The organism is Cupriavidus pauculus (genome assembly GCF_002858765.1).
Taxonomy (GTDB): domain Bacteria; phylum Pseudomonadota; class Gammaproteobacteria; order Burkholderiales; family Burkholderiaceae; genus Cupriavidus; species Cupriavidus pauculus_B.
The window spans coordinates 1-55,664 of record NZ_PJRP01000003.1; the positions used below are offsets into that span (position 1 = coordinate 1).

At 66.8% G+C, this 55,664-nt stretch carries 52 protein-coding genes (1 of these 52 running past the window's edge); 24 read left to right on the forward strand and 28 right to left on the reverse strand.

From position 1 onward, the window contains the following. Window positions 1-268: 268 nt before the first annotated feature. Complete coding sequence (locus CYJ10_RS08470; RefSeq protein ID WP_101681079.1) at window positions 269-1,447, reverse strand: HlyD family secretion protein; 1,179 nt, start codon at window positions 1,445-1,447, stop codon at window positions 269-271. Beyond that, entirely contained in the window at window positions 1,444-2,943 is a 1,500-nt protein-coding gene (locus CYJ10_RS08475; RefSeq protein ID WP_101681080.1) for an efflux transporter outer membrane subunit, read from the reverse strand. Before CYJ10_RS08475 ends, CYJ10_RS08470 begins: the two co-directional genes overlap by 4 nt. A 254-nt stretch (window positions 2,944-3,197) precedes the next feature. Here CYJ10_RS08475 and CYJ10_RS34050 point away from each other — a divergent pair, with 254 nt between their 5' ends. From CYJ10_RS34050 to CYJ10_RS08495, 5 genes are all read left to right on the forward strand, one after another. Next, on the forward strand, window positions 3,198-3,356 hold the full coding sequence (locus tag CYJ10_RS34050; protein WP_180862872.1) for a hypothetical protein: 159 nt from the start codon (window positions 3,198-3,200) through the stop codon (window positions 3,354-3,356). Between the two features lie 152 nt (window positions 3,357-3,508). After that, window positions 3,509-4,519: a helix-turn-helix transcriptional regulator gene (locus tag CYJ10_RS08480; RefSeq protein ID WP_101681081.1), complete on the forward strand. Its 1,011-nt coding sequence runs from the start codon at window positions 3,509-3,511 to the stop codon at window positions 4,517-4,519. Next, window positions 4,512-4,988: a DUF3331 domain-containing protein gene (locus tag CYJ10_RS08485; RefSeq protein WP_101681082.1), complete on the forward strand. Its 477-nt coding sequence runs from the start codon at window positions 4,512-4,514 to the stop codon at window positions 4,986-4,988. The genes CYJ10_RS08480 and CYJ10_RS08485 overlap by 8 nt, the downstream gene beginning before the upstream one ends. A 6-nt stretch (window positions 4,989-4,994) precedes the next feature. Then, the gene (locus tag CYJ10_RS08490; protein WP_101681083.1) at window positions 4,995-6,395 is read left to right on the forward strand and encodes a cytochrome ubiquinol oxidase subunit I; all 1,401 of its coding nucleotides are present in this window, start codon (window positions 4,995-4,997) and stop codon (window positions 6,393-6,395) included. 16 nt (window positions 6,396-6,411) lie between these two features. Then, entirely contained in the window at window positions 6,412-7,383 is a 972-nt protein-coding gene (locus CYJ10_RS08495) for a cytochrome d ubiquinol oxidase subunit II (RefSeq protein ID WP_101681084.1), read from the forward strand. A 267-nt stretch (window positions 7,384-7,650) separates the two neighbouring features. Here CYJ10_RS08495 and CYJ10_RS08500 read toward each other — a convergent pair whose 3' ends face one another. Further along, a complete protein-coding gene (locus CYJ10_RS08500; RefSeq protein WP_101681085.1) occupies window positions 7,651-8,124 on the reverse strand; it encodes a Dps family protein in 474 nt (157 codons plus the stop codon). 300 nt (window positions 8,125-8,424) lie between these two features. Here CYJ10_RS08500 and CYJ10_RS08505 point away from each other — a divergent pair, with 300 nt between their 5' ends. Continuing rightward, complete coding sequence (locus CYJ10_RS08505; RefSeq protein WP_101681086.1) at window positions 8,425-9,897, forward strand: sensor histidine kinase; 1,473 nt, start codon at window positions 8,425-8,427, stop codon at window positions 9,895-9,897. A gap of 70 nt (window positions 9,898-9,967) precedes the next feature. Here CYJ10_RS08505 and CYJ10_RS08510 read toward each other — a convergent pair whose 3' ends face one another. Then, complete coding sequence (locus tag CYJ10_RS08510) at window positions 9,968-11,188, reverse strand: ISL3 family transposase (protein ID WP_101681087.1); 1,221 nt, start codon at window positions 11,186-11,188, stop codon at window positions 9,968-9,970. 219 nt (window positions 11,189-11,407) lie between these two features. Between CYJ10_RS08510 and CYJ10_RS08515 the strand changes: the two genes are divergently transcribed. Beyond that, window positions 11,408-12,430 (forward strand): IS110 family transposase, encoded by a 1,023-nt coding sequence (locus CYJ10_RS08515; protein WP_101681088.1) that lies wholly within the window; start codon window positions 11,408-11,410, stop codon window positions 12,428-12,430. A 326-nt stretch (window positions 12,431-12,756) separates the two neighbouring features. On the opposite strand, the gene CYJ10_RS34055 is transcribed toward CYJ10_RS08515, so the two are convergent. Together CYJ10_RS34055 and CYJ10_RS08520 are read right to left on the reverse strand one after the other, a co-directional pair. Further along, window positions 12,757-12,906, reverse strand: coding sequence for a hypothetical protein (locus CYJ10_RS34055; protein WP_180862873.1), 150 nt, complete (start codon window positions 12,904-12,906; stop codon window positions 12,757-12,759). Continuing rightward, a complete protein-coding gene (locus tag CYJ10_RS08520) occupies window positions 12,903-13,166 on the reverse strand; it encodes a hypothetical protein (protein WP_101681089.1) in 264 nt (87 codons plus the stop codon). The genes CYJ10_RS34055 and CYJ10_RS08520 overlap by 4 nt, the downstream gene beginning before the upstream one ends. Window positions 13,167-13,462: 296 nt before the next feature. Between CYJ10_RS08520 and CYJ10_RS08525 the strand changes: the two genes are divergently transcribed. The 5 genes from CYJ10_RS08525 (at window position 13,463) to CYJ10_RS08545 (ending at window position 21,950) form a co-directional block, all read left to right on the forward strand. Beyond that, window positions 13,463-15,784: an FdhF/YdeP family oxidoreductase gene (locus CYJ10_RS08525; RefSeq protein ID WP_101681090.1), complete on the forward strand. Its 2,322-nt coding sequence runs from the start codon at window positions 13,463-13,465 to the stop codon at window positions 15,782-15,784. A 456-nt stretch (window positions 15,785-16,240) separates the two neighbouring features. Then, window positions 16,241-18,358 (forward strand): di-heme oxidoreductase family protein, encoded by a 2,118-nt coding sequence (locus CYJ10_RS08530; protein WP_101681091.1) that lies wholly within the window; start codon window positions 16,241-16,243, stop codon window positions 18,356-18,358. Window positions 18,359-18,450: 92 nt separating this feature from the next. After that, entirely contained in the window at window positions 18,451-19,407 is a 957-nt protein-coding gene (locus tag CYJ10_RS08535) for a glycoside hydrolase family protein (protein WP_257993189.1), read from the forward strand. A gap of 120 nt (window positions 19,408-19,527) precedes the next feature. Beyond that, complete coding sequence (locus CYJ10_RS08540) at window positions 19,528-20,538, forward strand: Bug family tripartite tricarboxylate transporter substrate binding protein (RefSeq protein ID WP_101681092.1); 1,011 nt, start codon at window positions 19,528-19,530, stop codon at window positions 20,536-20,538. Then, the gene (locus tag CYJ10_RS08545; protein ID WP_101681093.1) at window positions 20,535-21,950 is read left to right on the forward strand and encodes an MmgE/PrpD family protein; all 1,416 of its coding nucleotides are present in this window, start codon (window positions 20,535-20,537) and stop codon (window positions 21,948-21,950) included. Before CYJ10_RS08540 ends, CYJ10_RS08545 begins: the two co-directional genes overlap by 4 nt. 104 nt (window positions 21,951-22,054) lie before the next feature. Here CYJ10_RS08545 and purB read toward each other — a convergent pair whose 3' ends face one another. The 6 genes from purB to CYJ10_RS08575 form a co-directional block, all read right to left on the reverse strand. Continuing rightward, entirely contained in the window at window positions 22,055-23,404 is a 1,350-nt protein-coding gene (purB, locus tag CYJ10_RS08550; protein WP_101681094.1) for an adenylosuccinate lyase, read from the reverse strand. A 56-nt stretch (window positions 23,405-23,460) separates the two neighbouring features. Beyond that, the gene (locus CYJ10_RS08555) at window positions 23,461-23,808 is read right to left on the reverse strand and encodes a carboxymuconolactone decarboxylase family protein (protein WP_101681512.1); all 348 of its coding nucleotides are present in this window, start codon (window positions 23,806-23,808) and stop codon (window positions 23,461-23,463) included. Between the two features lie 66 nt (window positions 23,809-23,874). Continuing rightward, a complete protein-coding gene (locus CYJ10_RS08560; protein WP_101681095.1) occupies window positions 23,875-24,867 on the reverse strand; it encodes a tripartite tricarboxylate transporter substrate binding protein in 993 nt (330 codons plus the stop codon). 85 nt (window positions 24,868-24,952) lie between these two features. After that, window positions 24,953-25,687: an enoyl-CoA hydratase/isomerase family protein gene (locus CYJ10_RS08565; RefSeq protein WP_101681096.1), complete on the reverse strand. Its 735-nt coding sequence runs from the start codon at window positions 25,685-25,687 to the stop codon at window positions 24,953-24,955. Then, window positions 25,684-26,286 (reverse strand): cysteine dioxygenase family protein, encoded by a 603-nt coding sequence (locus CYJ10_RS08570; RefSeq protein WP_257993191.1) that lies wholly within the window; start codon window positions 26,284-26,286, stop codon window positions 25,684-25,686. The genes CYJ10_RS08565 and CYJ10_RS08570 overlap by 4 nt, the downstream gene beginning before the upstream one ends. 3 nt (window positions 26,287-26,289) lie before the next feature. Beyond that, the gene (locus CYJ10_RS08575; RefSeq protein WP_101681097.1) at window positions 26,290-27,465 is read right to left on the reverse strand and encodes a CaiB/BaiF CoA transferase family protein; all 1,176 of its coding nucleotides are present in this window, start codon (window positions 27,463-27,465) and stop codon (window positions 26,290-26,292) included. A gap of 136 nt (window positions 27,466-27,601) precedes the next feature. Between CYJ10_RS08575 and CYJ10_RS08580 the strand changes: the two genes are divergently transcribed. After that, on the forward strand, window positions 27,602-28,393 hold the full coding sequence (locus CYJ10_RS08580) for an IclR family transcriptional regulator (protein ID WP_101681514.1): 792 nt from the start codon (window positions 27,602-27,604) through the stop codon (window positions 28,391-28,393). Between the two features lie 21 nt (window positions 28,394-28,414). On the opposite strand, the gene CYJ10_RS08585 is transcribed toward CYJ10_RS08580, so the two are convergent. Then, entirely contained in the window at window positions 28,415-29,428 is a 1,014-nt protein-coding gene (locus CYJ10_RS08585; protein ID WP_146002000.1) for a hypothetical protein, read from the reverse strand. 238 nt (window positions 29,429-29,666) lie between these two features. After that, a complete protein-coding gene (locus CYJ10_RS08590) occupies window positions 29,667-30,416 on the reverse strand; it encodes an SDR family NAD(P)-dependent oxidoreductase (RefSeq protein WP_101681099.1) in 750 nt (249 codons plus the stop codon). Window positions 30,417-30,521: 105 nt separating this feature from the next. On the opposite strand from CYJ10_RS08590, the gene CYJ10_RS08595 reads away from it, so the two are divergent. Together CYJ10_RS08595 and CYJ10_RS08600 are read left to right on the forward strand one after the other, a co-directional pair. Then, the gene (locus CYJ10_RS08595) at window positions 30,522-31,427 is read left to right on the forward strand and encodes a LysR family transcriptional regulator (RefSeq protein ID WP_101681100.1); all 906 of its coding nucleotides are present in this window, start codon (window positions 30,522-30,524) and stop codon (window positions 31,425-31,427) included. 172 nt (window positions 31,428-31,599) lie between these two features. Beyond that, window positions 31,600-31,833, forward strand: a complete 234-nt coding sequence (locus CYJ10_RS08600) for a hypothetical protein (RefSeq protein ID WP_101681101.1) — start codon at window positions 31,600-31,602, stop codon at window positions 31,831-31,833. A gap of 26 nt (window positions 31,834-31,859) precedes the next feature. Here CYJ10_RS08600 and CYJ10_RS08605 read toward each other — a convergent pair whose 3' ends face one another. From CYJ10_RS08605 to CYJ10_RS08615, 3 genes are read right to left on the reverse strand one after another with little or no spacing between them, the layout of a single operon-like run. Further along, window positions 31,860-32,543 (reverse strand): anaerobic ribonucleoside-triphosphate reductase activating protein, encoded by a 684-nt coding sequence (locus CYJ10_RS08605; RefSeq protein ID WP_101681102.1) that lies wholly within the window; start codon window positions 32,541-32,543, stop codon window positions 31,860-31,862. A gap of 7 nt (window positions 32,544-32,550) precedes the next feature. Continuing rightward, entirely contained in the window at window positions 32,551-32,757 is a 207-nt protein-coding gene (gene nrdD / locus CYJ10_RS08610; protein ID WP_101681515.1) for an anaerobic ribonucleoside-triphosphate reductase, read from the reverse strand. Window positions 32,758-32,813: 56 nt separating this feature from the next. Further along, on the reverse strand, window positions 32,814-34,538 hold the full coding sequence (locus CYJ10_RS08615; RefSeq protein WP_101681103.1) for a ribonucleoside triphosphate reductase: 1,725 nt from the start codon (window positions 34,536-34,538) through the stop codon (window positions 32,814-32,816). Window positions 34,539-34,711: 173 nt separating this feature from the next. Between CYJ10_RS08615 and CYJ10_RS08620 the strand changes: the two genes are divergently transcribed. Next, window positions 34,712-35,419, forward strand: coding sequence for a glutathione binding-like protein (locus tag CYJ10_RS08620; RefSeq protein WP_101681516.1), 708 nt, complete (start codon window positions 34,712-34,714; stop codon window positions 35,417-35,419). 38 nt (window positions 35,420-35,457) lie between these two features. Here the strand turns inward: CYJ10_RS08620 and CYJ10_RS08625 are convergent, their stop codons facing one another. Further along, window positions 35,458-36,282: an IclR family transcriptional regulator gene (locus CYJ10_RS08625; protein ID WP_101681104.1), complete on the reverse strand. Its 825-nt coding sequence runs from the start codon at window positions 36,280-36,282 to the stop codon at window positions 35,458-35,460. Between the two features lie 101 nt (window positions 36,283-36,383). Between CYJ10_RS08625 and CYJ10_RS08630 the strand changes: the two genes are divergently transcribed. Both CYJ10_RS08630 and CYJ10_RS08635 read left to right on the forward strand, forming a co-directional pair. Beyond that, entirely contained in the window at window positions 36,384-37,355 is a 972-nt protein-coding gene (locus tag CYJ10_RS08630) for a Bug family tripartite tricarboxylate transporter substrate binding protein (RefSeq protein WP_101681105.1), read from the forward strand. A 56-nt stretch (window positions 37,356-37,411) separates the two neighbouring features. Next, window positions 37,412-39,781 (forward strand): cytochrome P450/oxidoreductase, encoded by a 2,370-nt coding sequence (locus CYJ10_RS08635; protein ID WP_101681106.1) that lies wholly within the window; start codon window positions 37,412-37,414, stop codon window positions 39,779-39,781. Here CYJ10_RS08635 and CYJ10_RS08640 read toward each other — a convergent pair whose 3' ends face one another. The 6 genes from CYJ10_RS08640 to CYJ10_RS08665 form a co-directional block, all read right to left on the reverse strand. Next, window positions 39,782-40,786 carry a transketolase family protein gene (locus CYJ10_RS08640; RefSeq protein WP_101681107.1) on the reverse strand — a complete coding sequence of 335 codons (1,005 nt, stop codon included), beginning with the start codon at window positions 40,784-40,786 and terminating at the stop codon, window positions 39,782-39,784. Continuing rightward, complete coding sequence (locus CYJ10_RS08645) at window positions 40,783-41,628, reverse strand: transketolase (protein WP_101681108.1); 846 nt, start codon at window positions 41,626-41,628, stop codon at window positions 40,783-40,785. Before CYJ10_RS08645 ends, CYJ10_RS08640 begins: the two co-directional genes overlap by 4 nt. Before the next feature lie 20 nt (window positions 41,629-41,648). After that, window positions 41,649-42,980 (reverse strand): MFS transporter, encoded by a 1,332-nt coding sequence (locus CYJ10_RS08650; RefSeq protein ID WP_101681109.1) that lies wholly within the window; start codon window positions 42,978-42,980, stop codon window positions 41,649-41,651. Between the two features lie 84 nt (window positions 42,981-43,064). Continuing rightward, window positions 43,065-43,814 carry an SDR family NAD(P)-dependent oxidoreductase gene (locus CYJ10_RS08655; protein WP_101681517.1) on the reverse strand — a complete coding sequence of 250 codons (750 nt, stop codon included), beginning with the start codon at window positions 43,812-43,814 and terminating at the stop codon, window positions 43,065-43,067. A 144-nt stretch (window positions 43,815-43,958) separates the two neighbouring features. Continuing rightward, a complete protein-coding gene (locus CYJ10_RS08660; RefSeq protein WP_101681518.1) occupies window positions 43,959-44,861 on the reverse strand; it encodes a LysR substrate-binding domain-containing protein in 903 nt (300 codons plus the stop codon). Window positions 44,862-44,896: 35 nt separating this feature from the next. Next, window positions 44,897-45,829, reverse strand: coding sequence for a LysR family transcriptional regulator (locus tag CYJ10_RS08665; RefSeq protein WP_101681110.1), 933 nt, complete (start codon window positions 45,827-45,829; stop codon window positions 44,897-44,899). A gap of 100 nt (window positions 45,830-45,929) precedes the next feature. Between CYJ10_RS08665 and CYJ10_RS08670 the strand changes: the two genes are divergently transcribed. Further along, window positions 45,930-47,354 (forward strand): aldehyde dehydrogenase family protein, encoded by a 1,425-nt coding sequence (locus tag CYJ10_RS08670; RefSeq protein ID WP_101681111.1) that lies wholly within the window; start codon window positions 45,930-45,932, stop codon window positions 47,352-47,354. A 115-nt stretch (window positions 47,355-47,469) separates the two neighbouring features. Here the strand turns inward: CYJ10_RS08670 and CYJ10_RS08675 are convergent, their stop codons facing one another. Together CYJ10_RS08675 and CYJ10_RS08680 are read right to left on the reverse strand one after the other, a co-directional pair. Beyond that, window positions 47,470-48,468: a class I SAM-dependent methyltransferase gene (locus tag CYJ10_RS08675; protein ID WP_257993192.1), complete on the reverse strand. Its 999-nt coding sequence runs from the start codon at window positions 48,466-48,468 to the stop codon at window positions 47,470-47,472. Between the two features lie 215 nt (window positions 48,469-48,683). Further along, entirely contained in the window at window positions 48,684-49,748 is a 1,065-nt protein-coding gene (locus CYJ10_RS08680; protein ID WP_101681112.1) for a VWA domain-containing protein, read from the reverse strand. A gap of 72 nt (window positions 49,749-49,820) precedes the next feature. Here CYJ10_RS08680 and CYJ10_RS08685 point away from each other — a divergent pair, with 72 nt between their 5' ends. The 4 genes from CYJ10_RS08685 to CYJ10_RS08700 are packed head-to-tail and all read left to right on the forward strand — an operon-like array spanning window position 49,821 to window position 53,831. Continuing rightward, window positions 49,821-50,762 carry a S1C family serine protease gene (locus CYJ10_RS08685; protein ID WP_101681113.1) on the forward strand — a complete coding sequence of 314 codons (942 nt, stop codon included), beginning with the start codon at window positions 49,821-49,823 and terminating at the stop codon, window positions 50,760-50,762. Between the two features lie 12 nt (window positions 50,763-50,774). Next, window positions 50,775-51,788, forward strand: coding sequence for an AAA family ATPase (locus CYJ10_RS08690; protein ID WP_101681114.1), 1,014 nt, complete (start codon window positions 50,775-50,777; stop codon window positions 51,786-51,788). Next, window positions 51,766-52,761: a DUF58 domain-containing protein gene (locus CYJ10_RS08695; protein WP_101681115.1), complete on the forward strand. Its 996-nt coding sequence runs from the start codon at window positions 51,766-51,768 to the stop codon at window positions 52,759-52,761. Before CYJ10_RS08690 ends, CYJ10_RS08695 begins: the two co-directional genes overlap by 23 nt. Next, window positions 52,758-53,831 (forward strand): vWA domain-containing protein, encoded by a 1,074-nt coding sequence (locus tag CYJ10_RS08700; protein WP_101681116.1) that lies wholly within the window; start codon window positions 52,758-52,760, stop codon window positions 53,829-53,831. The genes CYJ10_RS08695 and CYJ10_RS08700 overlap by 4 nt, the downstream gene beginning before the upstream one ends. 22 nt (window positions 53,832-53,853) lie before the next feature. Here CYJ10_RS08700 and CYJ10_RS08705 read toward each other — a convergent pair whose 3' ends face one another. Both CYJ10_RS08705 and CYJ10_RS08710 read right to left on the reverse strand, forming a co-directional pair. After that, a complete protein-coding gene (locus tag CYJ10_RS08705) occupies window positions 53,854-54,327 on the reverse strand; it encodes a PaaI family thioesterase (protein ID WP_101681117.1) in 474 nt (157 codons plus the stop codon). A gap of 74 nt (window positions 54,328-54,401) precedes the next feature. Further along, window positions 54,402-54,902: a winged helix-turn-helix transcriptional regulator gene (locus tag CYJ10_RS08710; RefSeq protein WP_101681118.1), complete on the reverse strand. Its 501-nt coding sequence runs from the start codon at window positions 54,900-54,902 to the stop codon at window positions 54,402-54,404. Between the two features lie 230 nt (window positions 54,903-55,132). Here CYJ10_RS08710 and CYJ10_RS08715 point away from each other — a divergent pair, with 230 nt between their 5' ends. Beyond that, window positions 55,133-55,664: the 5' portion of an isochorismatase family cysteine hydrolase gene (locus CYJ10_RS08715; RefSeq protein WP_101681119.1), read on the forward strand. 125 nt of this gene lie beyond the right edge of the window; 532 of the gene's 657 nt are visible here — the first part of the coding sequence; its start codon is at window positions 55,133-55,135; the stop codon falls past the right edge of the window.

Below are 55,664 nucleotides of genomic sequence, written 5' to 3' on the forward strand. Positions count from 1 at the left end.
TCGTGGGCTTCTACAACCCGGTGCGCTTGCATTCGACACTGGGCTACACGTCGCCAACAGACTACGAGGACAAGTTCCAACAGACCACCCTAATACCTGTCTGAAAAAACTTGACCACTACAGAGCCAGCCGGCGCGGCAAGAGAGACGCTCCTAACTTCCTTAACGCCCCCTAGCTCCTCCAGCTCCTCCAGCTCCTCCAGCTCCTCCAGCTCCTCCAGCTCCTCCAGCTCCTCCAGCTCCCTTGACGCGCGTGACTCGCTTGACCCTCAACCCGCGTTGGCCGCGATGATCCTGGCGATGCTCGCGTCGGCATCGCGGCCTATGGATGCGTAGACGTCCGTCGACAGCGGCGTCACGGCCGGCAGCGTGTTCAGGCTGGCGCCGTCGTGCTGGTGAACATCCACCGTCGCCCGCATCGACAAGCCGATGCGCAGCGGATGGGCCGCCAGTTGCGCGGGATCGAGCGTGATCCGGACCGGCAGCCGCTGCACCACCTTGATCCAGTTTCCCGTGGCGTTCTGCGCGGGCAGCACCGAGAACGCGGCCCCGGTGCCGGCCGCGAAGCCCGCCACCTTGCCGTCGTAACGCACCTGGCCGCCATAGAAGTCGGCCACCAGCGACACGGGCTGGCCCACGCGCATGTCCTGCATCTGGTTTTCCTTGAAGTTGGCGTCCACCCAGACCTGGTCCAGCGGCACCACGCCCATCAGCGGCACGCCGGGCGCCACGCGCTGGCCCACCTGTACCGCGCGGCGCGCCACGAAGCCGGTGACCGGCGCCGGCAGCGTCGACCGCGCGTGGGCCAGGTAGGCGGCCCGATAGCTGGCGGCGGCACGCGCCACGTCGGGATGCTGCGCGACGGTGGTGTTGTGCGTCAGGGCCAGGTTCGATGCCAGTTGCTCCTGCGCGGCGCGCAACGCCGCCTGCGCTTCCTTGAGCGCGGACCGGGCGTGGTCGACGTCCTCTTTCGATACGGCACCGGTCCCGTCGACCGACATCCGCCTGCGTAGATCGTCACGGGCGTTCTCCACGTTGGCCTGCCGCTGTGCGATGTTCGCCTGCAGCGCGCCGTTGTTGACATAGAGCGTGCGCACCTGGCGCACCGCTTCGGCCAGTTGCGCGGCGGCCTGCTGCAGCGCCACCTCGCTATCGGTCGGGTCGAGCCCCAACAGCGGCTGACCCATGGTCACGCGCTGGGTATCGTCGGCCGCGATCGACACGACCGTGCCCGGCACCAGCGACGTGACCTGCACCACGTTGCCGGCCACATAGGCGTCGTCGGTGGATGCGTAATGCCGGCCGATGGTCCACCAGTAGGCGCCGGCGCCGATGCCCGTCACGGCGACCAGCACGGCCACGGTGATCAGTCGGCGGCGCGGCACAGGCCGCATCTCGGCCGACGGTGCGGGCGCGGCGGGCGCGGCGGGCGTTGCGAGTGTGTTCATGGTGTGGGGGTCGTGGGATGGGGTGTCGCGGTGGCCTGGGCTGCGGCGTGGTCCGGCAACGGCCCCACGTAGCCGCCGCCGAGCGTCCAGACCAGCTGGAACTGGAGATCGAGTTGCTGCCCCTGCAGCTGTGCCACCTGGCGCTGCTGCGCCAGCACGCTGTCCTGCGCCGTCAGCACGGCCAGCTGGTTGGCCAGGCCCGCCTGCCAGCGGCCGGCGGCCAGCGTATAGGCATGGTCGGCCAGCGCCAGGGCACGCTGCCGCTGCGCGGTCTCGGCGGCCACGGCCTGCAGGCTGCTGACGGTATCGGCCGTGTCGCGCAGCGCATTGGTCAGCGTCTGGTTGTAGTCCGCCACGGCCGCGTCGTAATCGGCGTAGCGCCCGTGCAGGTTGGCGCGCAGCCGGCCGCCTTCAAACACCGGCAACCGCAGCGACGGACCCAATGCAAAGGCGCGGCTCGCGCCAAGCAGGAAATCGGACGGCGTGATGGTGGTCAGCCCGGCCATGGCCGACAGCGTGACGTCTGGCAGGAATTCCGCGCGAGCCACCTCGATGTCTTTCGAGGCAGCCTCCACGCGCCACCGCGCAGCCACCAGTTCCGGGCGGCGCGACAGCAGCCCAATGCGCGCGTCATCGGGCAGTCCGGCCAACGGCTGGCCGCCCGCGCCCGTCAGCAGCACGGGGCGGGCAATCGCCAGCCCGCGGTCGGGGCCCCTGCCCAGCAGCGCGGCAATCTGGTGGCGAGTCAGCGCGATGTTGTCGTCGATATGGGTCAGATCGGCCTCGGCGCTGGCCAGGTCGGCGTCCTGCAGCGTGATGCCCACCTGGGTGTCGAGCCCGGCCACCAGCCTGGCCTTGCCCAGCGCAGCCAGTTCGCGGCGCTGGGCAATCGTTTGCGTGGTGATGTCGCGTAACGCATAGAGCGTGGCCAGCCGCGCATAGACGCGTGCCACGCCCGTGGTCAGCAGCAACTGCGCGGCCTGGTCTTCGGCCTCGGCCTCGCGCACGCCAGACAGCGCGGCCTGCAGCGCGCTGCGGTGCTTGCCCCAGAAGTCCAGGTCATACGTCAGCCCGCTGGATAACTGCACCTGGTTGATCCAGCGCCCCGAGAGCGGCGTGGCGCCAAGCAGGTCGGTCTCCGAAATACGCTGGCGCGACACGCCGCCACGAATATCGACATCGGGATACAGGCCGCTGCGCGCGCCCTCGGCCACGGCCCGGGCCGCCTCCACACGCGCCTGCGCGGCCTGCAGCGTCGGGCTGCCGGCCACGGCCTCGCGCGCCAGCGCACCAAGCTGCGGATCGCCAAAACGGTCGATCCAGTCCTGCGACGGCCACTGGCCATGCTGGGCCGGCAGACTTTGCGCGGTGTCGGTAACCACTGCAGGCGCCTGCGTGGGGCGGCTGTGGTCGAACGCGGCGCAGCCCGTCAGCGCCAGGGTAGTCAGGACGGCGGCGGCCACGGGCAGGTGCCGCCATCCGGTAGCGGCATGCATCACGGCCCCACTCCGATGGTTGATGCCGGGAATGATGGCCGCTGGCGCGTCGGGCCGTGGTTGCGAACGCCACGTTATTTCGGGATGGCACGGCCGGGTGGCGGGACCGCCCCAATCCGCCCCGTTCCGGTGCATTGCGTTGGCCCGGCCTATACCTTCGTTTAACACCGCACCACCTACGCGGCAATTGTGGGCATCCGTCCCCGGCTCCTAGCATTCAGTCAACCACAGACTGCTTCCACGGGAGCCGCACCATGACACACCAGAAACTCTGGATGCCGATCATCGCCATCACTCTCGCCTTCGCCACGGTCGGCGTGGCCGGCGCCATGGTGTACGGCATGTGGCAACAGGCCATCGAGCCCGTTCACGCCGCGGCGCACGCCGTACTGTCGCACCACCACCACCTGTGAGGGCCGTCATGTCCGAACAGGAAAGCCTGCTGCTGATGTACGGCTGGATCGTCCTCGCCGTGCTGAACCTGATTTTGATTGCCGTCGCGTTCCTCCAGTACGCCGAGTGAATGCCCGCCGCCGCACCGACACCGCATCCCGGGAGCCCTGCCATGAAAGATGTAGCGACCGTCGTCCTCGACGCCCCTGACACCCCCTCCGCCACGCCCGCCAGGGCCGCGCCCCAGTTGCGCGTTGCCGCCGCACAGGCACCCGGATTCGTCCAGTGCGAAACCCGCTGGCGCCACGCACCCGAGGCGGTTACCGCGCCCGGTCACCGCGACGCCATCGTGGTGTCGCGCTGGACCTGCGACGGCGAGCCGCCTGACATGGTGTCGCACACCGGCGATCCGACCCGGCACTGCATCGCCATCAACCTGCGGTCCAGCTCGATCCGCTTCCTGTGTGGCGGCATGCCGGTGTTCGACGGACGCCTGGGCGCCGGCGCGGTCCACGTGACCGCGCCCGGCATCGCCACCAGCGCCGTGTACGCATCGGCCAGCGACGTGCTGCACCTGTTCGTGCCCCAGTCGGTGCTGGCGGCGTGCTATGCCGACCAGTTCGGCCACGCCCACGATGGCGATCTGCGGCTCGACGATCCGTTCTTCCATGCCGACCCGGCGCTGGAACGGCTGGGCCAGGCACTGGCCGTAGCGCATTCGCAGGACCCGGGGCTGGGCCGCATCTTTGCCGACAGCGTGGCGCTGGCCATCGTGGCCCGCGTGGTGGCCAATCATTTCCAGCGCATCGCATCGAGCACGCGTGCGGTGACCACGCTGCCCCAATGGCGCCTGCGCCGCGCCATCGAGTTCATCGACGCGAATCTATCGGCCCCGATCGGGCTGGCCGATATCGCCCGCAGCACCGGGCTCACGCGCATGTACTTTGCCGCGCAGTTCCGCCGCACCACGGGCATGCGCCCGCACGAATACCTGGTGCGCCGCCGCATCGAACACGCACAGGACCTGCTGCGCGGCGGTGACGGCAGCGTGCTGGAAGTGGCCATGCGCTGCGGATTCCGTTCGCAGGCCCATTTCACGACGGTCTTCAAGCGCTTCGTCGGCGACACGCCGCACTGCTGGCGCGTCAAGGTCACCTCAACTCCCGGGAGCTCCCATGGCTGAAATCCTGTACTCCGCATCCGTCGACACCCGCGATCTGGCGAACGTGCGCGACAGCGCCTGCGACGCATGGCTGCGCACCATCGCCCTGCTGGAACCGCAGCGGCAGACGCAAGCCGCGCTGACCTACACGGCCGAGGACAACGCGCTGCGTGCCCATGCGCCGATCGTCAGCATCATCGAGCGGCTCAGTGGCGCCATGGCGGTGGTGAGCTGGCGCGACGCCACGCACTGCCGCTACGGGGCGCAGGTCTGGACCATCGGCTCGGCGCGCGACACCGGCGTCTGCGCGCTGTCCGGCCAGCCCATCGACAAGAGCGACCTGGTGTTTCGGCCACAGCGTTCGCGTCCACCCGCGCTCAACGCCGACGCGATGATCCTGGCCACCGCCATGGACAACGCCGGCGTGGCCCTGGCGCCCGTGCTGGACGATGCGCAGCCCACCATCGCCTACCGATCCAACGCCCGGTAACCCGCCATGCATGACGTCACAGACCTGTCGCGGCTGCAGTTCGCCTTCACCGCGATCTTTCATATTCTCTGGCCGATCCTGACCATCAGCCTGTCGGCCTTCCTGTTCATCGTCGAAGTGCTGTGGATCCGCACCAACGACTTGGCGTGGTATCGCCACGCGCGCTTCTGGAGCAAGCTGCTGCTGTTGAACTTTGCCGTCGGCGTGGTCAGCGGCATCCCGATGGAATTCGAGTTCGGCACCAACTGGAGCGCGTTCTCGCAGTTCACGGGGCAGTTCTTCGGCAACATCCTCGGCTTCGAGGGCGCCATGGCGTTCATGCTCGAAGCCGGCTTCATCGGCATCATGATGTTCGGCTGGGATCGCGTGCCGCGCGGCGTGCACCTGTTCGCCACCGGCATGGTGGCACTGGGATCGTCGCTGTCGGCCTTCTGGATCATGGTGGCCAATTCGTGGATGCAGACCCCGGCCGGCGTGGCGGTGACGGACGGCAAGATCGTCGTGACCAACTACCTGCACGCGATCTTCAATCCCGACGCGCTCTGGGGCATCGGCCACATGTGGCTGGCCGCGCTGGAAACCGGGCTGGTGGTGGTGGCCGGCATCTCGGCCTGGTATCTGCTGAAGCGGCGGCAGCCGGAGTTCTTTGCGCGCTCGTTCCGGCTGGCCATGGTGCTGCTGGTAATCGTGACACCGTTGCAGGTATGGCTGGGCGATGGCAGCGGCGTGGACGTCTTCGAGACGCAGCCGGCCAAGGGCGCCGCCATCGAAGGCCACTGGCAGACCAACGCGCCGGGCACGGCCGCGTCGTGGTCGCTGCTGGCCTGGCCCAACCAGGCCACCCAGCGCAACGACTGGGCCATCGAGATCCCCGGCATGCTGAGCCTGCTGGCGACGCACAAGGTGCATGGCACCGTCACGGGCCTGGCGGACATTCCGCGCGCCGACCAGCCCCCGATGCTGCCGCTACTCTACTACGCGTTCCGCGTGATGGCCGGCATTGGCGTGCTGTTCGTGGTGCTGGCACTGTGGACGGCGCGGGTGCTGCGCCGCACGCGCCACCAGCCCGCCAGCCTGAGCCAGCACCGTGCGCTGCTGCTGGCGTGGATCGTCGCCATTCCGCTGCCGTACCTGGCCGTCGAGTGCGGCTGGATCGTACGCGAGGTAGGCCGCCAACCGTGGCTGGTCTATGGCCTGCTACGCACGCCGCAAGGTGTTTCGACCGCCATCACCACCGCCGACGTGACGGGCAGCATCGCGATGTTCGGCGCCTTCTACGCAGTGCTGCTGGTGACCTTCACGTGGCTGGCCGCGCGCTGGCTGCGCCAGGGGCCGGACCTGACGCTCACGGCGCCGGCACCCGTCCCCGCCGCCCTGCGGGCCACCGCCGAGCGCAGTACCTACTGACCACCGGACCTTCGCCATGGAAACTTCTGCCCACACCCTGCTGGTGTCGCTCTGGTTCTGCATCCTGGGGCTGATGCTGGCCGCCTATGTCGTCACGGACGGCTTTGATCTCGGCATCGGCATCCTGAGCCTGTTCGAGCCCGAGCGCGAACGGCGCGACGTGATGGTCGAATCGATCGTCCACGTCTGGGATGCCAACGAAACGTGGCTTGTCGTGCTGGGGGGCGGCCTGTTCGGCGCCTTCCCGGCTGCCTATGCCATGCTGCTGCCCCAGCTCTACCTGCCGCTGATGGCGCTGATCGCCGGGCTGATCATGCGCGGCGCGGCCATCGAGTTCCGCCATGCCACGCATCGCGGCCCGTTCTGGGACAGGATCTTCGGCATCGGCAGCCTGCTGGCCGCCGTGGCCCAGGGCGTGATCCTGGGGCGCATCATCACCGGGCTCAATCCGGGCACGTGGAACGCCGTGTTCACGCTGTTTGCCGCCGTGGGCGTAGCCGCCGGCTATGCGCTGCTGGGCGCCACCTACCTGATCAAGAAGACGTCGTACCCGGTGGAGGCGTCGGCACGCCACTGGACGCTGGCGACGCTGCCGATCACCGTGGTCAGCGCGCTGGTGCTCTCTGGCGCCACGCTGCGGCTGAGCCTGATCGGCACCGAGCGCTGGCACCAGCATGGCGTGCTGGCCGTGCTGGTGGCCCTGGGCGTAGTGGCCGCGCTGGCGGTCGCCTGGATTTCCGGGTCGACCTGGACGGGCAGCCGCCGCGCGCCGTTCCGCGCCGCGGTGCTGCTGTTCCTGGTGTCGTTCGGCGGCCTGGCCATCAGCCTGTTCCCGAACGTGGTGCCGGGCCGGCTGTCGCTGCTGGATGCGGCCTCTGACGACCACACGCTGGTATTCATGCTGATCGGCATCGGCGTGCTGCTGCCTGTCATGCTGGGCTACAACCTGTACCAGTACCACGTGTTCCGCGGCAAGGTGGCCGCCTGAGTCGCAGCCCCCATGCCGGGCAAACACAAGAAAGCCCTGCGGGCCTCCGGGCCGGCAGGGCTTTCGCACATCGTGGCCGGCGCGCCATTGCGGCCTCACGCTGTTGAACCCGCTTCTTCACTCCGCGCCACGGACCGGATTCGGCCTGGCAGTCCATCTGTGACCTATGGGTCGCGCAGTCGCTGGGCCCCGCGCCGTCAAGCTGATTGCGGTGATAACACGCCGCTTCCGCGTTCCGGCGGTGGGCGCCGGAACGTGGCTGCCGGATTACTTGACCGATTCCGCCAGGAACCAGGCGCGGCGCTGCGCCTCGTCGATCCAGTTTTCCAGCAGGCTGGCCGAGGCCACGTCGGCATGGTCGTCGCACACCGCGTGGGCATCCATCATGGCTTCCACCAGCTTGAGGTTGTCCGCATGCAGTTCGCGCAGCATGGCCTTGGGCGAGACGTCTTCGGCGTCGTTGTCGCGCACGCGCTGGAGTCGTGCAATGGCGCCGATCGAGCGCAGCGTCGTGCCGCCAACCTTGCGCACGCGCTCGGCCACGTCGTCGGTGATCGCAAAGATCTGGGTCGCCTGCTCGTCCAGCATCAGGTGGTAGTCGCGGAAGTGCGGGCCCGACATGTGCCAGTGGAAGTTCTTGGTCTTCAGGTACAGCGCGAAGACATCGGCCAGCAGCCGGTTCAGATGGTCGGAGATTTCGGTTACGGCCAGGCCGGGATCGTCGAGTTGGGTATTCGTCATGATGGGCTCCAGTAGGGCTTGCCAAGGGGCGATGTGCCCCGATTCTGTGCACTCGCGGCCGCCTGCGGAGCGGGCGAGTGTCCATCTCGACTGTGCGCCTGTGCCAATGACGCCGATTGTCCCCAGATCAACCGGTTTCGGAATCGCATCCGTGGTTCGGAGATGGCGACAAATGCATGGACATCTCCTATACCTTCATATGATTCCTCGACCAGTCATCCAGCGCTAATATCAGCGTCGGATCATGCTGCCGGTCATGGGCATGGCATACCGATAACCAGCAAGACGAGCGGAAAGGGCATGTACAACCCAACCACCAACCGGCTGTTGATGGGCGCGGCAGGCCTTCTGGGCCTGTGCGTGTTCGCGATCGACGCCCTCACGCCACTCGATTTCGCCATCGCGGTGGTCTATGTGCTCGTCATCCTGCTGGTGGCGCTGACCGGCTCGATCCGCGCCACGCGGGTCACCGCTGCCATGGCGCTGCTGCTGACGGTGGTGGCCTTTGCCTTCTCGCAGAACCCGGACCCCGACCACGGACAGCTGGCGCGCTTTGTCTTTGCCCTGCTGGCCATCGGCACCACCACGCTGCTGGCGCTGCGCAACCTGGCCGACATGGCACGCCGGCGCCGCACCGAGGCCGCCCTGGCGCGCAGCGAAGCGTTCCTGGCCGAAGCGCAGCGGCTCAGCAAGACCGGCAGTATTGCGCTGCGCCTGCCGGCCAACACGATGACGTGGTCGGACGAAGCGTTCCGCATCCTGGGCTACTCGCGCGGCGAGGCGCCCCACTTCGGCATGGTGCTCACGCGCGTGCATCCGGACGATCTGGCCGAAGTGCAGCGTGTCCATGCCGCCATGCTCGGCGGCATGCAGAGCGTGGACCTGCGGCATCGGCTGCTGCTGCCCGATGGTTCGATCCGTCATGTGCACCTGGTGGCGCGCCGAAGCGCCACCACCGGCGACCAGCACGAGTATGTGGGTGCCCTGATGGACACCACCGACGCCATCGAGACCCAGCAGGCGCTGCATCGGACCATGACGGAACTGGCACACGTATCGCGCGTGACCACGCTAGGCCAGCTGGCCGCATCGATTGCACACGAGGTCACGCAGCCGATGGCCGCCATCGTCACCTGCGGCAGCTCGGCACTGCGCTGGCTGCAGCGCGACGAGCCCGAGATTGCCGAAGCCACCGAGTCGATCGAACAGGTGATTCGCGACGCCAGCCGCGCCAACGACATCATCCGGCAGATCCGCGCCATGGCGCAGAAGTCGGAACCCAAGTACGTGGATATCGGCGTCGACCACCTGGTGATGGCTTCGCTGGAACTGGTGCGGCGCGAGCTGCAGGACCATCAGGTATCGGCCGAACTGGACCTGAATGCCGACGACGTGCAGATTCACGGCGACTGGACGCAACTGCAGCAGGTGCTGGTGAACCTGATGGTGAACGCCGCGCAGGCCATGTCGCACGTATCCGGCCGGCGCCGGCTCACGCTGGCCAGCCGCGTCATGCCGGACCATGCGGTGTTGCTGGTGGTCAGCGATACGGGGCCGGGCATTCCCGACAAGGACATGGATCACCTGTTCAATGCGTTCTACACGACCAAGGCGGACGGCATGGGCATGGGCTTGTCCATCTGCCGGAACATCGTGGAATCCCACGGGGGCAGCATCGCGGCGGAATCGCTGCCGGAAGGCGGTGCGAAGATGATCGTGCGGTTGCCGCAACGGATGGCTGACGGCGAGCAGGTGACGGAAGAAGCGGCCTGAGCAAGGCCTGCGGGTAGCCGAGGGTTGCCTTGGGGCGGCCCCTGAAACGCAATCCATCAAAAAAAAAGGTTCAACGAGGAATTCCGGGGAAGGCTGCCTTGATCTTCAGGAAGAAGTACTCCTCGTCACGGTAGCCGTAGGCCCGACGTTTGATGACCTTGATGGTGTTGTTGATGCCCTCTACGACGCTCGTGTTCAGCGGGTGCCGGCATCGGGCGATGATGCCGTGCCAATAGGCTTTCAGGCGCTGGGCGAACAGTTCGAGAGCAGGAATCCGGCTCTGGCTTGCCTGTTCACACCAATGCTCCCACGCCTTTTGCGCCCATCCCGGGCGGCGATAGAACCACAGCCGCTTGAGTTCGTCCCTCAGGATGTAGACCGTCAGCAGCGGCTGATTGGCCTGCAGCACGTCGTTCAGATGCACAGCCTGAGCGTCGCTCAGGTTCTCCTTGTTGCGCAGTAGCAGCCAGCGCGTGGACTTGAGTACCCGCCGGGCGGGACGGTCATGTCGCAGGCGATTGGCCTGGTCCACACGGACCCGATCGATCACTTCGCGCCCGTACTTGGCCACGACGTGGAAGAGGTCGAAGACCACCTCTGCCTGTGGGCAATGCTCGCGGATCTCCAGTTCATAGGCAGTCGTCATGTCGATGGCAACCGCTTCGATGCGCTCGGCCGCGCCCGCCGGGAGCTGCTCAAAGAAGGCCCGTGCTGTTTCGCGCGAGCGGCCCTGACCGATCCAGAGCACTTGCCGCCCAATCGGATCGACCACCACCGTGGCATAGCGATGGCCCTTGTGGAGCGCGAATTCGTCCATGGCCAGGTAGCGGATGCTGGACCAGTCTGGCTCGACGACTACCTCGCGCAGGCGCGCCTTGTCGATCGTCTTGACGGTATGCCAGCCCAGGTCATAGAAAGCCGCCACGGCCTGCACCGTGCAGTGACGCAGCAACTGCCCGCAAGCCTGCGCCAGCCTGGCTGTGACACGCTGGTAGCGCCCCAGCCATTCGAGTCGCTCGAGTCGCGGGCCGCCACATTGATCGCACCATACGCGCCTGCGGGGGACATGTAGCACCACCCGGTACTCGAACAGCGGAAGATCCCGTACGCGCCGCATCACCGTCTCATGGACCTGCCGGCACTTCGATCCGCATTCCTCGCAGTACATGACCTTGCTGACCGGCTTCAGGTACAGCGCCAGCGTACGGCTTTCGCCTTCAGGCCATACCACCCGATCGAGCTTGTAGCCATCCCAGCAGCCCAAGGCCTGCAGCGTCTTCCGATCCAGCATCCCGTTCCTCAACAGCCGTCTTAACGGCCATTAGGATACGAAATGTGGAAACTCAGTCCCCGGAATTCTTCGAAGATGGTATGAACGCGTCTCGCCCCGAGCCGTCGGGCGGTATGGCTGAAGCCTCAGGAATCATGATGGGGCCCCTCCAGGACCGAACGGCATCAATGTGCCAGAGTGGTAGATGTCGCCACCACTAGAGGAACGGAGGGACCCGAAATGAATACTACGACATACGGCCTGGACGTCGCAAAGCATGTATTCCATTTGTACTGGGTTGAAGCTGAGAGCGGTGAGATCGTAAGCCGGCGCTTCGGCAAACAGGCGCTTATCGAATTCCTCTGCAAGCGGAAGCCAGGTCAAGTGGCGTTGGAGGCTTGCGGCAGCGCGCACTGGTGGGCTCGCCGAATTGCGTCGATGGGCCACCAGGTCAAATTACTACATGCGAAGTTCGTCCGACCCTTCGTCCAAACCAACAAGACGGACGCTGCTGATGCGAAGGCAATTTGGACGGCAGCACAACAACCAGCGATGCGCACGGTGGAACCAAAGACAGAGGATCAGCAAGCCATACTGTCCCTGCATCGCATGCGCGCGCTATTGGTCAAAATGCGAACCATGCAGGTCAATCAACTGCGCGGCTTGCTGTACGAATATGGCACCTGCTTCAAGACAGGCCGCAGAGCCGGCTTGGCAGAAATTCGGCAGCATCTCGATCAAGTAGAACAAGCGCTGCCTGGCTGTCTGTTTGGGCCTATTCGCGACCAACTCAGTCGCATCGATGACCTAGACAAGCAGATTGCCGACCTAGAGCGGCAATTGACAGGCTGCCAGAAGCGCCAGGCGGACTGTCAGGCAATCGCCGCCATTCCGGGCATTGGCATGCTCACAGCAACCGCGTTAGTTGCGACGGTCGGAGACGCCAAAGCCTTCAGATCGGGACGAGAGCTAGCCGCCTTCCTCGGCCTTGTACCTCGCCAAACCGGCACAGGCGGCAAAGTTCAGCTCGGCGGGATTAGCAAGCGCGGCGATGTTTATCTGCGCACCTTATTAATCCACGGAGCCCGCACAGTGCTGTTCCGATCGAAAGAGAAGGGAGTCTGGTGCGACCGGCTGCGTCAGAGACGACCGACTAACGTCGCCGCCGTGGCGATAGCCAACAAAATGGTTCGTACGGCGTGGGCGTTGCTCGTGCACAGAACTGCATTTGAAAGGAACCACGTGTCGGTGAAGCCGGCGTAGTTCCTACGCCGACTCCACCGAACACGTGGCCATCGATTTGGGCGTGACAAATCCTTCATCAGCAAGTTGCGATGGTAAGCGTAACCATGATGGCGTGACAGGTTGGACCACAAGAGCGCAAGCCTGATTTGGTTCTGGTGCTTTTAAGCACGTGGCGAAGATGAGACCGCTCTTGGCGAATTCCATCAGGGCCCGCAGGCATGGCCTGCAGAAAAGGCCGGATATAAGTCTGCAACCAACCCTCTGTCGAGCCTGACCTTTGCGTTCACCTAGCAAGACGAGGCGCGTTCATATAAGAACCAAAAAAAAGGCGCCTGGGCGGCACCTCAAACGCCTGCCCAGAGCGCCGTGACCAGGGCCATGCCGCAACTGGCGGCACAGATGCCCAGCCATGCCAGCGCCAGCCTGACGCCACCGACGGCCGCGCTGGCGGCCCGGCCGTCGATCCCGCCTGTGGCGATCATGCTGGCGTTCATGCCGGCGTGTTGCCCGGAGGCGCCGATACGCCGGTCAGGTCCTGCCCAACCTGGATGAAGCGACCCTGGTCGGCGGGCGACACATTGAAGCGCGCGCCCTGCGTGTAGACGTCACGCGGCTGGTCGATGTTGTACTGCGGGTGCGAATGCACGGCCGGGTGCTTGCCGGTCTCGGCGGCATTGGCCATGCCGGTGCCGAGGGCGCTGATGGCGGCCACGCCGCATGCCACGAGGACGGGAACGATGTGCTTGCGAATCATGATGGACTCCTGGTTGGGTTGCCTTGCAGACGGGAAACACCGTTCGGCTGTCCCGCCAGGGCCTGCATCGCAAGCCCGTGAACACATCGTAGGCGCCGGCAACGCACGGCGCATTCGTACGTGGGTTGCCTCGCGGTAGCCAATTTGTAAAGCACCATCATCCTTTGGTTTGCCTGGCGCATCGTTTGACGTGCAAAACCGAAACCGGCACCGCCAGCGGTAACGCCCGCCACCCTGCCCCCGATACGCTTGGGCCATCCCGACGTATCGACCCCTTTCAGGCAGGAGCCCCCGCCATGGCCTTCAAGTCCAAGCCCCGCATCGAACCCTATACCCACGCCGCCGCCGGATGGGGTGCGCTGAAGTACGTGGCCATCAACCTCATCAAGGAACGCGTGCCAGGCCGCGACTACGCGATGCTGTTCCGGCAGAACAAGGCGGACGGCTTCGACTGCCCCGGCTGCGCCTGGCCCGACCGCGAACACGCCTCGACGTTCGAGTTCTGCGAGAACGGCGTCAAGGCCGTGGCCGCCGAATCCACCGGCAAGCGCGTAACGGCGGCATTCCTGGCGCAACACACGGTGACGTCGCTGATGGCGCAGACCGACTACGAACTGGAGCAGCACGGCCGGCTGACCGAGCCCGTCATCTATGACGGGCTGTCGGACACCTACCGCCCGATCTCCTGGCAAGACGCCTTCGCGCTGATCGGCACCCGCCTGCGCGCCCTGCCCGATCCGAACCAGGCGGCCTTCTACACCTCTGGCCGCGCCAGCAACGAGGCTGCCTTCCTGTACCAGCTGTTCGCGCGCATGACGGGCACCAACAACTTCCCGGACTGCTCGAACATGTGCCACGAGGCCACCAGCCGTGGCATGCCCCATACGGTTGGCGTCGGCAAGGGCACGGTGACGCTGGACGATTTCGAGACCTGCGACACCATCCTGCTGTTCGGCCAGAACCCGGCTACCAACCATCCACGCATGCTGGCCGAACTGCGCGACTGCGCCCGGCGGGGTGCCACGCTGGTGTCGATCAACCCGCTGCGCGAGCGCGGGCTGGAACGCTTCACCAGCCCGCAGAGCCCGGTGGAGATGCTGACCCTGTCGGACACCAGGATCTGCTCGGTATTCGTGCGCCCCACGCTGGGCGGCGACTACGCGCTGATCAAGGGCGTGGCCAAGCGCGTGCTGGAACTGGACGACGAAGCGCTGGCCAGTGGTGGCGCCCGCGTGCTGGACACCGCGTTCATTGCCGAGCACACGCACGGCTTCGACGCCTTTGCGGCCGACCTGCGAGCCGAATCGTGGACCCTCATCGAGCAGGAATCGGGCGTACCCCGCGAGGAAATCGAGGGCCTGGCCGCCATCTACGCCCGCGGCCAGCGCGTGATCTGCACCTGGGGCATGGGCCTGACCCAGCACAAGCATTCGGTACAGACCATCCAGATGCTGACCAACCTGATGATGCTGCGCGGCAATATCGGGCGCGAGGGCGCGGGCCTGTGTCCCGTGCGCGGCCACTCGAACGTGCAGGGCAACCGGACGGTGGGCATCGAGGAGCAGCCGACCGGCGCCTTCCTGGACAAGCTCGGCGCGGCTTTCCGCTTCACCCCGCCGCGCGAGCACGGCTACGACGTGGTGGAGAGCATCGAGGCCATGCTGCGCGGCGACGTGAAGATCTTCGTGGCGCTGGGCGGCAACTTTGCGGCAGCGACCCCGGACACGCTCCGTACGTGGGACGCGCTGCGCGCCTGCAACCTGACCGTGCATATCGCCACCAAGCTCAATCGCAGCCACTTGGTCCACGGCAAGGAGGCGCTGATCCTGCCCACGCTGGGCCGCACGGAGATCGACCTGCAGGACGGCGTGCCGCAGGGCGTCACCGTGGAAGACTCAGTCTCCAAGGTGCATATCTCGTTCGGGATGAATACGCCGGCATCGCCAGACCTGATGTCCGAGACCGCGATCATCGCCGGCCTGGCCCATGCCACGCTGGGCAGCGACACCGTGGACTGGCGCTGGTACGCGCAGGACTACGCCCGCATTCGCGACAAGATCGCCGAGGTCGTCGACGGATTCGAGCACTACAACGCCCGCGTGGCGGTGCCGGGCGGCTTTCACCTGTACGTGCCCGCGCGGGAGCGGCAATGGCACACGTCGTCCGGCAAGGCCGAGTTCCTGGTCAATCCGCTGAGCCCCGACACGCCGATCGCCCAGGCCCGCGCCCGCCACGGCGAGCGCGTGATGACGCTGATGACCACGCGGTCCCACGACCAGTACAACACCACGATCTACGCGCTGGACGACCGCTATCGCGGCGTCTTCGGCCAGCGCCGCGTGGTGTTCATCCATCGGGCAGACCTGGAAATGCTTGGCCTGCGCGACGGCGAATGGGTCGACATGACGACGGTATGGCACGACGACATCGAGCGGCGCGCCGACGGTTTCCTGCTGGTCGCCTACGACATTCCGCGCGGATGCGTGGCCGCCTACTACCCCGAGACCAACCCGCTGGTGCCGCTGGACAGCGTCGCCGACCTCTGCAATACGCCGACATCCAAATCGATCCCGGTGCTGCTGCACCGTTCCAGCGCGACGATGACTGCATCTCTGTGAGCGTCGACTCATTGGGCGCTTGATACCTCAACGCGTCGTCCCTGGCCACTGCCACCCGCTGGCGAGTGGCCATTTTCATTGCCACGCTGACGGAAATGTCTGCGGCTTTCGCGCAACGAAATCCGCACCATAATGGTCAACGCGATACGCATCCCACTGGATATAAATCGCGAGCGCCGGCAGAAAACCTCCGATTTGTGTCATGTACATGTCATCGACGGGGCTGCATCCGGCGCCCCGTCACGATGTGACGATCCTCGTCACCGCACGGCGCAATTTTTGTCACCCCAGGCGCCAGATAATGACAATTGACATCTATTTCGACGGCTCACGATAATCGCCGCGGCTACAGGGAATGGGCCTGTTTCCGACGCGCGGGATGCTTTTGTCGTTGTCGGAAATAAATATCGAAAACGGAATCCCATGGGGTTCCGATAAAAACGAAGGGTCAAGACAATGAAAAAAGTCGCTCACTATCGTGGGCCGGCATTGCTGCTGGCCGTCATATCGATGCTCGCCGCGTGCGGCGGAGGCGGTGACGGCAGCCCGCCGCCTCCGACCGTCGCGCCGTCGCTCTATGAGCCGCTGTACAGCGCCGACACGCCGGTCATGGAGCAGATCCAGTACCGGGAGGCCGACGGCACGCTGGTGACGATGATGGGCTCGCGCCCGACCGAACGCCACGCCCGCGAACGCGGCGAGGCCTGGGATGCCCCCGACGCGGGCCCGGGCCGCTACCTGACCTTTCCCACGTTCTATTTCCAGAACCGCACGTTCGGCCTGGAAATCCGCGACCACGTGCCCGCCGGCAAGCAGCTGATCGAGGTCTACCTGCGCGTGAACCAGGGCATCTTCGACGGCACCACGTTCAGCCTGTTCCGCAACGTGCTCGATCCGACCGTGCGCGACTATGGCTGGTCCCTGAACTACGGTTTCAACAACCCGAAGGAAGGTGGCCTGCCGATCTGCCGCGAGAACCAGCCGCGCGAAGACTGCATGATGACGTTCGACTCGAACTGGCGCACCGACCCGCACAGCCCGCTGAAAATCGGCGACAAGGTTGAGCTGGCCCCGGCGCCGCGCCTGAAGCGCGACCCGGTGGCGGACGGCGGCGGCAGCCGTTACTACTCGTTCGAGCAGCTCTACGTGGTTGGCGTGGGCATGCGCCCCTGGTATGGCATCGCCCCGAACCTCGATTCGGAGCCGCTGCCGGACGACGCCCTGCTGGGCGGCCAGGCCAGCCTCTCGTACAACTACTCGGAAGAGCCGATGCGCGTCTTCCAGCAGATGGCCAACAACATCGGCATCACGAACACGCAGCGCTTCGTGGAGGGACGCCGCCTGTTCCACACGTCGTTCGCCGACGGCACGCACTCCGAGCACGACCGCGACAACCCCGTGTTCACGGCGCATATCGGACAGCTCGGCGCCCGCTACAACCAGCCGCGCTGTATCGAATGCCACACCAACAACGGCCGCAGCAAGCCGCTGGCGCTGGGCGCGAAGCTGGACACGATGTCGTTCCTGACCGCCAACAGCGACGGCACCGGCCCCGATCCGGTCTACGGCCACAACGTGCAGCAGCACGCGCAGGATGCCAAGGCTGCCGCGTACGACGTCACCGTGCAGTCGCTCGACACCACCGTACGCACGCTGCCCGATGGCGAGAAGGTGGAACTGGTCAAGCCCGTGTTCGCGTTCAAGGGCCCGGCCCCGGCACGCTTCTCGGCGCGCCAGGCCGCGCAGGTGATCGGCATGGGGCTGCTGGAAGCCATTCCCGAGACCACCATCCTGGGTCTGGCCGATCCGAACGATGCCGACGGCGACGGCGTCCGGGGCGTAGCCAACCTCGTGGTGGACCCGCAGACAGGCAAGACCCACGTAGGCCGCTTTGGCTGGAAGGCATCGAAGGGCAGCATCCGCCAGCAGGTAGCCGACGCGCTGATCAAGGACCTGGGTGTGACATCACCGATGTTCCCCGATTACGGCTGCCAGCGCGGCGCCGCGAACTGCCACACGGTCACCACGCCCACGTCGATCAGCGAGAACGAACTGCAGCGCATGACGCACTACCTGTCGCTGATCGCGGTGCCGGCACAGCGCAAGCTGCGCAGCGGCTTTCCTGACGGCATCCGCGTATCGCCCGAGCACGATGTGAACCCCGCACAAATCGCGCGGGGTAGCGACCTGTTCACTCAGGTGCGTTGCGTGGCCTGCCATACGCCGACCCTGAAAACCGGCAGCACCCACCCATTTGCCGAGCTTCGCGAGCAGACCATCCATCCGTACACCGATCTGCTGCTGCACGACATGGGGCCTGAACTGGCCGACTCGCTGCCTGAAGGGCGCGCGTATCCGGGCCAGTGGCGCACCGCGCCGTTGTGGGGCATCGGCTCGCTGCGCTTCGTGCAGGGTGGCGATACCAGCGTGCGCCTGCTGCACGATGGCCGCGCCCGCACCATCCCCGAAGCCGTGCTCTGGCATGGCGGCGAGGCCACCGACAGCCGCACGCGGTACGAGGCGCTGCCGAAGGCCGACCGCGACGCGATCACGACGTTCCTGCAGTCGCTGTAAGTCGCGGCGTCTATCGAGGATGATGCTCCGCTCCCGCACGCCCGGGAGCGGAGCCAACACGGAATCCGACTCCGCTTCACACGGACACTCATATGTTGATGCACACCTTCCGCAGCCGCGCCATCGCGCCGCTGCTCATGGCTTTCGCGCTTGCTGCCTGCGGTGGCGGCGACGGCGGCACCTCGACGTCCGGCTCCGGCAATAGCGGCGGCGGCCTGTCGCCAAGCACGCCCGCCGCACCGGCCACCCCGCCAGCCGCCACGCCCGGCGTGACCAAGAGCGCCAAACGCGGCATCGCGTTCGATCTGGCCAGCAAGGCCGATGTGGCCGCGCTGGCCCCCGGCGTGTCGTGGTGGTACAACTGGTCGCCCAAGCCCAGTCCGTCGGCGCCCACCGACACACGCGCGACGTACGGCATGGACTTCGTTCCCATGCTCTGGAACGACTATGCGTTCGACGCCATCACCGTGGAGACCTGGCTGAAGGACCATCCGGAGGTCAAGTACCTGCTGCTGATGAACGAGCCGAACCTGACGGACCAGGCCAACCTGTCGCCCGCCGCAGCCGCCGCTGCCTGGCCGCAGTTCGAGGCCATCGCCGCCCGCACCGGGGTCAAGCTCGTGGGCCCGGCCATCACGTGGGGCACCATGCCGGGCTACAGCGATCCCGTGATCTGGCTTGATGCGTTCTACAACGCGTACCGCGCCGCCAACGGCAACCGCAATCCCCAGATCGACTACCTGGCCTTCCACTGGTATGACTATGGCCTGGGCGGTCAACTCGACCGGCTGGCCAAGTACGGCAAGCCGTTCTGGGTCACCGAGTTCGCCAACTGGCACAGCAACGCCGACGGCTCCCAGATCGATACGCTGGAGAAGCAGAAGACCCAGATGCGCGAAATGGTGGCCACCTGCGAGCAGCGCACCGATGTGTTCCGCTACGCGTGGTTCACGGGCCGATGGAGCCCCGACCCGCACTTCACCAGCCTGCTGGGCGCCGATGGCGCACTGTCGGAACTGGGGCGCTATTACCTGAGCCTGCCGTTCTGACGACACGCCACGGCGCGGCCGTTCCAATTCACGGAACATCCATGCGTATCGCCGCTCCTCGCCCAGAATCGATGACGGGCCGCAACGACGGCCTGATCGACGATAAGCGAGGAGACAACGATGACGATATCCATGCAAGGTGCGCTTGCCCGCGCACGGCGTGGCGCGCGCGGCCTGCTATGCCTGCTGACCGGCTTGGCAATCGGCATGGCTGCCACGGTGGCACACGCCGAATACCCGGACCGCCCAATCAAGCTGGTGGTGGGCTTTCCGCCGGGTGGCGGCGGCGACCTCTACGGCCGGCTGATCGCCGACCAGCTGTCGCGCAAGCTCGGCCAGCCCGTGGTGGTGGAAAACAAGGGCGGCGCGGGGGGCATGATGGCCGCCGAGCAGGTCGCGCGCAGCAAGCCTGACGGCTACACGCTGCTGATGGGCATGAGCAGCAACATGTCGCTGGCAGCGGCGATACGCGGCAAGGAACTGCCCTACCGCGTGCCGGAAGACTTCGTCGCCATCGGCATGCTGGTGCAGGCGCCGCACGGGCTATTCGCCTCGTCCGACCGCTACACGACGGCCAAGGCGGCACTGGCCGACGCCAAGGTGCGGCAACTCAGCTACGGCTCCTCGGGGCCGGGTAGCGTCGGCTACGTGACGATGGAAATGGTCAAGGCCAAGGCCGGCGTCGAGATCTCTCCCATCCCGTATCGCGGCTCGGGTCCGGCCATTACGGACCTGCTGGGCGGTCACACCGATCTGTTCTTTGCCACGGCGCCGCCGATCATGGGCCAGGTCAAGGGTGGCAAGCTCAAGCTGCTGGCCCTGACCGGCGAGCAGCGCACGCCAGCCTTCCCCGACATCCCAACGTTTCGTGAACTCGGCATCGACGTCACGGTGACGCAGTGGTACGGCCTGGTGGCGCCGGCCGGTACGCCCGATGCCATCGTGCAGCGCCTGTCGCGAGCGGTATCCGAAGGACTGGCCAACGCCGAAGTCCGCCGCGTGGTGCGCCAGGATGGCGCCCGCGAAGTCGACATGCCGACGGACAAGTTCCGCCAATACATCGTCGACGACATTGGCCGTTATCGCGCCGGCATCAGCGACAAGCTGCTGAAGACGATGGAGGTCAAATGAGCACCGATACCAACGCCAGCACACGCAGCACACGCAGCACACGCAGCCCAGGCAGCGCACGCGCCGCCCCCGTCCTGCCGCACCGGCTCACGCTTGAACTGGCGGCCCACAGCCTGGCCATCGCGCATGGCGACACCCTGCCCGCCTCCGTGTCCCGCATTGCCCGGCACAGCCTGCTCGACTGGTTTGCGGTCGCCTGCGCGGCGTGGCAAGAGCCGCCGGTGCAGATCCTGCTGGCCGACATCCGTGACGAAGGTGCCACGCCGCGCGCCACCCTGCTCGACGGCTCTCGCGCCAGTGCGGTGCAGGCGGCGCTGGTCAACGGCACGGCCTCGCACGTGCTCGATTTCGATGACGCGCACCTGCAATCGCGCGTGCACCCTTCCGTGCCGCTATGGCCAGCCATCCTGGCGCAGGCCGAAGCGGGCCGGCACGGCGGTGCCGCGGCGCTGGCCGCCTTTGCCGCCGGGGTCGAACTGCAGAGCCGGGTGGCGTCGTTGATGGGCGAGGACCATTACCGGCTTGGCTGGCACAACACGGCCACGCTCGGCACACTGGGCGCCACCACGGCGGTGGCGGCGCTGCTTGGGCTCGACACCGAACGCACCGCGCATGCACTGGGCATCGCCTGCACGCAGGCCGGCGGCCTGCGTGCGCTGTTCGGCACCATGGGCAAGCCGCTGCATGCGGGACACGCCGCAGCCATAGGCCTGCGGGCCGCCCGACTGGCGGCGCGCGGCTTCACGGCGGTGACGGACATCCTGGAGCGCGAGCAGGGCTTCGCCGCCCTGTACGCGGGCCAGTGGGACGCCGACCGCGTCTGGCAAGATGCGGCGACGCCACGCGTCCACGGCATCGTCTACAAGTACCACGCGTCGTGCTACGGCACGCAGGCGCCCATCGACGCCTGCCTGCAACTACGCCAGGCGCACGCATTTCAGCCTGGCGATATCGAAATGGTCGACGTGGCGATCGAGCCGCAATACCTTGACGTCTGCTGCATCGCCAATCCCTGCACGCCCTCCGAAGCGAAGTTCAGCATTGCCCATATGGCCGCGCTGGCGCTGTCCGGCCGCAGCACCGTGGCGGCCGGGAGCTTTGCCGATGCACGCGACGATCCGGCCATCTCAGCGCTGCGCGCGCGCATCCGCGTACAGGGCGACGCAGCCATGCCGCGTGCCAATGCCCGCGCCACCGTGACCCTGACCGATGGCTGCACGCATGTCAGTCACTGCGACGCCAGCCGCCCCGAGACCGATCTCGACCGGCAGGAAGCGCGCATCGCCAGCAAGGCGCGCGCACTGCTTGCGCCGGTGCTTGGCGAGGCGCGCGCCGAAGCGCTGATCGCCACCGCGCTGGCATGCGAGGGTCTGGACGATGTGGCAGCCTGCTTCGCACCACTACGCCGCTAGCTTCCACCTACCTTACCCAGAAAGAAAAAGCGGGCGCCGGGAATTTCCCCTGCGCCCGCTTTCCTTTCTTCTTGCCGGAGGCTGCCGCGCGCGGCAGCCTGCTCTCACTCCGTCACGTTCCCCACCACGCGGTCCACGAACACGCCGGCCATGCCGGTGTAGCCGTGTGGATCGAGCATGCGATCGATCGCCTGGGCGTCGATGCCTGCCGCCACCTTCGGATTGGCCAGCAGCGCCTCGCGGAAGTCGCCGCCGCGCTCGAACACGTCCATGCAGACCTCATAGACGATCTCGTGCGCTTCCTGCCGCCCGAGCCGGTCGCTCAATCCCATCATGACGGCTTCCGACATCAGCAGTCCGCGCTGGATGAACAGGTTCTTCTCCATGTTCGCGGGACGCACGGTCAGGTTGGCGCAAACATAGCTCATCTTCATCGCCGCCGCGTCACACATGCAGCACAGGCGCGAGATGAATTCGCGTTCGGTCTGCAGCACGATCTTGTCGCGTTCGTGCTCCGCCATGATCGATTCCAGCGCCATCGGCGCGGTGTTGCGCACCAGGCGGGCCAGTGCCACCACGGTCTCGCAGGTGGGCGGATTGCGCTTGTGCGGCATCGTGCTGCTGCCGACCTTGCCCATCGCGAACGGCTCTTCCAGCTCGGCCGTCTCCGTTTTCTGCAGGCTGTAGACCTCATGGGCGATCTTGCCGATGGTGCCGGTACAGATCGCGAGCACGCAGGCCAGTTCTGCAATGCTATCGCGCGAGACGTGCCAGTGGATGCGCGGGCAGCCCAGCCCCAGTTCCTCGAACAGCGCCTCCTGCACCGCGAGGCCCTTGTCGCCCAGCGCTGCCAGCGTGCCGACCGCCCCAGAGAACTGGCCCACCAGCACGCGCTGCTTCATGGCGTCGAAGCGTTCGCGGTTGCGGCGCATCTCCTCCACCCATACGGCCACCTTGAAGCCGAAGGTAATCGGCAGCGCCTGCTGGCCGTGGCTGCGCGCCACCATCGTCAGGTCACGATGCTTCGCCGCCAGCGTCACCAGGTGCGACTCCAGCTCCGCATAGCGCTTGCCGATCACGTCCAGCGCGTCGCGCACCTGGAGCATCGTGCCGGTATCGATGATGTCCTGCGTCGTGGCACCCCAGTGGATGTACTCGGCCGCATCGCCGCTGCAAACCTTCTTCATGGCACGCAGCAGTGGCACGATCGGATGGCTGGTGCGATCCATCTCGCGCTTCAGGTCGGCCAGGTCGATCAGCTCCGCGCGGGCCTTGGCGCAGATCTCGTCGGCCGCGTGCTGCGGAATGATGCCCAGGCGCGCCTGCACCCGGGCCAGGGCGGCTTCCACGTCGAGCCACCGCTGCACGGTCTGCTCGTCGCTGAAGATCTCGCGCATCTGTGCGGTGCTGAACTGGTCGCGGAACAGGGCGCTGTCGATCACATACGCTGCCATGCTTGTCTCCTCCTATTCGCTATCGAATGCTGATGTCTACGGGTGCGTTCCCGGTGTCAAGCCGCTTCCCGCATCTGGGTGACGGCCTCCATCGCGCGCAGCGAATAGACGTAGGCAGCGCCAGCATTCAGCGCAATCGCGGTGCCCAGTGCATCGCTGACCTCGGCCTCGGTGGCACCGGCCTTGACCGCAGCCGCCGCATGCGACGAGATGCAGCCGTCACAGCGCGTGGTTACCGCCACGGCCAGCGCGATCAGTTCGCGCGTCTTGGCATCGAGCGCGCCGTTCGACCCCTGCGCCGCCGCCAGGTTGCGATAGGCTTCCAGCATCTTCGGGTTGGTATTGCCCAGGCGGTTGTACGAACGCTTGAGCGTATTCAGCAGATCTGACCAGTTCATGAACATGGACATGCGGGTTCTCCCAGTTGGAAAGTTTGCAGGTAAAAAGAAGGGATTCAAGGCAATGCAGGGTCATTCGACCTTGACGTTGCCGGCCTTCACGACCTCGCGCCAGCGCGCGATGTCGTCGGCCAGGAAGCGCTTGAAGTAATCGGGCGACTCGACCATGGTCTCGGCGCCCTCGGTCTGCATGCGCTCGCGGAACGACGGGTCGGCCACGGCCTTGTTGATGGCCGCGTTGAGCCGGTTGACGATGGCCGCAGGCGTACCGGCCGGGGCGAGGACGCCGTACCACGCCGCCATCGTCATATGCGGCATGCCGGCCTCGGTCATCGTCGGCACATCGGGCATCAGCGGCGAACGTTTCGCACTGGTGATCGCCAGCACACGCAGCCTGTTGTTCGACTTCACCGCCATCACCGAGGGGATGTTGATGAACGTGTATTGCACCTCGCCGCTCAGGATGGCGACGATGGACGGCGCCGAGCCCTTGTACGGCACATGGCTGGCCTTGATGCCGGTTTCCTGCCGGAACAGTTCGCCGCCCAGGTGCTGCGAGCTGCCGGCGCCCGACGAGGAGAAATTCACGCCGGCCGCGCCCTGCTTCTTCGCGTAGGTCACGAAGTCGGCCACGGTGTTCACGTTCAGCGCCGCGGGCACCACCATCAGGTTCGGGCTCTGGCCAAACACCGCCACGGGGGCGAAGCTCTTGACCGGGTCGTAGTCGAGCTTGCCGTACAGGCTGATGTTCACGGCCAGTGCATTGGAGCTCAGCAGCAGCGTGTAGCCGTCGGCAGCAGACCGCGCCACGTAGCTGGCCGCGATGTTCTGGCCGGCGCCCGGCTTGTTGTCGACCACCACAGGCTGGCCCAGCTCCGCACCGATACGCTGGCCGATCAGGCGCGCCATGATGTCGGTGCCGCCGCCGGGCGCATAGCCCACCACAAGGTGGATCGGTTTGGACGGGTAAGGCCCTTCGCCTTGTGCCAGGGCACCCCCGGCGTGGATGCCGGCCAGCGCGATGATGGCTGCCGCCGCTATCCGGTGCTTGATGATGTGTTGCATCGTGTCTCCTCCTTTCGGTGCCGCATGCGGATCTGGCGTCCGTTGGCTGGCATGAAAATCCGCAGGTGTTTGCGGCCGGCGCCGGTCAGGCTGTCTTGCGCGCCTGGGCCTGCCTGGCCACGTAGTCCGCCACACGTTGCCGCAGGCCGGCGGCAGCCGCCGACCGCACCAGTGCGGCCAGATCGCGCGCATCGTCGAGTTCGGCATTGCCATCGATGGCGCGGTCCAGCAGCGTTTCGGCGCCGCTTCGCCCCGCATCGCGCAGGATCGGGCCGGCCGATTCCACGCACTCGGTTGCCAGCCCCGCGGCCAGCGCCTCGGCCTCGTGAATCGTGCCGCCGCTTGTGATCCATTCGCGCGCCCGCTGGGTCCCCACGCAGGCGGCCAGGCGGCGGCTGCCGAGCACCAGCCCGAAGCCGCGCGCACCGGGAAAGGCGAACGTGGCGCCGGCCACTGCCACGCGCTGCGTACACGCCGCGAACAGGTCCGCGCCGGCACCCATCACGCGGCCCTGCGCCACCGCCACGGTGTGGAACGGGGCGCGCGCCACGCGCTGCAGCATCAGTTCGATGCGCGTGAAGCGTGCCAGCAGGCTGTCGTCGGTCTCCTCATCCAGGCCCGACAGGTCGAAGCCCGTGCAGAAATGGCGGCCCGCACCGTCGAGCACCACCATCGCGGCCCCGCGCCGGGCGCAGTCCTCGAACGCGGCATCGAGCGCGTCCACCAGTTCACGCGACAGTGCGTTGCCCTGCGCCGGACGATTCAGGGTCAGGCGGCAGGTGTCGCCGTCCCAGTGCTGCAGCAATGGCGATGCATTCATGAGCGCGACGTTTCCACGTTGGCATACCCCGAGATGAACGTCTTGGCCGCACCGGTATCGACGTCGAACACATGGCGTTCCTGCTTGCCGATGTCGGTGCCGTAGACATGGATGCTGATCGACACGCGGTCGTCGTACGCATTGCGCACCACATGGATGTCGCCAATCGCCGGCGAGACAAAGGTCACGTCGCCCGGCTCCAGCCGCTCGGCGTCCCCGGCCGCCGCCATCCCCTGCTCGCCTTGTACGAAAGCCTGCCCCAGTTCCGCCCCACGCAGCATGCCGATTGCGCCCCAGGTGCAGTGATCGTGGACCGGAGTCTTCTGGCCCGGCCCCCAGACGAAGCTCACGACGCTGTAGCGGTCCTGCGGGTCGGCATGCAGCAGGTATTGCCGGTAGTACTCGGGATGCGGCACGGTGAACTGCGGGTCGAGCCAGTCGTCCCGGCTCACCAGTTCGCCGAGCGCGGCCCCCACGTGCCGGAGCGTTTCGGCCTCGGGCTGGGCCGCGTCAGCCACGATCCGGTTCATCGTGTCGATAAAGTGCGCCAGCGCCTGGCTGTGTACTGCCGATGCGTTCGTCATGGATGGGTTCTTCATGGTTTACCCCTGTTGGTCGACACCTGCACCGCCGCAGGACTCGCGTACGGCCTGCGAATGCTCGCCCAGTGCGGGCGGCGCCGTGCGCACCGGCACCGCCTTGCCATCGATGCGGACCGGCGACGCGAAGGTGCGCGTGCGCGTGCCGCCGGGCAGTTCCAGATCGCGCACCCAGCGCATGTGGTCAACCTGCGGGTCTTCCAGCGCACGCGCGTAATCGTTGATGCGCGAATGGGGTACGCCGGCATCGCGGAACACGTCGATCCAGTGGGCCACGTCACGCTGCGCAAACACCGCTTCCAGAATGTCCTTCAGTTCGCCCTGATGGCGCGCACGCAGTGTCGGCGTGAGGAAGCGCGGATCATCGGCCAGCGGCTCGCGCTGCACCGCGCGCAGCACGGCCCGCCACAGGCTGTCGTTGCCGGCGGCAATGGCAAAGTAGCCGTCCGCCGCGCGATAGGCTTGGTACGGTGCATTGCGCGGATGGGCGGAGCCGAGCTTGCCCGGGCTGCGTCCCGTGCCGAAGTATTCGCTGGTCTGCAGCGCGCCAATGGCCAGCGTGCAGCCAAACATCGGCACGTCGAGATGCATGCCGCGCCCGCGCGCCCGAGCCTGCAGCAGCGCGCTGGCGATCGAAAACGCGCCGTACAGGCCCGACGCGAAGTCCGACACCGGCACGCCGCACTTGACCGGGGCATCGGAATCGCCGGTCACGCTCATCACGCCGGCCGCAGCCTGGATGGTCAGATCGAAGCCGCCCTCGCCGGCACGCGGGCCGCTCTGGCCGTAGGCGGAGATCGAGCAGTACACCAGTTCCGGCCGCAATGCGCTCAGTTGCGCATACCCGAGCCCGAGGCGGTCCATCACGCCAGGGCGGTTGTTCTCGATCACCACGTCGGCCTGGGCGCACAGCGCCAACGCCACTTCCAGGTCTTCGGGGCGCTTGAGGTCGAGCACGACCGAACGCTTGTTCCGGTTCAGGGATGCAAAGTTCTCGCTGAAGCCATCGGTAATCGGCGGCCAGCTGCGCAGCGTGTCGCCGCCGGGTGGCTCGATCTTGATCACGTCGGCGCCCATATCGGCCAGTAGCATGGCGCAGAACGGGCCCGCGGCCACGGTACAGAACTCCAGCACGCGGATGCCACGCAACGGCAGGTCTTCGGTTCGGATGTCGGTCATGGTGAAGTGGTGTGTCGTCGCCGCAGGGGATGCACGACGTTGGAACCGAGTCTAAAACCGTTCCTCATTCTGACGCGGGTGTTCTACACTTTGGAACGATTGCCCGACCCTCGCCGGGCATTGGATGCTCCGTGCCATGAACAACACGCTGATCAAAGGCCTTCACCTGCTCGACATCATGGCGCGCCACGGCAAGCCGATTGGCGTGAGCGAACTCGCCGTGATGGCGGGCATGCCAAAGAGCGGCGCCCACCGGCTGCTGCAGGCGCTTGTTGACGAACGCTACGTCGTGCGCGTGCCGCCGGCCAGCTACACCGTATCGATCAAGCTGTGGGAACTGGGATCTGCGGCGCTTTGGAGCTTCGATCTGCGCCGGCACGCCGATGCGCTGATGGAGGCACTGATGCAATCCACGGGGGAATCGGTCCACCTGTCGGTGCTGGACGGACGTGAGGTCGTGTATGTGCACAAGGTGGAATGCCCCAATCCGATCCGCGCCTACAGCCAGATCGGCGGCCGCTCGCAGGCGCACTGCGTCGCCACGGGCAAGGCCATGCTGGCGTTCCGGAATCCGCAATGGCTGGCCGAGATCGCGCACGACCTGCCTCCGGCCACGCCGCGCACCATCACGGAGCCCGAGGCATTCCTGCTGGAAATGCAGCGCGTGCGCCGCGCCGGCTATGCGATCAACCGTGGCGAATGGCGGGATGGCGTCAATGGGCTGGCCGCCCCGATTTTCGACGGCACGGGTGCCGTGATCGCGGCCATCGGCATTTCCGGCCCCGATACGCGGCTGCGCATGGCACGCCTGCGCGATCTGGCCCCGGCCGTCAGCGACGCTGCCGAGCGGCTATCGACCGGCCTCGGTGAAATTGGCCCGCATGCCTCGCTGCTGCGCGTGACGAACCACTGGGGCGCGCTGCGCTAGCCGCGTGGCCGCCTGACCGGCCTACCTGGCAGCACGGTGCTCCGGCGAACCATGCGCCGGCGGCGTAGCGGCCGGCGCCGCGGCTGGCGTACCGGGTACGCGTGCCGCCGCCACCGCTTCCCGCTCCACGCGAATCTGGTCGATTTCAGCGCCGACGTCTCCGGCCTCGCTGACCCCCATCGAGATCACCACGGTGCCCCGGGCCACCGGCACCGGTACCGGCGGCGACATGCCGCTGCATTGCGCCGTCGTGCAGGGCATGCCATTGCCCCCCAGCGGCACCCGCGCGATGGTGGTCGCGGCCGACCCCAGTTCGGCAAACTTGGCGGCGCCGTCGCCGTTGACCACGAGCTGCCGTGTCACCAGCGCAAACGACACCGCGATCTGCGCCGGCTGCGCGCCATTGGCCGCCGCCGTCTTCGCAATGGTGTTCGTGGCACGGATATAGAGCGGACGGAAACGGAAGTAGTCGGTGAACTTGCCGTCCTGCAGCTTCTGCTCGATGGCCAGCACGGCAAGCAGGCCGGGACGCGTCGGAGCATCGCCCTGCGCATAGCGCGCAAACACTGCGCAGCGCACCCCACGGAACCCGTTCGCCGAAAAGCTGACATCGACATTGCTGGCGTCGATTGCCTCGCGCTTGAGTTGCTCCGGGGTGCCCGGCTCCTTGTCCGCATAGAGATCGGCAACAAGCCTTGTGCCGCTCACCACGAATGCGCTACCGCCGGCGCTGGCTGCGCCCGCTGTCCGGGAGGGCGAAGCCGGTGAGGCGGGTGAAGATTTCGGTGCGGGTTCGGCACACTGCGGCGAGGCCAGCAGGTCCTTGATCTCGCGGTTCTCGGGCAGCGCCAGGATGGCGGCCAGATCCTTGTCCGCCGACCAGTCCTTGCCGGCAGCGACCCAGCCCTGCGCGGCGCGCTTCGGTTTGCCGCTGAGGTCGTCAGCCTTGAAGGCGGATGCAGGTGGCGCTTTCGGTGTCGATGTGCAGCCGGCGGCGAGCATGCAGCCGGCAACGAGTCCCAAAAAGGTCCTCATGCTGCCCTCCCTTGAAAGAAGCTAGAGGATATGGCCCGCCTGCGCGCGGCGGATACCGTCCAAATGACTGAACAGCCAAATGGAGAGTAGTCATCCTGGCGAATCCATGCCAGTAACTGTCGGGCGAACGCAACGGTCTGGCCTGGGCAGCACACCGAGGCCGGCGGCACCTGTCGATGCCGCCGGCCCGTTACAGCCCGTCCGTTACAAGCGCCCGTGTTACAGGCTGCTCGCTAGATTACGTCAGCGCGATGCCGCCGTCGACCCGCAGGTTCACGCCGGTGATGAAGCTGCCTTCGCCGCTGGCCAGCAGCAAGGCCGCCGCCGCCACCTCCTCGGCACGGCCCAGCCGGCCCAGGGGAATGGCATCCGCCATGGCCGCCTCGAATCCGGGCCGCTGTGCCGGCGCAACGCCCAGCTTGGCCAGGATCGGCGTGTCGACCGGGCCCGGGCTGATCACGTTCACGCGGACGCCGCGCGCCTTGAACTCCAGCGCCCAGCTTTGCGCAAACGCCTCGATGGCGGCCTTGCTGCCCGCATACACCGCGTGCCCGTCCAGCACCTTGGCGCTGGCAATCGAACTGACCAGCACGATGGCGCCCCCGTCACGCAGATGCGGCGCGACCTTCTGCACGCCAAAGAACACGGCACGGGTATTGGTGGCGAACTGCACATCGTACTCGTCGACACTGACCGCGTCCGACGGCGTGATCTGGTTCATGCCCGCGTTGGCCACGTAGATGTCCACGCCGCCAAATTGGTCCGCCACCAGCGCGGCCACACGGTCGTGCGTGCCAAGGTCGGCCAGGTCGCCGGTCAGGCCGATGGCCTGCGGCCCCAGCTCGGCCACGGCGGCCTCCACCGCGTCGGCGCGGCGCCCAACGATGACGACCCTGGCCCCTTCGGCCACAAAGCGACTGGCCATCGCGAAACCAATGCCACTGTTGCCGCCCGTGATGACGGCGACCTTTCCTGAAAGTTTGCCCATGAGTATCTCGTCAGTTTCTGGTTGATCCGAGCGCCGAATCTACGCCTGCGCCGGACAGGCGGACAGCCTTACAATGAACGCATCACTTGTGCCAATTTGTCATCCATGTCAATGGAACGCCTGCACGGCCTGTCCGCCTTCGTCAGGGCCGTGGAAGCCGGATCATTCACCGGCGCCGCCAGACTGCTGGGCACCACGCCCTCGGCCATTTCAAAGAGCATCTCGCGCCTGGAGGCGCGGCTGGGCGTGAAGCTGTTTCACCGCTCCACGCGTGCCTTCGTGCTGACCGACGAAGGTCAGGCCTACTACGCCCGCGTGGCACCACTGGTGCGTGGCCTTGAAGAGGCCACCGAAGTGCTGGCCAAGCCTGCGGCGGCGGTGGGCAGGTTGCGCGTCAGCCTGCCCGGCGATCTGGGCAAGTCGCTGCTCGGCCCGATCACGGCGACGCTGATGCCGCGCCACCCGCGCCTGTCGCTCGATATCAGCCTGAGCGACCAGCACGTGGACCTGATCCGCGAAGGCTTCGACCTGGCGCTGCGCGCCGGCCACCCCACGGACAGCGGACTCTACGCGCGCCCGCTTGCCGAACTGCCACTGGCGCTGGTGGCCTCGCCGGCCTACCTGGCCCGCCACGGCGAGCCCCGCACGGCGGCGGACCTGGGGGCACACCGACATGTCCGCTACCGGCTGGGCGGCCAGATCCTGCCGATTGCTTTTGCCGATGGCACCCGTGTGCCGCTCGACGCCGCGCGGGATGGTGCGCATGACGGCATTTTCGATAGCGACAGCGGCGAAGCCATGCGTATCGCGGCGGTGAACGGTCTGGGCATCGCGCAACTGCTGCGGACCGTCGTCCAGCACGATCTCGACGCCGGCCGGTTGCGGGTGGTGCTGCCCGACGCGGCGTTGCGGCCCGTGCCGCTGCAGGTGCTGCATGGCTTCGGCCGCCGCCTGCCTGCCCGCGCGAAGGTCTTCGTCGATTTCGTTGCCGCGGAACTCTCTGGCCGGTAGCCAACAGATCGCGCCGCACGGCACCGCTGGTGTTGGTCCCTGCCCGACGGAGGGGCCCGCCAGTCAGCCGGCCCGTGCGCCACGCGGCGCTTTCGCGCATTGGCATGGTCCCTGCTGAACGCCCAACGGGCACTGCAACCGCCGCGCCCATCGCCACGTTCAGGAGACCATCATGAGCAAGCTGAAGATCGCGGACCTGCGCCGCGAGGATCGATTGACAGACGACGCCGCGCGCGCCATTGCGGGCGGCATCCTCTATCTGAGCAACATCCGCGTGGGCGAGCCCCACGGCAACGCCTGGCCAGGCTGGCCGGCATGGATGCCGCACGTCGCGCTGCCGAAAGGCAACGAGTGGGACCCGGCCTATTCGCCGATGGCGCGCGAGCCCGACCCTCGGCTGCAGTAGCCTTGGCAGCCGGTACGCGGCCGGATTCAGCCCGCGCGCAGCGCCAGTTGCGGGAAGGCCGACGCCAGCCGCCCGGCCACGCCGGGTGGCCACGACACCGGCCGCCCTGCCCGGTTGCACACCTGCAGCGACCAGTGCCGTACGCCACGAGCCGTCAGCGTGTCGGCCAGCCCCATCAGCGCCGTCTCATCGAACAGCGCCGGGTCCCAGGTCGTGCGGCATTCGTAGGCCACACCGCTCGCCAGCAGGCGATCCAGCGACACCAGCGTGCGTGCCGCGCCGCCGGGCGTGCCGGTGATCGCTGCATGGCAATGCGCCGGCCCCTTGATGTCGAAGCCGACCCAGTCTACCAGCGGCAGCACGCTGGCCAGGCGATCCGGATACATGCCGGCAGTGTGCAGCGCCACCTGAAAGCCCATCTGTCGCACGGCGCGCATCGCGTCGGGCAGCGCGGACTGGAGCGTGGGCTCGCCGCCCGAGAACACCACACCGTCGAGCAGCCCGCGCCGGCGTGCCAGGAACGACAGCAGATCGTCCCAGGCCATCGCGGGCGGCGTCTGCGGCGGAATCAGGTGCGGGTTGTGGCAGTAGCCGCACTGCCACGGGCAGCCCTGGCAGAACAGCACGGCCGCCAGTCGGCCGGGGAAGTCGATGCTGGTCAGCGGCACCAGGCCGCCGATGCGCAGGGTGTCGGCCGACACGCCAGCCATGGCGAGCTTAACCCTGGCAGCGCTGCTCGTCGAAGAACCTGCGCTCGGCGTGCTCGCCCTTCTTGCCAATGTTGAAGCTCTCCACGGGCCGGTGGTAGCCCATCACCCGGGTCCAGACTTCGCAGGGCTGGCGCTCATCGTCACGCAGGGCAACGGTGTCGGCTGCGTTGGCGGTGTTGGCGGAGAAATGCTGGGAGACGGAAAGATCGGTCATGGCGTGGCTCTTCGGGTTGAAATACGTCGGAAAAAGGGCACTGCGGAGGTAATCAATCATGCCGCCTGCCGCGCCAGCTTGCGCGCGAGGATTTCCTCGTCGCACTTCGGGCAGAAGCGGTGCTCGCCGGCCAAGTAGCCGTGCGTGGGACAGACAGAAAACGTGGGCGTGACCGTGATGTAGGGCAGGCGGAACGACTCGAGTGCCCGGCGCACCAGGCGCTTGCAGGCCTCGCCGCTGGACAGGCGCTCGCCCATATACAGGTGCAGCACCGTGCCGCCCGTGTATTTCGACTGCAGCGTCTCCTGGCGCGCCAGCGCCTCGAATGGATCGTCGGTGAAGCCCGCGGGCAGTTGCGACGAGTTCGTGTAGTACGGCTGCGCGGGCGTGCCGGCCTGCAGGATGTCGGGCCAGCGCTTGCGGTCTTCGCGCGCGAACCGGTACGTGGTGCCCTCGGCCGGCGTGGCTTCGAGGTTGTACATGTGGCCGGTGGCTTCCTGGTATTCGACGATGCGGCCGCGTACGTGATCGAGCAACCGCACCCCCATGGCGTGCCCCGCTTCGGTCGTGATGTCGTACGCGTCGCCGGTGAAGTTGCGGATCATCTCGTTCAGGCCGTTCACGCCCAGCGTCGAGAAGTGATTGCGCAGCGTGCCCAGGTAGCGCCGGGTGTAGGGGAACAGGCCCTGGTCCATCAGCTGCTGGATGCGCTCGCGCTTGGCCTCCAGCGTGTCGCGGCCGATATCGAGCAAGGTGTCGAGCCGGGCCAGCAGGCCGGCCTCGTCGCCGCGATGCCGGTAGCCCAGCCGCGCGCAATTGACGGTGACCACGCCCAGTGAGCCGGTCTGCTCGGCGCTGCCGAACAGGCCGTTGCCGCGCTTGAGCAGTTCGCGCAGGTCCAGTTGCAGCCGGCAGCACATCGACCGCACCATGTTCGGCGTCAGGTCGGAGTTCACGAAATTCTGGAAGTACGGCAGGCCGTATCGGGCGGTCATCTCGAACAGCCGCGCGGCGTTCTCGCTGTCCCACGGGAAGTCGGGCGTGATGTTGTAGGTGGGGATCGGAAACGTGAAGACGCGGCCCTTGGCGTCGCCCTGCGTCATCACCTCGATGTACGCGCGGTTGATCATGTCCATCTCCGCCTGCAGGTCGCCATAGCGGAACGGCATTTCCTGGCCGCCGATCACCGGCACCTGCTCCTTGAGGTCGTCGGGACAGGTCCAGTCGAAAGTCAGGTTGGTGAACGGCGTCTGCGTGCCCCAGCGCGACGGCACGTTGAGGTTGTAGATCAGCTCCTGGATATGCTGCTTCACCTCAGGGTACGCCATCGCATCCTTGCGGATGAACGGTGCCATATAGGTATCGAACGACGAAAACGCCTGCGCGCCCGCCCATTCGTTCTGCATCGTCCCAAGGAAGTTCACGATCTGCCCGACCGCGCTCGACATATGGCGCGGCGGCAGCGCCTCCACCTTGCCCGGCACGCCGTTGAGCCCTTCGTGCAGCAGCGTGCGCAGCGACCAGCCCGCGCAGTAGCCGGACAGCATGTCCAGGTCGTGGATATGCAGGTCGCCCTCGCGGTGCGCGGCGCCGGCTTCGGGCGCGTACACGTGCGACAGCCAGTAGTTGGCCGTGACCTTGCCGGCCACGTTCAGGATCAGCCCCCCGAGCGAATAGCCCTGGTTGGCATTCGCGTTGATCCGCCAGTCCTGACGGTCCAGGTATTCGTTGATCGACGATTCCACATCCACCGTCGTCCTGCCCACGGCCATTTCCGGCATCACGTCCGCCCTCCTTCCTACAAGATATGGGGAGAATTCTTCCACGCGGCACTATATGTAGTTTTGGCCTGGATCAAATGTCGATATCAGGGGTATTTGATGACTGCCAGGCGAAACTGCGCCAAAGCCATTACCATGGCCGCTTTCGCCCACAAAACGACAAGTTCATCACGATGACCGTTCTGTCCGACTTCCCGATTACCGGCAAATGGCCGGCGCAACATCCCGACCGCCTGCAGCTGTATTCGCTCAATACCCCCAACGGCATCAAGGTTTCGCTGATGCTGGAGGAAACCGGTCTGCCCTACGAGCCGCAACTGGTGCGCTTCGACAAGCACGACCAGACCTCGCCCGAATTCCTGTCGCTGAACCCGAACAACAAGATCCCCGCGATCATCGATCCGAACGGCCCCGGCGGCGCGCCGCTGGCGCTGTGGGAATCGGGCGCGATCCTGGTGTACCTGGCCGACAAGACCGGCAAGTTCATGCCGGCCGATCCGGCGCTGCGCTACGAGACCCTGCAGTGGGTCATGTGGCAGATGGGCGGCATCGGCCCGATGTTTGGCCAGGTGGGCTTCTTCCACAAGTTCGCGGGCAAGGATTACGAGGACAAGCGCCCGCGTGACCGCTACGTGGCCGAATCGAAGCGGCTGCTGAACGTGCTGAACGAACGGCTCAAGGGCCGCGAGTGGATCATGGGCGACGACTACACGATTGCCGATATCGCCACGTTCCCGTGGGTACGCAATCTGCTGGGCTTCTATGAGGCGGGCGACCTGGTGGGCATCCAGGACTTCCCCGAAGTGACGCGCGTGCTGGCGGCCTTCGCCGCGCGGCCGGCCGTGCAGCGCGCGGTCAACATTCCGAAACGGCCGGAATAAGGCTGGGCGACAGCAGTCAGCCTCCACCCCCTTGAGGATCAGCCCGCGAAGCCCAGCAACGCGCTGATGGCCGCGGCTTCCTCGCGCACCGCGTGGCCGATCGGTCCGTCGATTGACGGATCGAAGCCACCGGTGGCGCCCAGCGCGGTCAGCACCGCGCAGACCCGGCCGGTGTAGTCGCGCACCGGCGCCGCCACCGCGCTGATGCCTTTCAGGTTGGTATCGCGCACTGCCGCGCAGCCTTGCGCCCGCACGGGCTCGCGCAGCGCGCCCAGCGGATCGTTCGCATCCAGGTCGGCCCGCTGCCCCGGCGTCAGCGCGTCAAGTTCCGCGCGCGCCAGTGCCAGCGCCTGCACGTCCGAATCGTCGAGCATGCCCAGGAACACCCGGCCCGTGGCCGACCACAGCAGCGGCATCACCGACCCCACCCGCACGTTCACCGTCACCGGCAGGCCCGGCTCCTCGATCCGCACAATGGTGGGCCCCTTGTTGCCCATCACGGCGATAAAGCACGTCACTTCGAGCCGCTCGCGCAGCCGCACCAGCGCGGCTTCGGACAGCCGGATCGGATCGGCCTGGCGCATCGCGGCCAGGCCGATCTGCAGCGCCTCGATCCCTAGGTGGTACTGCTGGGTGTTGGCTTCCTGCGCGACGAACCCCTCCTCCATCAGGCTCACCAGATAGCGATGCACCTTGGCCGGGCTCTCGCCAATCTGCCCGGCGATGGCGGTCAGGCTGGCGCGCCCGCCCAGCCGGGCCAGGGTCTTGAGAACGGCCATGCCGGTTTCGGCCGCCTGCACGCGTTGGCGGCGTTCGCGCGGACGGGGGGTGGGGTCCGCAGAGAGGTCGGAAGCGGTAGTCATGGCGCCCGAGGTTAACCCTCATTCTATGATTACGCAATGCGTATATGATTTACGCAAAACAGGCCAACCACTATCCGGCCAAATACCAAGGAGACAACCCGATGCCCCGCCTCCAGCCCCTGGCGCTGCTTGCCCTGTCCTTTGTAGTGGTCACCGGCGCACATGCCGCCGATGCCTGGCCTGCCAAGCCGATCCGGTGGATCGTGCCCTACCCGGCTGGCGGCGGATCGGACTTCCTGGCGCGCACGATCGGGCAAGGCCTGTCGACCCGCGTCAGCCAGCCGGTGGTGGTGGACAACAAGCCGGGCGGCAACACCGCGATTGGCGCCTCGGAAACCGCCCGCTCGACGCCCGATGGCTACACGGTGCTGTCCGCCGACAACGGCACGCTGGTCTTCAATCCGGCGCTGTACAAGACGCTGTCCTACAACCCCACGCGCGACCTGGCGCCCGTGACGCTGCTGGGCCGTTTTCCGATGATCCTGGTGGTCGGCCCCGGCACGCAGGCCAAGACGGCGCAGGAGTTCATCGCCCAGGTCAAGGCGACGCCGGGCGGCGTGAACTACGGATCGGCCGGCGCCGGCAGCCCGCACCATCTGGCGATGGAACTGCTCAAGACCGAAGCCCACCTGACCATGACCCACGCGCCGTATCGCGGAGCGGCCCCGGCGCTGTCCGACGTGGCCGCCGGCCAGATTCCCGCGATGATGGTCGACTACGCCGCCGGCGCGGGCTTCATCAAGGGCGGCAAGGTGCGACCGCTGGCCGTGGCCAACGCCACGCGCCTGCCCCAGTTGCCCGACGTGCCGACCTTCAGCGAACTCGGCTACAAGAACGTGGAAGCCGCCGCGCTGGTGGGCATGGTGGTGCCGGCCGCCACGCCGCCCGATGTGATCACCACGCTCAACAAGCAGGTGGTGGCATCGGTCAAGGACCCCGCCATCCACAAGAAACTGGTCGACTTCGGCGTGGAGCCCGTGGGCAACACCCCCGCCCAGTTTGCCGACCTGCTGCGCAGCGAAACGGCTCGCTGGACCAAGCTGATCCAGGATCTGAAGATCTCGCTCGACTGACGTCGCCACCCCCTATCACCCAGTTCTGCCCAGTTCCACTGTCGTTGGAGTACCGCATGACCCAGTCCACCTCGCCCGCGCCTGGCGCGGGTTGCCCGATCGACCACGCCGCGCTGCGCGCCGCAGCGGCTCCCGTCCAGGCGCCGAATGGCTGCCCCGTCAGCCACAACGCCGCGGCGTTCGATCCGTTCGAGGACGGCTACCAGCAGGACCCGCCCGACTACGTGCGGTGGTCGCGCGAGCAGGAGCCCGTGTTCTACAGCCCGAAGCTGGGCTACTGGGTAGTCACGCGCTTTGACGATATCAAGGCGATCTTCCGCGACAACCTAACCTTCAGCCCGGCCATCGCGCTGGAGAAGATCACGCCCACCGGCGACGAGGCCAACGCGGTGCTGGCATCGTACGGCTATGCGATGAACCGGACGCTGGTCAACGAGGACGAACCGGCCCACATGCCGCGCCGCCGCGCGCTGATGGAGCCGTTCACCCCTGCGGAGCTGGTGCATCACGAGCCGCTGGTGCGCCGGCTGGCGCGCGAATACGTCGACCGCTTTGTCGACGACGGCCGCGCCGACCTGGTGGACCAGATGCTCTGGGAGGTGCCGCTGACCGTGGCGCTGCATTTCCTCGGCGTGCCCGAGGAAGACATGGACCTGCTGCGCCAGTATTCGATCGCCCACACGGTGAACACGTGGGGGCGCCCGAGGCCCGACGAACAGGTGGCCGTGGCCCATGCCGTCGGCAATTTCTGGCAGTTGGCGGGCCGCATCCTCGACAAGATGCGCGCAGACCCATCGAGGCCGGGCTGGATGCAGTACGGCATCCGCAAGCAGAAGGAACTGCCCGAGGTCGTCACCGATTCGTACCTGCATTCGATGATGATGGCCGGCATCGTGGCCGCGCACGAGACCACGGCCAACGCGTCGGCCAACGCCATCAAGCTGCTGCTGCAGCACCCCGATGTCTGGCGCGAGATCTGCGAAGACCCGGCGCTGATTCCCAACGCCGTGGAGGAATGCCTGCGGCACAACGGGTCGGTGGCCGCCTGGCGCCGCGTGATGACCCAGGACACCGAAGTGGGCGGCATCCCGCTGCCAACCGGCACCAAGCTGCTGATCGTGACATCGTCGGCCAACCACGACGAGCGCCATTTTTCCGATGCCGACCTGTTCGACATCCACCGCGACAACGCCAGCGACCAGCTTACCTTCGGCTACGGCGCGCACCAGTGCATGGGCAAGAACCTGGCGCGCATGGAAATGCAGATCTTCCTCGAAGAGCTGACCAGCCGCCTGCCGCATCTGCGGCTGGCCGACCAGCGCTTCAGCTACGTGCCCAACACGTCGTTCCGTGGTCCCGAGCACCTGTGGGTGGAATGGGACCCCATGCAGAATCCGGAACGCACGGACCCGGCCGTGCTGGCGCCGCGCGATGCGGTGCGCATCGGCGAGCCCACCGGCAATATCGGCCGCACGCTGGTGGTCGAGGCGGTCGAGCCGGCCGCGCAGGACGTGCTGCGTATCCGCCTGGCGTCGCAGGACGGCCGCCCCTTGCCGCGCTGGACACCGGGCGCGCATATCGATGTGGAATGCGGCCACACCGGCATCTCGCGCCAGTACTCGCTGTGCGGCGACCCGGCCAACGCACGGACCTTCGAGATTGCCGTGCTGCGCGAGACGGAAAGCCGCGGCGGATCGGCGTGGCTCCATGCCAACCTGCGCGCCGGCGACAAGCTCAAGGTGCGCGGCCCGCGCAACCACTTCCGGCTCGACGAAAACTGCCGCAAGGCCATCTTCGTCGCGGGCGGCATCGGCGTGACGCCGGTCAGCGCCATGGCGCGGCGCGCCCGTGAACTCGGCATCGACTACGTGTTCCACTACTGCGGCCGGTCGCGCCAGGCCATGGCCCTGCTCGACGAACTCGCCGCGCTGCACGGTATCCGCCTGCACATCCACGCCGCGGACGAAGGCAACCGTGCCGACTTTGCCCAGATCCTGGCCAGCCCCGATACCCATGCGCCAGCGGCGCAGGTCTACGCCTGCGGCCCGGCGCGGATGATCGAGGCACTGGAAACCTGCTGCGCCGGCTGGCCCGATGACACGCTGCGCGTGGAGCATTTCAGCTCCACGCTCGGCACGCTGGACCCCTCGAAAGAACAGGCTTTCACCGTGGAACTGAAGGACTCGGGCCTCACGCTCGATGTACCCGCCGACCAGACCTTGCTCACCGCGCTGCGCTGCGCCAACATCGACGTGCAGAGCGACTGCGAGGAAGGCCTGTGCGGATCGTGCGAGGTACGCGTGCTGTCCGGCGATATCGATCATCGCGACGTCGTGCTCACCCGCACCGAGCGCGACGCGAACAGCCGCATGATGTCGTGCTGCTCTCGCGCGGCGCGCGGCGGGAAGATCGTGCTGGCGCTATGACTACCCGAGCCATCCCTTGATGCGCTGCGCCATCACACCCGCCGAAATCCCGTAGCGATCGTGGAGCGTCGGCAGCGCGCCGGCATCGAGGAATGCATCGGGCAGGCCAACCTGCCGGAACGGCACGTGCACGCCCTCGCGCATGAGCGTCCCCGCCACCGCTTCGCCAAGCCCGCCCATTACCGTGTGGTTTTCGGCCACGACCACCAGGCGTCCCGGCTTGCGGGCTTCGCCCAGGATCGCTTCGGTATCAAGCGGTTTGATGGTCGGCACATGCAGCACCGCTACGCCCACCCGGTCGGCCTCCAGCGCCTTGGCCACCTCCAGCGCGCGCATCGTCATGATGCCGGACGAAATGATCAGCACCTCGGCGCCATCGCGCAGCAGCTTGGCCTTGCCCAGTTCAAAGCTGTAGTCGTACTCATCCAGCACCACCGGAACGTTGCCGCGCAACAGCCGCGCATAAACCGGCCCGTCATGCGCCGCGATGGCCGGCACCATCTGCTCGATGTCCAGCGCGTCGCAGGGATCGATCACCGTCATGTTGGGCATGGCGCGCATCAGTGCCAGGTCTTCCGCCGCCTGGTGGCTCGGTCCATAGCCTGTGGTCAACCCTGGCAGCGCGCACACGATCTTGACGTTGAGGTTGTCCTCGGCAATCGTCTGGTGCATGAAATCGTAGGCACGCCGCGTGGCGAACACGGCGTAGGTCGTGACGAACGGCACCGCGCCTTCGTGGGCAAAGCCGGCAGCCGCGCCCATCAGCAGCTGTTCGGCCATCCCCATCTGGTAGTACCGCTCGGGATACGCCTTCGCAAAGATGTGCAAATCGGTGTATTTGCCGAGGTCGGCCGTCATGCCGATGATGTCGGGCCTTTCTGCCGCCAACGCCGTCAACGCATGGCCGAACGGTGCCGCACGCGTGGCCTGCCCTTCGCCGGCAATCGAGGCGATCATCGCCGAGGTCTTGAGCCGGGTCTTGCCGGCCGGAGTGGTATTGCTCATGCTTGTCTCCCGGCTTCCAGCGCCTGCAGCGCCAGTTGCCATTCGTGGGCTTCCACCCGGATGAAGTGATTCTTTTCGCGCTGCTCCAGGAACGGCACGCCACAGCCCATGCGCGTATCGCAGACGATCATGCGCGGCTGCGGCGCCTGATGGGCACGGGCGTTCTGGAACGCCTTGGCGACGGCGTCGATGTCGTTGCCATCCACGCGCTGCACGTACCAGCCGAACGCCTCCAGCTTGGGCGCGAGCGGCTCGAACGACAGGATCTGCGTCGACGGGCCGTCGGCCTGCTGGTTGTTCACGTCGACCATGGCGATCAGGTTGTCCAGCTTCCAGTGGCTGGCCGACAGGATGCCCTCCCAGATCGAGCCTTCATCAAGCTCGCCGTCCGAAAACAGCGTATAGACGAACGCGTCCGAGCCCTTGCGCTTCAGGCCCAGGCAGCGGCCCACGGCAATCGTCAGCCCCTGGCCCAGCGAACCGCCGGACATCTCCATCCCGGGCGTATAGCTGGCCATGCCCGACATCGGCAGGCGGCTGTCGTCGCTGCCATAGGTTTCAAGCTCCTCGGCGGGCAGGATGCCCGCTTCGAGCAGCGCCGCATACAGCGCGATGGCGTAGTGGCCGTTGGACAGCAGGAAGCGGTCGCGCCCTTCCCATTCAGGATCTTCGGGGCGGTACTTCATCGCGCCAAAGTAAGCCACAGCCAGCACGTCGGCGATGTCCAGCGCCTGGCCGACATAGCCCTGCCCTTGCACCTCGCCCATCAAGATGGCATTGCGCCGGATACGGTAGGCGCGCTCGGCCAGTGACACGGACGCGTCGAGATTGGTACGACTCATGATGACTCCAGAAAGGTAGTTCAGCGGTTGACGGCTTTGGCCGGCACCAGGAAGACCAGCAGCGCGCCGCAGACGACCGTTGCCGAGATGAACATCAGGCCAGCAGTGGACTTGCCGGTCAGATCGTTGAGCCAGCCGACGATGGCCGGCGAGAAGAAGCCCGCCAGGTTGGCTACGCAGTTCACCGCGGCGATGCCGGCAGCCGCCGACATGCCGCCGAGCAGCGCGGTGGGGAGTGCCCAGAATTGGGACGACGACGCCATGATCCCCGCAGCGGCGACGCACAGGCACGCAATGGCGGCCGTGACACTGCCCAGCATCGGCAGCGTGGCAAAGCCCACGGCGGCCCCCAGCATCGGGATGGCAAGATGCAGGCGACGTTCGCGGCGGTGGTCAGCCGAGCGGCCGATCAACGGCAGCGCAACGATGGCACACAGGTACGGCACGGCGGTCAGGATGCCCACCCACAGCGGATCGGCCACGCCCGTCTTGCGGATGATGGTCGGCAACCAGAACGTCAGCCCATACTGGCCCAGTACCACGCAGAAGTAGATCGCGGCCATCAGCCACAGGCGCCGGTCGGCCATGAAGGCGCGGATCGACACATGCTGCACTTTCTGCGCGTTGTCGCCTTCCACGTTGCGCGCCAGGAGCGCCTTTTCCTGGTCGGTCAGCCACTTGGCGGCCTGGATGCCGTTATCCAGGTAGAACAGGATGGCGACGCCGAGCACCAGCGACGGCAGCGCCTCGATCAGGAACAGCCACTTCCAGCCAGCCAGGTCGTGCGCGCCGTGGAGCGCATGCATGATCCAGCCCGACAGCGGCCCACCGATAATCCCCGCAAGGGGGATCGCCATGAAGAACATCGACAGGGCCTTGGCGCGACGTTCCGACGGGAACCAGTACGTCAGGTACAGGATCACGCCGGGCGCGAAGCCGGCCTCGGCCACCCCGAGGAGGAAGCGCAGCACGTAGAACTGGGGGGGGGTATTGACGAAAGCGAAGCCCGCCGAGATGACTGCCCACGTCAGCATGATGCGCGCCAGCCAGTTGCGCGCGCCCACCTTGTGCAGGATCACGTTGCTCGGCACCTCGAAGATGAAGTAGCCCAGGAAGAAGATGCCGGCGCCCAGGCCGTAGATGGTCTCGCTGAACTGCAGGTCGTTGAGCATCTGCAGCTTGGCAAAGCCCACGTTGACGCGATCCAGGTACGCGCCCAGATAGCACAGCATCAGGAACGGAATCAGGCGTCGCATGACCTTGCCATAGGTACGCGACTCGAACGTGGCCGCATCGGCGCGCGGCATCACCACGTCGGCCGCGATGGCCGACGCTGCGTATTTCGTCTTCATGGAATGTCTCCTGCCGGTGCCCCGGGTGGTCCCGGGTGCGTTGACATGGTGGGTGTGGCCGCCCGTTGCGCAGGCCGCGGGACTTCAGTGGATCAGCATGCCGCCGTTCACGTCGAGCGTGACGCCCGTCAGGTACGCGGACAGGTCACTGATCAGGAACAGGCACGCGTTGGCGACGTCTGCGGCATCGCCCAGGCGGCCCAGCGGGATGCCCTTGATGATGTCGGCGCGCATGTCGGGCGTCAGCTTGTCGCCGGTGATATCGGTCTGGATCAAACCAGGCGTCACCGAATTCACGCGGATGTGATCGCCGCCGAACTCGCGCGCCATCGCCTTGGCAAGGCCCAGCACACCGGCCTTGGCCGCACTGTAGTGCGGGCCTCCAAAGATGCCGCCACCGCGTTGCGCGGACACCGAAGACATGCAGACGATGCTGCCCCGCTTCTGCTCCTTCATCTGCGGCAGCACGGCCTGCGACATGTACAGCGTGCCGCGCAGGTTGACGTCTACCACGGCATCGAAATTGGCCGCGCCAATATCGAGGGTCCGGATCGGCTGCGTAATGCCCGCGTTGTTGATCAGGCCATCGATACGGCCGTAGCGCAGCATCGTTGCATGGGCGGCGGCCTCGCACGACGCCTTGTCCGTCACATCGCAACGCAAGCCCAGATGGCCCTCGCCCAGATCGGCCGCAGCGGCTTCGGCCGCATTCAACTGGAGATCGACGATTACGACCTTGGCGCCCTGCGCCGCCAGTGCCCGGGCCGTGGCCTTGCCAATACCGCGTGGCGAAGCGGCGCCCGTGACGATCACTACCTTGTTCTCGACCAGCATCTTCATGTCTCCTTCTGTTTCGACTTGATGATGGGTCCAGTTTTGTCGCAGGAGGAGCGCCGATCAATGCATTCGGGCTCATCTATCGCTGAGAAATTTTCAGATGTCGCGGGCAGGCCTTCGGGGAAAACCCTTTGTCGACGCTCAGGCCGCCGGCCCTTCGAGCGGCCGGTTGACCTCGCGGTCGAGCCAGGTCAGGAAGCGGGCCACACGCGGCAGATCGGCGTTCTGTGCGGGATACGCGACGTGGTGGCTGGCCACTTCTACCGCGTACTGCGCCTCGAACACCGGCACCAGCGTGCCCTTGCTCAGCATCACCGATGCCAGCAACGAGCTTTCCAGCGCGACGCCGATGCCGAGCGCGGCGGTTTCGAGCGACATGTACGAGCGGTCGAACGAGAAATCGAACAACTTCTGCGCTGCCGGCACGCCAAAGCGCGCGAACCACTGCTGCCAGCGCACCAGTGGGGTTTCGGAATAGATGAGCCGACGGTCGATCAGATCGGCGGGGTCGCGCACGGGGTGCTTGCGCAGGTAGTCGGGCGACGCCATCGGCAGGATGCGTTCGTGCCGAAGCGTCTTGACTTCGAGGTTGCGCCAGTGCGCATGACCGTGCCGGACATCGACGTCATAGAAGCCGGCCGTGAAGGACACGTCCTCGTACGAACAGGACAGGTTCAGCTGGATGTCGCCGTTATCCGCCTGAAACGACGCCAGCCTGGGCAGCAGCCACATCAGCCCGAAACTGGGACTGGTATGGACTCTCAGGATATCGACGGCCGTCGGGCTCGACGCGCGTTCGGTTGCCCGGTTCAGTTCGGCCAGCGCACCCGTGACATCGCGCAGGTATTGCTCGCCGACGGGCGTCAGGACCAACCCCCGACCCTGTCTGAAGAACAGCGCCTGCCCAACGGCTTCCTCAAGGTTGGCAAGCTGGTGGCTGACCGCCGAGGCTGTCAGCCCCAGTTCTTCGGCGGCCTTGTTGACGCTCTTGTTCCTGGCGACGCTTTCAAAGGCAACGATGGCCTTGACGGGTGGAATGCGCATGACGGTCGGATGAAGTTGGAACGCAACGGCCACAATTATCGCTGCTTCTGCCTGCCGCTCCGGGCACCCTGCCGCTGCGCCTCGGCGTGCTCGCGGATCGTGTCGACCAGCGCGCGCAGGCCGGCTGGCGCATGACGGCGGCTGGGGTAGTACAGACATAACCCGTCGAGCGGCGGTGTCCAGTCTTCCAGCACGCGCACGAGCGTGCCGGCGGCCAGGTCGGCGCCGACCGTCCATTCGGTCAGGTAGGCCAGCCCCACGCCGGCGCGCGCCGCCGCCAGCATCAGGCTGCTATCGTCCAGCGTCAGGCCGCCCTGGCCGTCGAAGCGCACCGCTTCGCCATGGCGCTCGAACTCCCACTGGTAGATCGTGCCGCTCGGCATGCGGCTGCGGATGCACCGATGCGACTTCAGGTCGGCCGGCGTGCGCGGCTTGCGATGGTTGGCGAAGTACGCGGGGCTGGCCACCACGGCAAAGCGCTGGCGGTCGCCGAACGGCACGGCCACCATGTCCTGCGGCACGGTATCGATCAGGCGAACGCCGGCGTCGAAGCCCTCCACCACGATGTCGATCAGCTTGCCTTCGGTCACGATGTCGAGCTTCATCTCGGGATAGCGCGCCAGGAACGCCACGAACACCGCCATCACCTGGTGCGCCGCGCCCACCGACGTGTTGATGCGCAACGTGCCCGACGGCGTATCGCCATAGCTGCCCGCGCGGTCCATCGCCTCGCGGATGGTGGACAAGGCCGGCCCCACGGTGGCCACGAACTGCGCCCCGGCCTCGGACAGCGACACGCTGCGCGTCGTCCGGTTGAACAGCCGCACGCCGATACGGGCCTCCAGCCCCGCCACGGCATGGCTCAGTGCCGACGTCGACACCCCCATCTCGCTGGCCGCCGGCCGGAAGCCGCGATGACGCGCAACCGCCAGCACGGCTTCAAGTTCACCCAGCCCGGAAGTCTTCATTGTTCGATTCTGTTTAACGATTCATAAACGATTGTATGGCTAGTCAACGCAATGCGTGGCCTCTATCTTGATGGCAACGCCAACCGTTTCTTCATACACCATGTACCGAATCGACCAGATCTACATTGACGGCGCCTTTGTCACGCCGCACGGCGACGAACCGTTCGCCTTGTTCAACCCGGCCACCGAGGCGGTCATCGGCCACGTGCGGCTGGCCGACGAGGTGGACGCCGCCCACGCCGTGGCCGCCGCCAAACGCGCCTTTACCACGTTCTCGCGCACCGCTCCGCGCGAGCGCATCGACATGCTGCTGCGCATGCACGCCGCCGTGCTGGCACGCGAAGACGACCTGCTCGATGCCATCGTCGAGGAATATGGCGCGCCGGCGTCGCGCGCCCGCTGGATGGCCCGGCACGCCAGCGAGGTGCTGCGCGATGCCGCCGGCGTGCTGGAAAACTATGCGTTCACGCGGCGCATGGGCACGGCCGAGGTGGTCATGCAACCGATTGGCGTGGCCGGGCTGATCACGCCCTGGAACAACGATGCCGGCTTTATCACCGGCAAGCTGGCGGCGGCGCTGGCGGCAGGCTGCACCGCCGTGGTCAAGCCCAGCGAGATGAGCGCGCTGCAGACCCGCGTGGTGACCGAGGCGCTGCATGCGGCCGGACTGCCGCCGGGCGTCTTCAATATCGTCACCGGTCGTGGCGATACGGTCGGCGCGGCCATCAGCACCCATCCCGATGTGACCAAGCTGTCGTTCACGGGATCGACGGCCGTGGGCAAGCACATCCTGCGCACGGCGGCCGAATCGCTCAAGCGCACCACGCTGGAACTGGGCGGGAAGTCGCCGGTGATCGTGCTTGACGATGCCGACTTCGACAAGGCCGTGCCGCTAACCCTGCAAGCCGGCTTCATGAACAGCGGGCAGGCCTGCATTGCGGGCACGCGCATCCTGGTGCCGCAGGCCAGGCTGGCCGAGTTCGAGGCGCGCATGGTTGCGGCCATGGCGGACGTCCGCGCAGGCGACCCGCGCGATGCGGCCACGACCATCGGCCCGATGGTCAGCCAGAAGCAGTGGGATCGCGTGCAGCGCTACATCGGCATCGGCATCGACGAAGGCGCCCGCGTGCTGGCCGGCGGCCCGGGCCGGCCCGATGGCGTCCAGGCAGGCTGGTTAGTCCGACCGACCGTGTTCAGCGATGTGACCGGCGACATGACGATTGCCCGCGAGGAAATCTTCGGGCCGGTGCTGTCGATCCTGACGTATCGCGATACCGAAGAAGCCATCGCGATCGCAAACGACACCCCGTATGGCCTGCAGGCTTACGTGCTGTCGAGCAACGTGGCGCGGGCGCGCGAGGTGGCCTCGCGCATCGAAGCCGGACGCGTGCTGGTGAACACCGTCACGCACGATCCCGCTGCGCCGTTCGGGGGGTTCAAGCAGTCGGGTATCGGCCGCGAGTACGGTACCTTCGGGCTCGAAGCGTTCCTGGAGCCGAAGGCCGTGCTGGGTGTGGCGGCCTGACGAAGGCCGCGTTGTTGCCCGGTTGTTGCCCGGTTGTTGCCCGGTTGTTGCCCGGTTGTTGCCCGGTTGTTGCCCGGTTGTGCCCGGGCGAACCTGGGCACCGCCGGGCACCGCGCTAGTTGCCGGCTGCCTGGTCAGGCGCCCGGGCCACGCAGAACAGGCTCATCGCCGCCTGCGGTGTGCCCGGCCGGATGCCCGACAGCCGTTGCGCCATGCGCATCTTCAATGGCGACGGGCCGATTTGCCCCTCGAACACTTCGGCCCCCACGAAGTGATTGTGCGGGAGCACCCTCACATGCCATCCGCGTGGCTCCAGCACGCCGCGCAGCAGGGCCTCGGTCACGCCATCGCCGGGGCGGTGATGCAGTTCCGTGGCCAGCGCCCAGTACTGTTCGTTGTCGGCGGCGGCATGGCCCCCACGCTTGAGCCAGCGGTAGATCGGTACACGCAGCCGCCACATCAGCATGGCCAGCCCCCGGAAATTCCAGGCGGTGAACTGGGGATCATGGTCGGTGATCAGCACGCCGCCCGGTTTGACCAGTCGCGCCGCTTCGGCCAGCACGGCGGCCATGTCGTCGCAATGGTGCAGCGATCCATTGATGGCCACGATGTCGGCGATGCCCGTCGCCAGCGGCATGTCGTGTGCATCGGCTTGCAGCGGCACATAGCCAACCACCGCCGCCCGCTGCAGGCTGCCTTCCGCGACATCCACGCCGATGGCCACCTGCGGCGTGCCGCCCAGCGTGGCCAGCACGTTGCCGGGACCGCAACCTACGTCCACCAGCACCTTGCCGTCGAGCGGTCCCGTCACGGCAAGCCAGCGCTCGCGCCATTGCGCATAGCGATGGACGTTGGCCAGCCAGTCGTCCATCCATTTGGGTTGACTGAAGTAGTGCGCATTGGCACGCATGCCGCGCGTATAGCGGATGGTCGCCCTCGGAAACCAACCGGGCTGCACGACGGCGCCCGCCCTGAGATAGGGCTGCAGACGCTGCAGGTAGTCGTCCCGCAACCCGTCGTGTTCTTCATGACGCGGCAGTGGCGGCGCCACCGGCATATCGTCAGCCGTCACAGGCGCCGGCCAGCCACCTTCAAGCGTTTCGGACTGCTCCATATCACCCCCGACAAAGTGAAAGAAAAGCCATCCCCAGCCTCGCGCCGCAGCGCGACCATGGCAAGACATCCAAAAGTGAGCTATCAGGTAGCACGTGCCTGTGGCACGGCCTGTTGAAGTATTTCGGAAAAGTTAAGCAGTCTTATCGCACCGCAGCAGTGTCCGAAAAGCTGTCATTGGTACACATTTGGTGTGGTAGCACACATAACGCGGGATTAACGGCGGAACCAGAGAAGTGACAGCGCACAAGCAGCCACGAGCAGCAGACCTGCGACCGCCGCGAACAGCGCGCCGACCTCGGTCTCCCTGCGCTCCAGCGCAAAGCGCGCGCTGAGCTGGCGGTACACGCGGGTCAGGTCGGCCGCCGAGCCTGCCTGGAAGTACTCCCCGCCGGTGATATTGGCCACGGCGCGCAGGGCGGGCTCGTCGAGCTGCATGAAGTAGGACAGCACCGGCTCGCCGGCCACGCCGCCCTGCGCCGAGCCAAAGCCCACGGTATAGACGCGCACGCCGCGCTGGGCCGCCATGCGTGCGGCATCGAGCGGATCGGGGCCAGTGGTACGGCGACCATCGCTGAGCAGGATGACCGCGCCGTGCCGGTACGAACCCGGCTGCACCGGCGGCCGCTCCTTGGCGCGCTTGCGGGCGGCATCCGCGGCGGCGGCTTCGTCAAGTGACGTGGCCGGCCTGCCAAGCAGCGGCGCGCCGTCGTTGAACAGTACGGCTTCGAGGTCGATGCCATCATCGGGAAACAGGACGGCCAGGGCCTGTATCAGGCCGCTGCCGGTGGCCGTGCCGCGCTGCAGCTGGAAGCGGTCGAGCGCATCGAGCATGTCCTGGCGGTTATCGGTTGGCGACAGCACTTCGGCGGCGGTGGCCGCAAACGAGACGATGCCCAGCCGCACGCTCGACGGCAGGCCCACCACCAGGTCACGCGCGGCCTGCTGGGCGGCGGCGATGCGCGTCGGCGCGACGTCGGTGGCCTCCATGCTGCGCGACACGTCCATCGCCAGCACCAGCGTGATCGTGTCCGAAGGCAGCGTGATGGTGGCGCTGGGCCGCGCGCAGGCCAGCAAGGCGGCACCCAGTGCAAGCAGGAACAGTACAGGGGGAATGTGGCGCCGCAGGCGTTGGCCGGGCCCCAGCGCGGCGCGCGGCAATGCAAGGCTGGCATAAAGCAGGGCTGCCTTCTTGCGCCGTGCAATCAGATACACGTAGGCAGCTGCCAGCAGCGGGAGCAAAAGCAGCAGCCAGAGCATTTGCGGCCAGAGAAACTGCATGCCCTGCTCCTTGGCGCGTGGGTAAGAGGATGGTACTGTATTTTTTAAGGCGCGACGGAACCGGGGGCTGCGATGAAACGGGTGACGATCTACGGGTTGGTTTCGGTGGCCGTCGTCCTGGTATTCGCCGCGGGCGCAGGGCTCTCGTGGCTGTCACAGCCGCCCCCTCGCAAGCTCACCCAGGCCGACATCGACGCCGCCGTCCTCCACACGCTGCAAACCAAGACGCTGCCGTCCCAGTCAGCCCGGGCGGCCGAGGCCATCCGCGAATCGGTGGTGGAAATTCGCAGCTTCGCGCCGGAAAAGGCACCCGAGCCCCCGCCCGCCGCCAAGGCCAAGCGCGATCCCCCCGACGCCAGATCGAAATCCGCACAGAAGGCCGCGCCGAAGTCCGCCCCCAACGCCAGCCCGCCGCGCGATGAAGCCGCCGCCACCGATCCGCCCCGGCGCAGCGAACAACCCGAAGCCAGGTCGGAAGCCCGCCACATCGGCTCCGGCGTGGTCGTGACCGAAACCGGCACCATCATCACGAACTACCACGTGGTGGCCGACGCCAGCCGCCTGGAGGTCACCTTCCACAATGGCCAGACATCGGAAGCGTCGGTGCTGCAGGCGATGCCCGAGAAAGACCTGGCCATCGTGCAGGCGAAATCGATTCCCGACGACCTGCCGGCTGCCACGCTCGGTTCCAGCCAGAACCTGGCGCCCGGCATGGAGGTGGTGGCGGTGGGCTTTCCGTTCGGCATCGGCCCGTCGGTGTCCGCCGGCGTGATCTCCGGGCTCGACCGGCAGTTCGTGTCGCCGGACCGCAAGCAGAAGCTCGACAAGCTCATCCAGTTCGATGCGGCGGCCAATCCCGGCAACTCGGGCGGCCCGCTGGTGAACATGAACGGCGAGGTGGTGGGCATCGTCACCGCCATCCTCAACCCCAACCCGAGCGGCACCTTTCTCGGTATCGGCTTTGCCATCACGATAGAAAGTGCCGGCATGGCCCTTGGATCATCTCCCTTCTAGACGCGGAGGCCCATGAACGACCCAGCCCGGGGCGCCATCGACAGCGCCAACCTGATGGAACGCCTGCTGTACGAGGTGAAACGCGTGGTGGTGGGACAGGACCACTTCCTGGAACGGGTGCTCGTGGCCATGCTGGCCGGCGGGCACTTGCTCGTGGAGGGCGTGCCCGGCCTGGCCAAGACGCTGACGGTCAACACGCTGGCGCGAACGATGAGCGGATCGTTCAAGCGCATCCAGTTCACGCCCGACCTGCTGCCCGCGGACCTGATCGGCACCCGCATGTACAACCAAGGCACCGGCGAGTTCTCCACGGTGCGCGGGCCGGTCTTCGCCCACCTGCTGCTGGCCGACGAAATCAACCGTGCGCCGGCCAAGGTGCAGAGCGCGCTGCTGGAAGTGATGCAGGAGAAGCAGGTGACGATTGCCGGCGAGTCGCATCCGGTGCCGACGCCGTTCCTGGTCATGGCCACGCAGAACCCGATCGAGACCGAGGGCACCTACCCGTTGCCCGAAGCCCAGGTCGACCGTTTCATGATGAAGGTGCTGGTGGGCTATCCCAGCGAGGAAGAAGAAGTCGTCATCGTCAACCGCGTGACCGGCCCGCGCATCAGCGTGAACGCCATCGCCACGCCCGAGCACCTGGCCGGTCTGCAGGAAGAGTGCCGCAAGGTGTACGTGGACCCCGGCCTGATCCAGTACGCGGTGCGCGTGGTGGCCGCCACGCGCAAACCCGCCAGCCATGGTCTGGAGAATCTGGACCGCTACGTGTCGTTCGGGGCCAGCCCGCGCGCCACCATCGGCCTGATCGAGGGCGCGCGGGCGCTGGCGTACCTGCGCGGCCGCGACTACGCCCTGCCCGAGGACGTGACCGACCTGGTGCCCGACGTGCTGCGCCATCGCATCGTGCTGTCGTACGAGGCGATCTCCGACGCGGTGACGGCCGACCAGCTGATCGCCCGCATCCTGCAGGCGCTGCCGGTGCCGGAACGGCCCATGGAATCCCATGTTCGGGCGGCTGCGCGCTAAGCGCCAAAGCGGCCCGACAGGCGTCGTCGCCGGCGACGGCGTGGCGCGCGTGGGCACCAGCCAGACCGACGCGCTGCTGCGCCGGCTGGAATGGACCGTGGTGCGCCGGCTCGACGGCCTGCTGCAGGGCGACTACCGCACGCTGTTTCGCGGCTTCGGGCTCGACCTGGCCGACTTGCGCGAGTACCACCCCGGCGACGACGTGCGCCATATCGACTGGAACGTGACGGCCCGGCTGCAGACCCCGCATGTACGCGAGTACCAGGAAGATCGCGAGGTGGCCGTCTGGTTTCTGCTGGACCTCAGCGCATCGGTCGACTTCGGGTCTGGCACCGTGCGCAAGCGCGACCTGCTGACCGACTTTTCCACGGTCATGGCGCTGCTGCTGACCCGCTACGGCAATCGCGTGGGCACCGTGCTGTACGGCGGCGCCGCCACGGCCTCGGCGTCGGTCGTGCCGGCGCGCGCCGGCCGCCGCCACCTGATGCACCTGCTGGACCGCATGCACACCACGCCGGCCGCATCGCCGGGCGACACCCGCCTGCGCGATCTGCTGGAGCGCGCCCGGTCCGTCGCGAAACGCCGCTCGGTGATGTTCGTCGTCTCCGATTTCATCAGCGCGCCAGGCTGGCGGGCATCGCTGGCGATGCTGGCGCGGCGCCACGAAGTAGTAGCCGTGCGGCTGGTCGATCCGCTGGAGCTGGCCCTGCCCGACCTGGGCGTGGTGGTGATGCAGGACGCCGAAACAGGCGAGCAGATGGTAGTGGATACCCACGACAAGGGCTTTCGCAAGCGCTTTGCCGCCATCGCCGACGCCCGCGAGGCCGAACTGCGCCTGTGCTTTACCCGTGCCGGCGTGGATTGCCTGACCCTGTCCACCGACACCCGCCTGGACCTGGCGCTGCTGCAGTTCGCACGCCAGCGCAGCCGACGCCTGGGCACCGCACGCGACGCCACCAGGGGCATCGCATGATCGATGCGCTGAGCCGGCTGCCGGCCCTGAGCTTCCTGTGGCCCGCCATGCTCTGGCTGCTGGCGCTGGTCCTGCTGATCGGCGCGGGCTACCTGTGGCTCGACGCACGCCGGCGCCGGGCCGCCGCCCAGTACCCGGCCTTGCGCCTCGCCGGGACGGCCGACGCTGCGCACACGGCGGGCAAGGCCTCGACGAACTGGCGTCGCCATGTAGCGCCCGTGCTCGCGCTGCTGGCGCTGGTCGCATTGGTCGTGGCCATCGCGCGGCCCCAGGCGGTGATGGTGCTGCCGTCGCGTATCGAGACGGTGGTGCTGGTGATCGATCTGTCGGGCAGCATGCGCGCGCAGGACGTCAAGCCTAGCCGCCTGCGCGCCGCGCAGGGGGCGGCCAAGGTGCTGCTCGATGCGCAGCCGTCCGGCGTCAGCATGGCGGTGGTGGCGATGGCTGGCACCGCGGCCGTGGCGCAAGCGCCCAGCCGCCGCAAGGACGACGTGGCCGCCGCCATCGACAGGCTGAAGCCACAGGGCGGTACGGCGCTGGGCAACGGGCTGCTGATCGCGCTGACGACGCTGATGCCGGAACTGACGGACGAAGCGGCGCGTGTGATGAACGAGGACGGGCCGGTGCAGAAATCGATGCCGGGTGACACGGACGAGACTGTGGCGCCCGGCTCCTATGCCTCCGGCGCGATCGTGCTGTTCTCCGACGGCGAGAGCAATGCCGGCCCGGCCGCGCTGCAGGCCGCCCAATTGGCCGCCGACCACGGCGTGCGCATCTACACCGTGGGCGTGGGCACCGTCGAAGGCGTGGTGCTGAAGGTCGACGGCATGTCGGCCCGCGTCAGGCTCGACGAACAGGTGCTGAAGCAAGTGGCCGATGCCACCGGGGCCGAGTACTTCCGGCTGGAAGACGCGTCACGGCTCAAGACCGTGTACCGAGCCATCAACGCCCGGCTGGCTTCCGGCAAGCGCGACCAGATCGAGATCACCGCGTTCTTTGCCGCGCTGGGTGCCTTGCTGGCGACCTGCGCGGGGCTGCTGTCGCTGTGGTGGTTCGGGCGCGTGCTGTAAGCGTCTAGCCGGCCCCGGCCCGCTATCGAGGCTGCAGAACCAGCAGCGTGGATGTGCCATGCGCCAGTACGCGGCCCGAGGTGTCGGTCACGCGGCAGTCGGCGGTGATGATCTGGCGGCCCTGCGTGATGACGCGCCCTTCGGCACGCACACGCCCGGTATCGGGCTTGATCGCGCGCGAGAAATTGCCCCGGGTTTCCACGGTGGTGTAGCCGGTGCCAGCCGGCAGCACGGAATTGGCCGCGCACCCCGTGGCGCTATCGATCAGCGTCAGGGCCCAGCCGCCATGCACGGTGCCCATCGGATTGAGCAGATGCGCGCCTGGGTCGCCCTCGAACGCGGCAAACCCGTCGCCCACTTCCACCAGCCAGAAACCCAGCGCCTGACCAATCGGCGGCTGCGGCAGTCGCCCATCGACGATGGCCTCCAGCACGGCCTTGCCGGTCATGCCCGCAATGTCGGCGGGGTTGGCCACGCCATAGTGATAGTCGGTCACGCACGTCTCCTTGTTGAGTGTGGGGTGGGCCGGGAATGGATGCGGCCTGCGCGCGCCAGCTTATCCGAGCCCGATTACTTGCGCTTGTACGCCTCGCGCCGGGCCGCGCGTTCTTGCGCAAATCGGGCGCTGACGGTGGGTTCCAGGTCCTGGCGTTTCACGGGCTCGCCGCAATGCGGGCAGACGCTGGCCAGGCCAACGTCGTGTCCGCAGGCGCGATGCACAAAGCGCACGGCCAGCCCCTCGTCCTCGTCCTTGCACCACGTCTCGCCCCAGGCGCGCAGCGCGTAGATCACGGGATAGAAGTCCCAACCCTTTTGGGTCAGATGGTATTCGTACCGGAGTGGCTTTTCCTGATACGGCTGGCGCTCCACCATGCCGTCGGCCTCCATGGCCTTGAGACGCGTGGTCAGCATCTGCGGCGTGGCCCCGGTCTGGATCTGCATTTCCTCGAAGCGCGCATTGCCCATGTACAGCTCGCGCAGCACCAGCAGCGTCCATTTATCGCCCACGACCTCCACCGACCGCGCCACCGGGCACGCCGTATCCATCCGCTCTTCTGCCGTTCGCGTCACTGCTCGACTCCGATAGTCACTACTTTTTTCATAGTAGCACGATTACGACCGATGCCTGGCATCGCCATCCCACCCCGAAACCCTTATGTTTCTTGACACTATGTTTTTCATAGTTATACTCTGACCGTATCTGCAGCGCGAGACGTCGCGTTGCGTGACCGTCAAGGCAGGCAGGCGCCCCTGCACCCGAAGCGACTGATGTCGCACACGCCTGAATGGAGTAGCACGCAATGACAACCCCCTCATATCCCGCGGCCCGCACCGGCCTGTTGCTGGTCGATCCGTACAACGACTTTCTTTCCGATGGCGGCAAGCTGTTCCCGATGTTGCGGAACGTGGCGGACGATGTTCGCCTGCTCGACAACCTGCGCGCCGCAGTGGCCGCGGCACGTGACGCCGGCATCCAGGTGTTCTATGTCCCGCACCGTCGCTGGCAGCCGGGCGACTACGACAACTGGGACCATCCGAACCCAACCCAGCGCCTGGTGCAGCAGCGCCATACGTTCGCCAAGGGTACCTGGGGCGGCGAATGGCACCCCGACTTCGTGCCGCAGGACGGCGACATCATCGTCCAGGAGCACTGGGGACAGAGCGGATTCGCCAATACCGATCTCGACTTCCAGCTCAAACAGCAAGGTGTCACCCACGTGATCGTGGTGGGCCTGCTGGCCAATACCTGCATCGAATCCACCGCGCGCTTCGCCATGGAGCTGGGCTACCACGTCACGCTGGTCAAGGACGCCACGGCAGCCTTTGCGCGGG

Excerpts from the sequence above, each read along its gene's own strand:
- CYJ10_RS08690 (WP_101681114.1), top strand. The coding sequence starts at position 50,775 with ATGAACGACCCAGCCCGGGGCGCCATCGACAGCGCCAACCTGATGGAA.
- CYJ10_RS08640 (WP_101681107.1), bottom strand. The coding sequence starts at position 40,786 with ATGAGCAATACCACTCCGGCCGGCAAGACCCGGCTCAAGACCTCGGCG.
- CYJ10_RS08560 (WP_101681095.1), bottom strand. The coding sequence starts at position 24,867 with ATGCAACACATCATCAAGCACCGGATAGCGGCGGCAGCCATCATCGCG.
- CYJ10_RS08615 (WP_101681103.1), bottom strand. The coding sequence starts at position 34,538 with ATGCCGGAAATGGCCGTGGGCAGGACGACGGTGGATGTGGAATCGTCG.
- CYJ10_RS08495 (WP_101681084.1), top strand. The coding sequence starts at position 6,412 with ATGGAAACTTCTGCCCACACCCTGCTGGTGTCGCTCTGGTTCTGCATC.
- CYJ10_RS08500 (WP_101681085.1), bottom strand. The coding sequence starts at position 8,124 with ATGACGAATACCCAACTCGACGATCCCGGCCTGGCCGTAACCGAAATC.
- CYJ10_RS08665 (WP_101681110.1), bottom strand. The coding sequence starts at position 45,829 with ATGAAGACTTCCGGGCTGGGTGAACTTGAAGCCGTGCTGGCGGTTGCG.
- CYJ10_RS08515 (WP_101681088.1), top strand. The coding sequence starts at position 11,408 with ATGAATACTACGACATACGGCCTGGACGTCGCAAAGCATGTATTCCAT.
- CYJ10_RS08600 (WP_101681101.1), top strand. The coding sequence starts at position 31,600 with ATGAGCAAGCTGAAGATCGCGGACCTGCGCCGCGAGGATCGATTGACA.
- CYJ10_RS08660 (WP_101681518.1), bottom strand. The coding sequence starts at position 44,861 with ATGCGCATTCCACCCGTCAAGGCCATCGTTGCCTTTGAAAGCGTCGCC.
- CYJ10_RS08670 (WP_101681111.1), top strand. The coding sequence starts at position 45,930 with ATGTACCGAATCGACCAGATCTACATTGACGGCGCCTTTGTCACGCCG.
- CYJ10_RS08675 (WP_257993192.1), bottom strand. The coding sequence starts at position 48,468 with ATGGAGCAGTCCGAAACGCTTGAAGGTGGCTGGCCGGCGCCTGTGACG.
- CYJ10_RS08510 (WP_101681087.1), bottom strand. The coding sequence starts at position 11,188 with ATGCTGGATCGGAAGACGCTGCAGGCCTTGGGCTGCTGGGATGGCTAC.
- CYJ10_RS08525 (WP_101681090.1), top strand. The coding sequence starts at position 13,463 with ATGGCCTTCAAGTCCAAGCCCCGCATCGAACCCTATACCCACGCCGCC.
- CYJ10_RS34055 (WP_180862873.1), bottom strand. The coding sequence starts at position 12,906 with ATGAACGCCAGCATGATCGCCACAGGCGGGATCGACGGCCGGGCCGCC.
- CYJ10_RS08655 (WP_101681517.1), bottom strand. The coding sequence starts at position 43,814 with ATGCTGGTCGAGAACAAGGTAGTGATCGTCACGGGCGCCGCTTCGCCA.
- CYJ10_RS08545 (WP_101681093.1), top strand. The coding sequence starts at position 20,535 with ATGAGCACCGATACCAACGCCAGCACACGCAGCACACGCAGCACACGC.
- CYJ10_RS08645 (WP_101681108.1), bottom strand. The coding sequence starts at position 41,628 with ATGAGTCGTACCAATCTCGACGCGTCCGTGTCACTGGCCGAGCGCGCC.
- CYJ10_RS08595 (WP_101681100.1), top strand. The coding sequence starts at position 30,522 with ATGTCAATGGAACGCCTGCACGGCCTGTCCGCCTTCGTCAGGGCCGTG.
- nrdD (WP_101681515.1), bottom strand. The coding sequence starts at position 32,757 with ATGACCGATCTTTCCGTCTCCCAGCATTTCTCCGCCAACACCGCCAAC.
- CYJ10_RS08530 (WP_101681091.1), top strand. The coding sequence starts at position 16,241 with ATGAAAAAAGTCGCTCACTATCGTGGGCCGGCATTGCTGCTGGCCGTC.
- CYJ10_RS08485 (WP_101681082.1), top strand. The coding sequence starts at position 4,512 with ATGGCTGAAATCCTGTACTCCGCATCCGTCGACACCCGCGATCTGGCG.
- CYJ10_RS08575 (WP_101681097.1), bottom strand. The coding sequence starts at position 27,465 with ATGACCGACATCCGAACCGAAGACCTGCCGTTGCGTGGCATCCGCGTG.
- CYJ10_RS08680 (WP_101681112.1), bottom strand. The coding sequence starts at position 49,748 with ATGCAGTTTCTCTGGCCGCAAATGCTCTGGCTGCTGCTTTTGCTCCCG.
- CYJ10_RS08480 (WP_101681081.1), top strand. The coding sequence starts at position 3,509 with ATGAAAGATGTAGCGACCGTCGTCCTCGACGCCCCTGACACCCCCTCC.
- CYJ10_RS34050 (WP_180862872.1), top strand. The coding sequence starts at position 3,198 with ATGACACACCAGAAACTCTGGATGCCGATCATCGCCATCACTCTCGCC.
- CYJ10_RS08620 (WP_101681516.1), top strand. The coding sequence starts at position 34,712 with ATGACCGTTCTGTCCGACTTCCCGATTACCGGCAAATGGCCGGCGCAA.
- CYJ10_RS08700 (WP_101681116.1), top strand. The coding sequence starts at position 52,758 with ATGATCGATGCGCTGAGCCGGCTGCCGGCCCTGAGCTTCCTGTGGCCC.
- CYJ10_RS08685 (WP_101681113.1), top strand. The coding sequence starts at position 49,821 with ATGAAACGGGTGACGATCTACGGGTTGGTTTCGGTGGCCGTCGTCCTG.
- CYJ10_RS08605 (WP_101681102.1), bottom strand. The coding sequence starts at position 32,543 with ATGGCTGGCGTGTCGGCCGACACCCTGCGCATCGGCGGCCTGGTGCCG.
- CYJ10_RS08470 (WP_101681079.1), bottom strand. The coding sequence starts at position 1,447 with ATGAACACACTCGCAACGCCCGCCGCGCCCGCCGCGCCCGCACCGTCG.
- CYJ10_RS08475 (WP_101681080.1), bottom strand. The coding sequence starts at position 2,943 with ATGCATGCCGCTACCGGATGGCGGCACCTGCCCGTGGCCGCCGCCGTC.
- CYJ10_RS08635 (WP_101681106.1), top strand. The coding sequence starts at position 37,412 with ATGACCCAGTCCACCTCGCCCGCGCCTGGCGCGGGTTGCCCGATCGAC.
- CYJ10_RS08555 (WP_101681512.1), bottom strand. The coding sequence starts at position 23,808 with ATGTTCATGAACTGGTCAGATCTGCTGAATACGCTCAAGCGTTCGTAC.
- CYJ10_RS08630 (WP_101681105.1), top strand. The coding sequence starts at position 36,384 with ATGCCCCGCCTCCAGCCCCTGGCGCTGCTTGCCCTGTCCTTTGTAGTG.
- CYJ10_RS08565 (WP_101681096.1), bottom strand. The coding sequence starts at position 25,687 with ATGAATGCATCGCCATTGCTGCAGCACTGGGACGGCGACACCTGCCGC.
- CYJ10_RS08580 (WP_101681514.1), top strand. The coding sequence starts at position 27,602 with ATGAACAACACGCTGATCAAAGGCCTTCACCTGCTCGACATCATGGCG.
- CYJ10_RS08490 (WP_101681083.1), top strand. The coding sequence starts at position 4,995 with ATGCATGACGTCACAGACCTGTCGCGGCTGCAGTTCGCCTTCACCGCG.
- CYJ10_RS08520 (WP_101681089.1), bottom strand. The coding sequence starts at position 13,166 with ATGATTCGCAAGCACATCGTTCCCGTCCTCGTGGCATGCGGCGTGGCC.
- CYJ10_RS08570 (WP_257993191.1), bottom strand. The coding sequence starts at position 26,286 with ATGAAGAACCCATCCATGACGAACGCATCGGCAGTACACAGCCAGGCG.
- CYJ10_RS08695 (WP_101681115.1), top strand. The coding sequence starts at position 51,766 with ATGTTCGGGCGGCTGCGCGCTAAGCGCCAAAGCGGCCCGACAGGCGTC.
- purB (WP_101681094.1), bottom strand. The coding sequence starts at position 23,404 with ATGGCAGCGTATGTGATCGACAGCGCCCTGTTCCGCGACCAGTTCAGC.
- CYJ10_RS08535 (WP_257993189.1), top strand. The coding sequence starts at position 18,451 with ATGTTGATGCACACCTTCCGCAGCCGCGCCATCGCGCCGCTGCTCATG.
- CYJ10_RS08585 (WP_146002000.1), bottom strand. The coding sequence starts at position 29,428 with ATGAGGACCTTTTTGGGACTCGTTGCCGGCTGCATGCTCGCCGCCGGC.
- CYJ10_RS08505 (WP_101681086.1), top strand. The coding sequence starts at position 8,425 with ATGTACAACCCAACCACCAACCGGCTGTTGATGGGCGCGGCAGGCCTT.
- CYJ10_RS08625 (WP_101681104.1), bottom strand. The coding sequence starts at position 36,282 with ATGACTACCGCTTCCGACCTCTCTGCGGACCCCACCCCCCGTCCGCGC.
- CYJ10_RS08650 (WP_101681109.1), bottom strand. The coding sequence starts at position 42,980 with ATGAAGACGAAATACGCAGCGTCGGCCATCGCGGCCGACGTGGTGATG.
- CYJ10_RS08540 (WP_101681092.1), top strand. The coding sequence starts at position 19,528 with ATGACGATATCCATGCAAGGTGCGCTTGCCCGCGCACGGCGTGGCGCG.
- CYJ10_RS08590 (WP_101681099.1), bottom strand. The coding sequence starts at position 30,416 with ATGGGCAAACTTTCAGGAAAGGTCGCCGTCATCACGGGCGGCAACAGT.